Origin of the sequence: Litorivicinus lipolyticus (assembly GCF_009650135.1) — a bacterium.
GTDB lineage: Bacteria > Pseudomonadota > Gammaproteobacteria > Pseudomonadales > Litorivicinaceae > Litorivicinus > Litorivicinus lipolyticus.
Genome location: NZ_CP045871.1, coordinates 280,737 through 337,673 on the forward strand (window position 1 = coordinate 280,737; position 56,937 = coordinate 337,673).

General features: G+C 60.0%; 57 protein-coding genes and 1 other RNA gene (2 of these 58 running past the window's edge). 22 read left to right on the plus strand and 36 right to left on the minus strand.

Going from position 1 to position 56,937, the window contains the following annotated elements; all coding sequences use genetic code 11:
- Positions 1-315, minus strand: partial view of a LuxR C-terminal-related transcriptional regulator gene (locus tag GH975_RS01445; RefSeq protein WP_153712801.1) — the 5' portion only. It extends 336 nt beyond the left edge of the window; the window shows 315 of its 651 coding nt (coding positions 1-315); it begins with the start codon at positions 313-315; the stop codon falls past the left edge of the window.
- 40 nt (positions 316-355) lie between these two features.
- Complete coding sequence (locus tag GH975_RS01450; RefSeq protein WP_153712802.1) at positions 356-910, minus strand: YecA/YgfB family protein; 555 nt, start codon at positions 908-910, stop codon at positions 356-358.
- Positions 911-969: 59 nt separating this feature from the next.
- Here GH975_RS01450 and GH975_RS01455 point away from each other — a divergent pair, with 59 nt between their 5' ends.
- The 4 genes from GH975_RS01455 (at position 970) to GH975_RS01470 (ending at position 2,235) form a co-directional block, all read left to right on the plus strand.
- A complete protein-coding gene (locus tag GH975_RS01455) occupies positions 970-1,179 on the plus strand; it encodes a hypothetical protein (protein ID WP_153712803.1) in 210 nt (69 codons plus the stop codon).
- Positions 1,176-1,490 carry a cell division protein ZapA gene (locus tag GH975_RS01460; protein ID WP_153712804.1) on the plus strand — a complete coding sequence of 105 codons (315 nt, stop codon included), beginning with the start codon at positions 1,176-1,178 and terminating at the stop codon, positions 1,488-1,490. Before GH975_RS01455 ends, GH975_RS01460 begins: the two co-directional genes overlap by 4 nt.
- 37 nt (positions 1,491-1,527) lie before the next feature.
- Positions 1,528-1,709: non-coding RNA, 6S RNA (gene ssrS, locus GH975_RS01465), on the plus strand.
- Positions 1,710-1,713: 4 nt separating this feature from the next.
- On the plus strand, positions 1,714-2,235 hold the full coding sequence (locus GH975_RS01470; protein ID WP_153712805.1) for a 5-formyltetrahydrofolate cyclo-ligase: 522 nt from the start codon (positions 1,714-1,716) through the stop codon (positions 2,233-2,235).
- On the opposite strand, the gene tatA (GH975_RS01475) is transcribed toward GH975_RS01470, so the two are convergent.
- From tatA (GH975_RS01475) to priA, 21 genes are all read right to left on the minus strand, one after another.
- Positions 2,232-2,417, minus strand: a complete 186-nt coding sequence (tatA, locus tag GH975_RS01475; RefSeq protein ID WP_153712806.1) for a twin-arginine translocase TatA/TatE family subunit — start codon at positions 2,415-2,417, stop codon at positions 2,232-2,234. The genes GH975_RS01470 and tatA (GH975_RS01475) overlap by 4 nt on opposite strands.
- Before the next feature lie 9 nt (positions 2,418-2,426).
- Positions 2,427-3,182, minus strand: a complete 756-nt coding sequence (locus GH975_RS01480; protein WP_153712807.1) for an ABC transporter ATP-binding protein — start codon at positions 3,180-3,182, stop codon at positions 2,427-2,429.
- Positions 3,179-3,937 carry an ABC transporter ATP-binding protein gene (locus GH975_RS01485; protein WP_153712808.1) on the minus strand — a complete coding sequence of 253 codons (759 nt, stop codon included), beginning with the start codon at positions 3,935-3,937 and terminating at the stop codon, positions 3,179-3,181. The genes GH975_RS01480 and GH975_RS01485 overlap by 4 nt, the downstream gene beginning before the upstream one ends.
- A 9-nt stretch (positions 3,938-3,946) precedes the next feature.
- Positions 3,947-5,056, minus strand: a complete 1,110-nt coding sequence (locus tag GH975_RS01490) for a branched-chain amino acid ABC transporter permease (protein WP_153712809.1) — start codon at positions 5,054-5,056, stop codon at positions 3,947-3,949.
- A gap of 1 nt (position 5,057) precedes the next feature.
- Positions 5,058-6,074 carry a branched-chain amino acid ABC transporter permease gene (locus GH975_RS01495; RefSeq protein WP_153712810.1) on the minus strand — a complete coding sequence of 339 codons (1,017 nt, stop codon included), beginning with the start codon at positions 6,072-6,074 and terminating at the stop codon, positions 5,058-5,060.
- Between the two features lie 84 nt (positions 6,075-6,158).
- Positions 6,159-7,511, minus strand: coding sequence for a substrate-binding protein (locus tag GH975_RS01500; protein WP_153712811.1), 1,353 nt, complete (start codon positions 7,509-7,511; stop codon positions 6,159-6,161).
- Positions 7,512-7,690: 179 nt separating this feature from the next.
- Positions 7,691-8,473 carry a twin-arginine translocase subunit TatC gene (gene tatC, locus GH975_RS01505; RefSeq protein ID WP_153712812.1) on the minus strand — a complete coding sequence of 261 codons (783 nt, stop codon included), beginning with the start codon at positions 8,471-8,473 and terminating at the stop codon, positions 7,691-7,693.
- Complete coding sequence (gene tatB / locus GH975_RS01510) at positions 8,470-8,880, minus strand: Sec-independent protein translocase protein TatB (protein WP_153712813.1); 411 nt, start codon at positions 8,878-8,880, stop codon at positions 8,470-8,472. The genes tatC and tatB overlap by 4 nt, the downstream gene beginning before the upstream one ends.
- Positions 8,881-8,884: 4 nt before the next feature.
- Entirely contained in the window at positions 8,885-9,094 is a 210-nt protein-coding gene (gene tatA, locus GH975_RS01515) for a twin-arginine translocase TatA/TatE family subunit (RefSeq protein ID WP_153712814.1), read from the minus strand.
- Positions 9,095-9,106: 12 nt separating this feature from the next.
- Positions 9,107-9,445, minus strand: a complete 339-nt coding sequence (locus GH975_RS01520) for a histidine triad nucleotide-binding protein (protein ID WP_153712815.1) — start codon at positions 9,443-9,445, stop codon at positions 9,107-9,109.
- A complete protein-coding gene (locus GH975_RS01525) occupies positions 9,442-9,762 on the minus strand; it encodes a phosphoribosyl-ATP diphosphatase (protein ID WP_153712816.1) in 321 nt (106 codons plus the stop codon). The genes GH975_RS01520 and GH975_RS01525 overlap by 4 nt, the downstream gene beginning before the upstream one ends.
- Entirely contained in the window at positions 9,759-10,142 is a 384-nt protein-coding gene (gene hisI / locus GH975_RS01530) for a phosphoribosyl-AMP cyclohydrolase (protein WP_153712817.1), read from the minus strand. Before hisI ends, GH975_RS01525 begins: the two co-directional genes overlap by 4 nt.
- A gap of 7 nt (positions 10,143-10,149) precedes the next feature.
- Positions 10,150-11,769 carry a ubiquinone biosynthesis regulatory protein kinase UbiB gene (ubiB, locus tag GH975_RS01535; RefSeq protein ID WP_153712818.1) on the minus strand — a complete coding sequence of 540 codons (1,620 nt, stop codon included), beginning with the start codon at positions 11,767-11,769 and terminating at the stop codon, positions 10,150-10,152.
- Positions 11,766-12,383, minus strand: coding sequence for a ubiquinone biosynthesis accessory factor UbiJ (locus tag GH975_RS01540; protein ID WP_153712819.1), 618 nt, complete (start codon positions 12,381-12,383; stop codon positions 11,766-11,768). The genes ubiB and GH975_RS01540 overlap by 4 nt, the downstream gene beginning before the upstream one ends.
- Positions 12,380-13,123, minus strand: coding sequence for a bifunctional demethylmenaquinone methyltransferase/2-methoxy-6-polyprenyl-1,4-benzoquinol methylase UbiE (ubiE, locus tag GH975_RS01545; protein WP_153712820.1), 744 nt, complete (start codon positions 13,121-13,123; stop codon positions 12,380-12,382). The genes GH975_RS01540 and ubiE overlap by 4 nt, the downstream gene beginning before the upstream one ends.
- Before the next feature lie 41 nt (positions 13,124-13,164).
- Complete coding sequence (locus GH975_RS01550) at positions 13,165-13,554, minus strand: gamma-butyrobetaine hydroxylase-like domain-containing protein (RefSeq protein ID WP_246164740.1); 390 nt, start codon at positions 13,552-13,554, stop codon at positions 13,165-13,167.
- Entirely contained in the window at positions 13,551-14,876 is a 1,326-nt protein-coding gene (gene hslU, locus GH975_RS01555) for an ATP-dependent protease ATPase subunit HslU (RefSeq protein WP_153712821.1), read from the minus strand. Before hslU ends, GH975_RS01550 begins: the two co-directional genes overlap by 4 nt.
- Positions 14,869-15,417 carry an ATP-dependent protease subunit HslV gene (gene hslV, locus GH975_RS01560; protein ID WP_153712822.1) on the minus strand — a complete coding sequence of 183 codons (549 nt, stop codon included), beginning with the start codon at positions 15,415-15,417 and terminating at the stop codon, positions 14,869-14,871. The genes hslU and hslV overlap by 8 nt, the downstream gene beginning before the upstream one ends.
- Before the next feature lie 67 nt (positions 15,418-15,484).
- Positions 15,485-15,976: an SPOR domain-containing protein gene (locus GH975_RS01565; RefSeq protein ID WP_153712823.1), complete on the minus strand. Its 492-nt coding sequence runs from the start codon at positions 15,974-15,976 to the stop codon at positions 15,485-15,487.
- Positions 15,973-17,727: an arginine--tRNA ligase gene (argS, locus tag GH975_RS01570; protein ID WP_153712824.1), complete on the minus strand. Its 1,755-nt coding sequence runs from the start codon at positions 17,725-17,727 to the stop codon at positions 15,973-15,975. Before argS ends, GH975_RS01565 begins: the two co-directional genes overlap by 4 nt.
- Before the next feature lie 51 nt (positions 17,728-17,778).
- Positions 17,779-19,848, minus strand: a complete 2,070-nt coding sequence (priA, locus tag GH975_RS01575; RefSeq protein ID WP_170272505.1) for a replication restart helicase PriA — start codon at positions 19,846-19,848, stop codon at positions 17,779-17,781.
- 126 nt (positions 19,849-19,974) lie between these two features.
- Between priA and rpmE the strand changes: the two genes are divergently transcribed.
- Both rpmE and GH975_RS01585 read left to right on the plus strand, forming a co-directional pair.
- A complete protein-coding gene (gene rpmE, locus GH975_RS01580) occupies positions 19,975-20,190 on the plus strand; it encodes a 50S ribosomal protein L31 (protein WP_153712826.1) in 216 nt (71 codons plus the stop codon).
- 172 nt (positions 20,191-20,362) lie between these two features.
- Positions 20,363-21,580 (plus strand): malic enzyme-like NAD(P)-binding protein, encoded by a 1,218-nt coding sequence (locus GH975_RS01585; RefSeq protein WP_153712827.1) that lies wholly within the window; start codon positions 20,363-20,365, stop codon positions 21,578-21,580.
- Positions 21,581-21,589: 9 nt separating this feature from the next.
- On the opposite strand, the gene GH975_RS01590 is transcribed toward GH975_RS01585, so the two are convergent.
- The gene (locus tag GH975_RS01590; RefSeq protein WP_170272506.1) at positions 21,590-24,046 is read right to left on the minus strand and encodes a penicillin-binding protein 1A; all 2,457 of its coding nucleotides are present in this window, start codon (positions 24,044-24,046) and stop codon (positions 21,590-21,592) included.
- Between the two features lie 150 nt (positions 24,047-24,196).
- Between GH975_RS01590 and pilM the strand changes: the two genes are divergently transcribed.
- From pilM to hemE, 10 genes are all read left to right on the plus strand, one after another.
- Entirely contained in the window at positions 24,197-25,813 is a 1,617-nt protein-coding gene (gene pilM / locus GH975_RS11995; RefSeq protein WP_170272507.1) for a type IV pilus assembly protein PilM, read from the plus strand.
- A complete protein-coding gene (locus tag GH975_RS01600; protein WP_153712829.1) occupies positions 25,810-26,406 on the plus strand; it encodes a type IV pilus inner membrane component PilO in 597 nt (198 codons plus the stop codon). The genes pilM and GH975_RS01600 overlap by 4 nt, the downstream gene beginning before the upstream one ends.
- Positions 26,396-26,929 (plus strand): pilus assembly protein PilP, encoded by a 534-nt coding sequence (locus GH975_RS01605; RefSeq protein WP_153712830.1) that lies wholly within the window; start codon positions 26,396-26,398, stop codon positions 26,927-26,929. The genes GH975_RS01600 and GH975_RS01605 overlap by 11 nt, the downstream gene beginning before the upstream one ends.
- Positions 26,930-26,939: 10 nt before the next feature.
- A complete protein-coding gene (pilQ, locus tag GH975_RS01610) occupies positions 26,940-29,051 on the plus strand; it encodes a type IV pilus secretin PilQ (RefSeq protein WP_153712831.1) in 2,112 nt (703 codons plus the stop codon).
- 38 nt (positions 29,052-29,089) lie between these two features.
- A complete protein-coding gene (locus GH975_RS01615) occupies positions 29,090-29,575 on the plus strand; it encodes a shikimate kinase (RefSeq protein ID WP_153712832.1) in 486 nt (161 codons plus the stop codon).
- Positions 29,572-30,648: a 3-dehydroquinate synthase gene (gene aroB, locus GH975_RS01620; protein WP_153712833.1), complete on the plus strand. Its 1,077-nt coding sequence runs from the start codon at positions 29,572-29,574 to the stop codon at positions 30,646-30,648. The genes GH975_RS01615 and aroB overlap by 4 nt, the downstream gene beginning before the upstream one ends.
- Complete coding sequence (locus tag GH975_RS01625) at positions 30,645-32,072, plus strand: SPOR domain-containing protein (RefSeq protein WP_153712834.1); 1,428 nt, start codon at positions 30,645-30,647, stop codon at positions 32,070-32,072. The genes aroB and GH975_RS01625 overlap by 4 nt, the downstream gene beginning before the upstream one ends.
- Before the next feature lie 140 nt (positions 32,073-32,212).
- Positions 32,213-36,658 (plus strand): glutamate synthase large subunit, encoded by a 4,446-nt coding sequence (gene gltB / locus GH975_RS01630; protein ID WP_153712835.1) that lies wholly within the window; start codon positions 32,213-32,215, stop codon positions 36,656-36,658.
- An 11-nt stretch (positions 36,659-36,669) separates the two neighbouring features.
- On the plus strand, positions 36,670-38,094 hold the full coding sequence (locus GH975_RS01635) for an FAD-dependent oxidoreductase (protein ID WP_153712836.1): 1,425 nt from the start codon (positions 36,670-36,672) through the stop codon (positions 38,092-38,094).
- 1 nt (position 38,095) lies between these two features.
- Entirely contained in the window at positions 38,096-39,172 is a 1,077-nt protein-coding gene (hemE, locus tag GH975_RS01640; RefSeq protein ID WP_153712837.1) for a uroporphyrinogen decarboxylase, read from the plus strand.
- Here hemE and GH975_RS01645 read toward each other — a convergent pair.
- The 3 genes from GH975_RS01645 to GH975_RS01655 are packed head-to-tail and all read right to left on the minus strand — an operon-like array spanning position 39,156 to position 43,798.
- Positions 39,156-42,251, minus strand: coding sequence for an error-prone DNA polymerase (locus GH975_RS01645; RefSeq protein WP_153712838.1), 3,096 nt, complete (start codon positions 42,249-42,251; stop codon positions 39,156-39,158). The genes hemE and GH975_RS01645 overlap by 17 nt on opposite strands.
- Before the next feature lie 3 nt (positions 42,252-42,254).
- On the minus strand, positions 42,255-43,553 hold the full coding sequence (locus GH975_RS01650; protein ID WP_153712839.1) for an ATP-binding protein: 1,299 nt from the start codon (positions 43,551-43,553) through the stop codon (positions 42,255-42,257).
- Entirely contained in the window at positions 43,550-43,798 is a 249-nt protein-coding gene (locus GH975_RS01655; protein ID WP_170272508.1) for an accessory factor UbiK family protein, read from the minus strand. Before GH975_RS01655 ends, GH975_RS01650 begins: the two co-directional genes overlap by 4 nt.
- A 289-nt stretch (positions 43,799-44,087) precedes the next feature.
- On the opposite strand from GH975_RS01655, the gene glnK reads away from it, so the two are divergent.
- From glnK to GH975_RS01670, 3 genes are all read left to right on the plus strand, one after another.
- Positions 44,088-44,426, plus strand: coding sequence for a P-II family nitrogen regulator (glnK, locus tag GH975_RS01660; RefSeq protein ID WP_153712841.1), 339 nt, complete (start codon positions 44,088-44,090; stop codon positions 44,424-44,426).
- A 42-nt stretch (positions 44,427-44,468) separates the two neighbouring features.
- A complete protein-coding gene (locus GH975_RS01665) occupies positions 44,469-45,722 on the plus strand; it encodes an ammonium transporter (RefSeq protein WP_153712842.1) in 1,254 nt (417 codons plus the stop codon).
- Positions 45,723-45,838: 116 nt separating this feature from the next.
- Positions 45,839-46,459 (plus strand): DUF3047 domain-containing protein, encoded by a 621-nt coding sequence (locus GH975_RS01670; RefSeq protein ID WP_170272509.1) that lies wholly within the window; start codon positions 45,839-45,841, stop codon positions 46,457-46,459.
- Between the two features lies 1 nt (position 46,460).
- On the opposite strand, the gene GH975_RS01675 is transcribed toward GH975_RS01670, so the two are convergent.
- From GH975_RS01675 to GH975_RS01705, 8 genes are read right to left on the minus strand one after another with little or no spacing between them, the layout of a single operon-like run.
- A complete protein-coding gene (locus tag GH975_RS01675; RefSeq protein WP_153712844.1) occupies positions 46,461-47,135 on the minus strand; it encodes an HAD family hydrolase in 675 nt (224 codons plus the stop codon).
- Positions 47,132-47,998 carry a tyrosine recombinase XerC gene (locus tag GH975_RS01680; protein WP_153712845.1) on the minus strand — a complete coding sequence of 289 codons (867 nt, stop codon included), beginning with the start codon at positions 47,996-47,998 and terminating at the stop codon, positions 47,132-47,134. The genes GH975_RS01675 and GH975_RS01680 overlap by 4 nt, the downstream gene beginning before the upstream one ends.
- Entirely contained in the window at positions 47,995-48,651 is a 657-nt protein-coding gene (locus GH975_RS01685; RefSeq protein ID WP_153712846.1) for a DUF484 family protein, read from the minus strand. The genes GH975_RS01680 and GH975_RS01685 overlap by 4 nt, the downstream gene beginning before the upstream one ends.
- Positions 48,648-49,484 (minus strand): diaminopimelate epimerase, encoded by an 837-nt coding sequence (gene dapF, locus GH975_RS01690; protein WP_153712847.1) that lies wholly within the window; start codon positions 49,482-49,484, stop codon positions 48,648-48,650. The genes GH975_RS01685 and dapF overlap by 4 nt, the downstream gene beginning before the upstream one ends.
- Positions 49,474-50,742: a diaminopimelate decarboxylase gene (lysA, locus tag GH975_RS01695; RefSeq protein ID WP_153712848.1), complete on the minus strand. Its 1,269-nt coding sequence runs from the start codon at positions 50,740-50,742 to the stop codon at positions 49,474-49,476. Before lysA ends, dapF begins: the two co-directional genes overlap by 11 nt.
- Positions 50,729-50,836: an LPS translocon maturation chaperone LptM gene (gene lptM, locus GH975_RS12090; RefSeq protein ID WP_246164741.1), complete on the minus strand. Its 108-nt coding sequence runs from the start codon at positions 50,834-50,836 to the stop codon at positions 50,729-50,731. The genes lysA and lptM overlap by 14 nt, the downstream gene beginning before the upstream one ends.
- 15 nt (positions 50,837-50,851) lie before the next feature.
- On the minus strand, positions 50,852-52,330 hold the full coding sequence (locus GH975_RS01700; protein ID WP_153712849.1) for a GGDEF domain-containing protein: 1,479 nt from the start codon (positions 52,328-52,330) through the stop codon (positions 50,852-50,854).
- Complete coding sequence (locus GH975_RS01705) at positions 52,330-53,619, minus strand: TolC family outer membrane protein (RefSeq protein WP_153712850.1); 1,290 nt, start codon at positions 53,617-53,619, stop codon at positions 52,330-52,332. Before GH975_RS01705 ends, GH975_RS01700 begins: the two co-directional genes overlap by 1 nt.
- Positions 53,620-53,715: 96 nt before the next feature.
- Between GH975_RS01705 and GH975_RS01710 the strand changes: the two genes are divergently transcribed.
- The 3 genes from GH975_RS01710 to GH975_RS01720 are packed head-to-tail and all read left to right on the plus strand — an operon-like array spanning position 53,716 to position 56,526.
- Positions 53,716-54,336: an NUDIX domain-containing protein gene (locus GH975_RS01710; protein ID WP_153712851.1), complete on the plus strand. Its 621-nt coding sequence runs from the start codon at positions 53,716-53,718 to the stop codon at positions 54,334-54,336.
- Positions 54,333-54,809 carry a DUF1249 domain-containing protein gene (locus GH975_RS01715; protein WP_153712852.1) on the plus strand — a complete coding sequence of 159 codons (477 nt, stop codon included), beginning with the start codon at positions 54,333-54,335 and terminating at the stop codon, positions 54,807-54,809. The genes GH975_RS01710 and GH975_RS01715 overlap by 4 nt, the downstream gene beginning before the upstream one ends.
- Before the next feature lies 1 nt (position 54,810).
- Positions 54,811-56,526 carry a PglL family O-oligosaccharyltransferase gene (locus tag GH975_RS01720; RefSeq protein WP_153712853.1) on the plus strand — a complete coding sequence of 572 codons (1,716 nt, stop codon included), beginning with the start codon at positions 54,811-54,813 and terminating at the stop codon, positions 56,524-56,526.
- Here the strand turns inward: GH975_RS01720 and GH975_RS01725 are convergent.
- Positions 56,498-56,937, minus strand: the 3' portion of a protein-coding gene (locus GH975_RS01725) for a class I SAM-dependent rRNA methyltransferase (RefSeq protein ID WP_170272510.1). The gene runs 742 nt beyond the window's last position; 440 of the gene's 1,182 nt are visible here — the last part of the coding sequence; its start codon lies beyond the right edge, outside the window — the gene reads right to left on this strand; it ends in the stop codon at positions 56,498-56,500. The two genes, GH975_RS01720 and GH975_RS01725, sit on opposite strands and share 29 nt — an antisense overlap.

Here is a 56,937-nt window from a genome sequence, read left to right on the forward strand (position 1 = left end):
GGCACAGTGGCTGTACGAGGTGCTCATCTCTTCCGCGCTCATACCCAAGGTCCAGACCGCGCGGACCCCGTATTCAAAGGCTTGATTAGTCTCGGTGATGCTGGGGTTTTGGCACAGTGCGATACATTGCGCCAAGGGATACTTGGCAAGCATGTCGCGGATGCCTTGCAAGCCGAACTGCATGTAGTCGATTGCGACAATGTCGCCGGGACGGACTTGGCCGTCGGCGCTGGGAATTAGTGTTTGAATGTTGGCGTCATGGGCGATGTGATCGTGCCACCAGGCAGCTTTGTCAGATGCAATGTATATGTCCATGTGACATAAAGTATATTACTGAGAGCCGCCCCGGCAATCGCTAATGTGCGGTTGCTGAAATTTTTTCGGTGCTATTCGCCATATGCCGTTCAACGAACAGCAGGTGTGCGGTCATACGTGCGTACTCGTAAACTTCTTCCAGGTCGCTGCCATCGATACGGTCTTCGCCGTCCAGCGCGACGTGGCTAATGGCGACCATGTCCTCGAGTGCCTGCTGCGTTTCAGGCGAGTCGGTGCGAGTGTCACCGGAAAAGCCGACGCCCAGTAAAAAGCCCTGGCACCAATTGGCAAGATCGGCAAGGCGCAAATCCAAATCGTCGCGCTCAATTAGCGGTACTAGGCCAAAAGACTCGGATTCTAGTTGCGCTAAGGTTTGACCCCACAGGGCCTCTAGGAGCAAGCTGTGGGATTGTAGCGACTGATCCATGACATCCGACAGCTTGGCCAACATTGCCGCAGGTGTCGGCGCCTCGCCGGCGGCCATTAAACCGCAAAGGCTGCCATGAAATTCAGCGACGCTAAGGTCGGTGTCCCACTGTGCTAACGCGCCGTGGAGTTGTTCGCTTAGCTGGGTCTGGTCTAGGTCCAATTGCATTGCCCCCTTGGGTTAATGTTCCTAGACTAGCAAACGTCAAAAAACTTGCAGGGAAAACTGTGGACCACAGCCCAATTTCAAAGCTTGAATCACAGGTTGAGTCCTTAGCTGAGCTCTGTGACACACTGATTCGGGACAATAAGGCCCTGCGCCTGGAACGCGAGCAGTTGCGCACCAAGGTCGCGCGATTGGCCGTTAAACAGGAAAAAGCACGTGACCGGCTCAATCAAATCGGCGAACGCATTAAAGCCATGGAGTCGAGCGCATGAGTGATAAACAGACCATCAGTGTTCGAATTGCCGGCAAAGACCACAAGCTGTCGTGCGAACCGCAGGACGCCGCTAGTTTGGCGGCGGCGGCCCAGGCGGTTGACATGCGAGTGGAAAAGTTGCGCGCCTCAAGCTCGCAAATTACCAGCGAGCGGGCGATGGCCTTGGCGGCGTTGGACATCGCGTTTGAGTACGCCAAATTGACCCAATCGGGGCATTCTCACAGCACCGTCGATGCCGGCCGTATCGAAAAGTTGAATCAGCGCTTAGATCAGGCCATTGAATCGATTCAAGGCGCATTGGACGTCTGAAATTCGCTGTGAGTTTTCAGCACATGGCGTATAATGAGCGTTCCTGGAGTGTTTGCCAGCGAGCTGTGGTCCCTGAGCCGATGTTATTAAATCAGGAATTCCTGAGTCATCATCCGGTGAGCATGTCCGCACGACGGAAAGCCTATGGGTTGACCGGGTCTTCCACCTTGAACCTTTGGGTTCAAGGGCTAGGCAAGCAGCGGCACTTCCGGGCCTTATTGGTATGCTGACGCCTGTTCAGGCGCGCAGTCTGGGTCTAAACCGCCGGCGTCAGTTAGCGCCGGCACGTCGCGCCGTTTACAACGCACAACTTCAGTCGCTGACCGCATCCTTGCCGGGTCGCGTGGCCGCGTACTTGGCATTGCCGGACGAAGCTGCTCCCTGGTGTTTTGCTAAAACCGCTTATCTGCCAGTGATCCAACCGGATCAAACGCTTAAGTTTCGGCGCTATCGACACGGCGACCCACTTGAACGCGGTGCTCTGGGTATCTCGGTGCCGTCATCCGGCCCTCTATTAGACGTCGCCGATATGGATTGGGTGCTGGTGCCCTTGACGGCGATTGATGGGGTGGGGGTGCGCACCGGTCTGGGCGGTGGCTTTTACGATCGCACCTTACTCAATACGCCACAGTCGCGGCGCGTTGGCGTGGCCTATCCGGGCCAGCGTGTCGATCGTATCGCCGCGCAGCCCTGGGATGTTCCGCTGGGGCGCCTGGTGACGCCCGCGGGATGGACGCGCTTTTAGCGCGCGTCGCTGGATTCGGCTGGTTTAGCCGTTGAATCGTCGTCACTCATGGCCTTTTTAAAGCCCTTAACGGCGCCACCCAGATCGCCACCCAAGCCTTTCAGCTTTTTGGTGCCAAAGACCATGATCAAAATGGCCAGCACAATCAGCAGCTGCCACACACTCACTCCACCAAGTCCCATGTGAACTCCTTAAATGGCCAAATAGTTATGACGTAACTCTTCGTCGTTGAGGACTTCCTCGGCGCTGCCGTCATAGACCACCGTGCCGGTGTCCAAGATCACGGCGCGATCGGCCAGCTTCAATGCCGCCACGGCATTTTGCTCGACGATCACGGTGGTGATGCCTAACTCTTTGATCTCGCGCAGCGTGCGTTCGATTTCTTGAACGATGACCGGCGCCAAGCCTTCATACGGCTCGTCCAACAACAGCAACTTGATATCCCGGGCCAAGGCGCGCCCCACCGCCAGCATTTGCTGCTCGCCGCCGGACAAGGTGACGCCTTCCTGATTGCGGCGCTCTTTTAGGCGTGGGAACAGGTCAAAGATACGCTCGATGCTCCACCCAATTGGCTCCTCAATTTGCGCCAACTGCAGGTTTTCCTCGACCGTTAGGCCTTGGATGATGCAGCGGTCTTCGGGCACCAGCGCGACGCCATTTTGGGCCGCTTCGTAGGTGGTCATGGTGTGGACCGGTTTGTGATCCAGCCAGATCTCGCCTTTTTTTAGGGCCGGATCGTCGCAGCGGGCAATCGCGCGTAGTGTCGAGGTCTTGCCGGCACCGTTACGCCCCAGCAAGGCCAAGATCTCGCCTTCGTGGATGTTGAAGCTCACGCCTTGAACAATGTACGACTCGCCGTAATACGCGTGGATGTCGTGGCAGGAAAAATAGGCCGGCGCCGTGCCAACGTTTTTGCCGCGAACGGCGTCTGTGGTGACGGTGCTCATACTTCCGCGCCTCCTAGGTAGGCTTCTCGAACCCGTGGGTCGGTTTTAATTTCTTCGGGCATTCCTTCGCAGATCACGTGGCCTTGGGCCAGTACGCTGATGCGCTGGGACAGCGAGAACACCACGTGCATGTCGTGTTCAATAATCGCCATGGTGATGCCGCGGCTGGCGATGGTTTGTAGCAGGTCAATGGTGTTGTTGGTGTCCGCACGCGCCATGCCGGCGGTCGGTTCGTCCAACAGCAACAGTTTCGGATCCTGTGACAGGCACATCGCCAATTCCAGACGGCGTTTGTCGCCGCGCGATAGCGATGCCGAGTGGACGTCTTTTTTGCCCCACAAGTTGACGTCAGCCAGGTAGTGCTCGGCTTTCTCTAAAATGTCGGCCTGGGCATCCGAGCGCGCCCACAGGGTCGGTTTGAAGGCGCCGTCACGATGCGCCAACAGAGGGATCATCATGTTCTCCAGGATCGTCAGCTCGCCAAAAATTTCAGGCGTCTGGAACACACGCGAAATGCCGTGCTGGTTAATCTGGTGCGGTTGCACACCGATCATGTCTTGGCCGTTAAACATGACGCTGCCGGTGTCGGGCACCAGTTTGCCAATGATGGCGTTCAACAGCGTCGATTTGCCGGCGCCGTTCGGGCCGATGATGGCGTGAACCGTGCCTTCGTTAACTTTTAGGTTGACGTCGTCCAGGGCCTGCAGGCCGCCGAAGGATTTATTGACGCCGGATATTTCTAATAGAGTCGACATATCAATTCCTTAGTTGGACGCGCTGAAGCGTTTACGGATGCGCGCGATGCCTTCCATGATGCCGCCGGGCAAGAAGATCACCACCATCATGAACAGCAAGCCCAGCGTCAGGTGCCAGCCTTTGCCGACAAACAGTGAGGTCACAGTCACCAGCACATTCGCCAAGCCGTCCGGCAAGAAGCTGTAAAAGTCCGCCAGTACCGTGGTGTTGATGGCCGAGAAAATGTTCTCGAAGTATTTGATCACCGCCGCGCCCAAAACCGGGCCAACCAGGGTGCCAACGCCGCCCAAGATGGTCATCAAGACGACCTCGCCTGAGGCGGTCCACTGCATGCGCTCGGCGCCCGCCAACGGATCAACCGCGGCCATCAGGGAGCCTGCAAGACCGGCATACATGCCGGAAATGACGAAGGCTGTCAGTGCGTAGGGCTTGGTGTTCAACCCGGTGTACATCATCCGCTGCTGGTTGGTTTTGATACCGCGCAACATGCTGCCAAAGGGCGATCGGGTGATGCGCATGGCGACGTAGAATCCTAGGATTAGGAATACCGCACAAACATAAAAGCCGGCCAAGCCGTCAAAGGCACTCAGCTCTAGGCCGAACAGGTTGGTGCTGGGGATGCCTTCACCGGCCGCTGTTGCCGCATCCCACGAGCGTGGGTCTTGGCTGGACAGCTGCAGGCCGGTTTCACCGTTGGTGATCGGGGTCAGTACCGAGTAGGCCAGGTTGTAGCTCATTTGAGCCAATGCCAGGGTCAAGATCGAGAAGTAAATCCCGGTTCTGCGCAGGCAGATAAAGCCAATGACCAGCGCAAACACGCCTGAGATCGCGACCCCAAATAGCATCGCCGGGAAAATGTTCATGGTGTACAGCTTAAAAATCCACACGGTCGCGTATGAACCGACACCGATGAACGCGGCGTGGCCAAACGACAGGTAGCCGGTCTGACCAAACAGGATGTTGAACCCAATCGCAAACAGGCCAAAGATGGCGAATTTTTGCATCAGATCCGGATAGGCCGCACCAAAAGGCTGCAGCCACAGGGGCATCAACAGGACGGCTGCAGCGAACAGCAGCACCATCAGGTTGTCTTTGTTTTTCGTCGCAGTAGCTTGCATGTTAAGACTCCATCACGCCTTTACGTCCCATCAATCCGCGCGGACGAACCAGCAGAATGATCATGGCCACCAAATAGATAATGATTTGGTCGAGCCCGGGAATAATTTGTTTAACTTCGTTCATCGAGGCGAATGACTGCAGGATGCCGAGCAAGAAACCGGCCGCCACCGCGCCCGGCAGCGAGCCCATGCCGCCGACTACCACGACCACGAATGACAGCACCAAGAAATCCATGCCCATGTGGTAATCCGGCGGCAGAATCGGCGTGTACATTAAACCGGCCAAGCCCGAGACCACTGCGGCCAGGCCAAACACGACGCTGAAGCGCTTGGTGATGTTGATGCCCAGCAGCTGAACCGTTTCACGGTCGGCCATGCCGGCACGTACGACCATGCCAAAGGTGGTGAATTGCAAGAACGCAAACACCGCGCCGATGATCAAAAAGCTAAAGGCCAGGTAGACCAAGCGCCAGACCGGGTAGACGATGTTGTCGCCCATGCCAAACAGGGCGCCGACGTTGGCGGTGCCGCTGAACAGCTCAGGTGCCGGCTGCGGTAGCGGGTTGGCGCCGTAGGTGGCTTTGACAATCTCTTGAATGACGATGGCCAAGCCAAAGGTCACTAGGATTTGGTCAGCGTGCGGGCGGCGGTAGAAGTGGCGAATCAGGCCACGCTCCATCACCAGACCGACCATCAGCATCGCAGGAATCGCAAATAGAATAGAAATGGGCACCGACCAATCAATGATGGTGGTGCCGGTCTCCCCGAGCCACAGCTCTAGGTAGGGCACTTCTTTGAAGGCCTCGAAAAAGGTCACGGACTCGTCCTTGACCTTGACCGATAGTGTTAGCAACTGGCGAATGGTAACCGCGCAAAAAGCGCCCAGCATGAATAAGGCACCGTGGGCGAAGTTGACCACGCCAAGGGTACCGAAAATTAGGGTCAGACCGAGGGCGATCAGCGCATAGGCGCCGCCCTTATCTAAGCCGTTAAGAATCTGTAGGAGTATCGCGTCCACGACAACCTCTGTTTTTATCAGCGTTTTTTGGAGCAGAGATGAGGACGCCCGAAGGCGCCCCCGTATTGCCTAACTAGGCGGGTCTTAGACCTTGTAGGGTCCGAGTTCGCCGGGGTAGGTGTCCTCTGGGTACTCGACCTTCGCGCGCGGCACGATTTGCTGAACGTCTAGCAGATCGAACTGGCTTGACGGATTTTCGTTACCACGTACGACCAACACGTCCTTGAAGCACTGGTGATCCGCGCCGCGGTAAAGTGTTTCGCCGTTACCCATGCCGTCAAAGGTGTGATCTTCCAACTGCTTGATCACTTCTTCGGGGTTGAATGTGCCGGCACGTTCGACCGCGTCTGCGTACAACATGGTCTGGCAGTAGCAGGTGTGCGCTGCCTGTGAGGGCGGGAAGCCATATTCCTGGCCGAACGACTTGACGAATGCGCGTGAGCCTTCGTCTTGCAGTTTCCAGTTCCAACCGGTTGAACCCAAGATACCTTTGATGTTTTCGCCAGCACCCTGTGCCATCAAGCGTGAGAACAGCGGCACAACGATTTGGAAGTCCTTGCCGTTGACTTGCTTGTCACGCAGACCGAATTGAATGGCCTGGGTCAGTGAGTTGACCATGTCTTTGCCGTAGTGGTTCAAGACCAGTACGTCGGCACCGGAGTTCAAAACGGGGGTGATGTACTGTGAGAAGTCACCGGCGCCAACGGGCGTACGAACCGCCGCTTTGGTCTGCCAGCCAGCCTGGGATGCGGTGAAGTCTTGGATCGACTTCTCTTGTGACCAGCCCCAGGTGTAGTCAGCCGTCAGGTGGTAGACCTGGCGATCGCGGCCGTATTCGGCTTCCAGTACGGGGGCCAATGCGGCACCGGACATGTGGGCGTTGAAGAAGTGACGGAAGCCATAACGGCGACGGTCTTTGCCGGTGGTGTCGTTAGAGTGGGTCAAGCCGGCCATGAAAATGGTGCCCATTTCTTGGGCCAGTGACTGAACCGCGATCGCCACGCCTGACGATGAACCGCCAGAGAACATGATGACGCCGTCTTTTTCGATCATGCGCTTGGCCGAAGCACGGGCCGCGTCTGATTTGGTCTGGGTGTCACCGGTGACGTATTCGACTTTCTTGCCCAGGATACCGTTACCTTTCAGGCTTAACGGTTTCATGGTGTTCATCATGCCGCCGTCGCCTTCACCGTTCAGGTGTTTGACGGCCAGTTTGAACGCGCGCAATTCGTCGGCGCCTTCGTCGGCGTAAGCGCCAGACTGGGGAACGTTGAAGCCGAGTTTAACGGTGGCTTGGTTGGTCGGGTCGTTACGGAACGCGCCGGCCGCTGTGGCGTTGGGAATGAACAGGCTCGGTGCAACAGCACCTGCTGCGGTGGCAGCAGCACTGCCTTTTACAAAGGTACGACGTGAAAAATCAGATGATTTTGTAGTCATCACTTCCTCCAAATTAGCTCAGTTATTGTTATTCAAGCGACTCGTTAAGGAGGCGCAGGAGCGTGAGTCGTTGTTGATTCACGCTGGCAAGCTAACGCGAGGATGGGGTTCGCGACCATTAGACATATAGGGATGAGACCAAGGGCGCACGCATATGGTGCGCCGCGCAACGGGCGGTGCTAGCGGTCGTCGGTTTGTTGAAAGCCGCGCTCGATTTCGTCGTCGACGGCGTCGATCGGATCGGGCTTGTGCGTCAGCCGTCCCAGCAGTAGGCCGACTTCGAACAGGGCATACATGGGCACTGCCAAAATGGTTTGGCTGATGACGTCAGGCGGGGTTACCAGCATGCCGACGACGAAACAGGCGAGGAATACATAGGCACGCTTGGCTGCCAGTGCGGCCGGTTCGACCATGCCGGTGCGGATCAGCAAAAAGATCGCCACGGGGATCTCGAAGGCCAGTCCAAACACAAAGAACAAGGTCAGCACGAAGCTTAAGTAGGAGTTAATGTCGGTCATGACCTGGACACCGTCCGGGCCGATCGCGGTAAAGAACCCAAACACCAGTGGCAGCACAACCGCGTAGGCAAAGGCCAACCCGGAATAGAACAGACCGACTGAGGACACCATCAGCGGCAGCATTAACTTGCGTTCGTTGTCGTACAGGGCCGGGGCGATGAAACCCCATAACTGGGACAGCAAAAACGGCATGGCGACGATCACGGCGACCCACAGTGTCAGCTTGAAGGGCGCCAAGAAGGGCGATGCGACCTCGGTCGCAATCATGCTTGCGCCCTCGGGCAGGATGTCTTGTAAGGGCGCGGCGACAAAGGTGTAGATGTCGTTGGCAAAAGCGACCATGCCGATAAACAGTACCGAAATCACAATCACCATGCGCAACAACCGATCACGCAGTTCGATTAGGTGGTCGATTAGCGGCATATCCGATTTAGTTTGGCTCATGGTCGTTTGTCTGCTTCGCTCGGGCTATCGTCTTGGGCCTTCGGATTAACCGGCGAGGGCACGCTGGACAGGTCGGTCTCGGTGAAACTGGCCGGATCAAAGGGTGCCGGTTCCGGCGCGTCGGTGCTTGAGTCGCCGGCGTTACTGGGTGCCAAGATGTCCTGGGTTAGGGCGCGTCCGAATTCGGACACGTCATCGCCCAGTTTGCCGTTGGCTTTAAGGGATGCACGGATTTCGTCGGCCGCCAGTTCGCGCTGGACATCAGCTTGAATGGTGCTGACGCTGCGCTTGATCTTGCCGATCCACATGCCAGCCGTGCGTGCCGCCTTGGGCAGGCGTTCGGGACCAATCACGATCAAACCAATGACCGCAATTAAAACGATCTCGGTAAAGCCAACGTCGAACACTCAGTTAGGCCTTTTTGTCGGTGTCGTCAGCCACTTCGGATTTCGCTGTGGTGTCGTCTTCCGCCGCCTTGTCTTCACTCATGGCTTTTTTGAAGCCCTTAACCGCGCCACCCAGGTCGCCGCCCAGCCCCCGCAGTTTTTTGGTGCCAAAGACCATGATCAAAATGGCCAAAATAATCAGTAATTGCCAAACGCTAACGCCGCCGATGCCCATGTGGGATCTCCTTTAAGACAGGGCCGCCATTTGGCGACCACCGAGAATGTGAAAGTGAATGTGGTAGACCTCTTGGCCGCCTTCGGGCCCGGTGTTGACGACCGTGCGAAAACCGCGTTCAAGGCCTTGATTGCGCGCGATTTCGGGAATGCGCGTGACCATATGCCCCATGATGGCTTCGTCCGCCGGGCTGACGTCCGCCAACGAGGCGATGTGCTTGCGTGGAATCACCAACAGGTGCGTCGGAGCTTTCGGATCGATGTCACGAAAGGCGATGCAATGCTCGTCTTCGTAGACACGATCGCTGGGGATGTCGCCGTTCAATAGCTTGCAGAACAGGCAGTCACTCATGTCGGGCTCCGGTTGGCTTTTTCCGTTAACCCACTTTGGGCAAAACGTCGCTCTAATTCTTGGGTTACATCCTGCGCCGATAACCCCATGTGACTCAATGCCACCAAAGAATGAAACCAAAGATCCGCCGCTTCGTATATAGCGTTGACTTTGTCGTCGTCTTTGCAGGCCAAAATAAACTCGGTGCCTTCCTCGCCGACCTTTTCCAGGATCTTGTTCAGTCCTTTGTGGTGCAAGCTGGCAACGTAGCTGGATTCGGGGTCGCCGTGGCGGCGGCTGTCGAGGACGCTTTGCAGCTGGATCAGTGCGTCGTTCATTCGCCGCCTCCGTACATTTGTTCGTGTGTCAGCTGGGGTGTGGTCATTTCACGTTCGCCGTCGGCATCAAGCTGGAAATAGAAGCAGCCACGACGGCCGGTATGACAGGCCACGCCGTGTTGGTGGACTAGCAAGAGCAGGGCATCACGGTCGCAATCGGCCTGGACGCTTTTAACGGTCTGAGTATGTCCGCTGGTTTCACCTTTGCGCCATAGCGCCTGGCGGGATCGCGAAAAGTAAACGGCAACGCCTTGTTCCAAGGTCAAACGCAATGACTCGCGGTTCATCCACGCCATCATGAGGACTTCGCCGGTGCTAGCGTCCTGGGCGATGGCCGGCATCAGCCCGTCGGCATTCCATGCCAGGGTGTCTAGGTTCATGGCGGGATTATGACCGCATCAGGCTGACAATGCCTAGCCCGGCGAAGGCCGCACCCAGCCAGGGCCAATGCTGGGCAAAGTCTGGCAGCGCGAAGGCCGTGTACGCCACGGCCGCCCCCAGCACAATCCAGATCAAGCCGTTGCGCTGGCGCCGGGTGCGCTCGATCAAGGCGTCGTGCAATTGCCGGTTAAAGGCACGCTGTTCGATTAAGCCACGGTCCAAATTGGCCAGCTGTTTCGACGCATCCAGCATTTGTTGTGGCACGTCCGGTAACTGAGTCAGCCAGCGCGGGCCCTCGGTTTTGATGGTTTTGATCCAGGCCTTGGGGCCGATGCGCTCGTTCATCCAGTCTTCAAGAATCGGTTTGCCGGTTTGCCACAAATCCAGGTCCGGCGACAGCTGGCGCCCCAATCCTTCGATGTTGAGCAGGGTTTTTTGCAACAGCACCAGTTGCGGTTGGACCGGCATGTTGAAGCGGCGAGCGGTTTGGAACAGTTTTAGCAGCAAGTGGCCAAACATGATTTCGCCCAGCGGTTTCTCGAAAATTGGCTCGCAAACCGAGCGAATCGCGCCCTCTAGATCGCCAATGCGGGTTTCTTTGGGGACCCAGCCGGACTCCACATGCAGGCGCGCAACTTCGCGGTAGTCGCGGCGAAAAAACGCCAGCATGTTTTGTGCGAGGTAGTTTTGGTCTTCTTTTTCGAGGCTGCCGACAATGCCGCAGTCGATGGCGATGTACTTGGGGTCCGAGGGGTCCGAGATGTCGACAAAGATATTGCCCGGGTGCATGTCGGCGTGGAAAAAGCTGTCGCGAAAGACCTGGGTAAAGAAAATTTCGACGCCGCGCACCGCTAGCTTATTCATGTCAGTGCCGGCCGCGCGCAGGGTCTCGATTTCGGCCACGGGAATGCCATAGATGCGTTCGGTCACCAACACGTTTTGGCGGGTCAGGTCCCAATACACTTGCGGCACATAGAGGTCGTCGTTGCCCTCGAAGTTACGCCCAAGTTGCGAGGTGTTGGCGCCTTCACGGGCCAGATCCAACTCGTCCAAGATGGTGTCTTCGTAATCCCTGACGACTTCTTTTAGGCGCATACGGCGGCCATCGGCGCTTAGGCGTTCGATAATGTTCGCCAGCGTGTGCATCAAGCGCAGGTCTTTGCGGATGGTGCGTTCAATAGTCGGGCGGACCACCTTGACCACGACTTCTTCGCCGCTAATTAGGGTTGCGGCATGAACTTGGGCGACCGAGGCCGACGCCATCGGTTGCTGCGAAAACTGGGCGAAGGCGTCTTCGACTGGCTGACCAAGCGCGTCCTCAATAATGCGCTGGGCGACAACGCCGGAAAACGGCGGGACCTGGTCTTGCAGTTTCTTAAGCTCGTCGGCGACGTCCGGTGGCAACAGGTCGCGCCGGGTGCTGAGGGCCTGGCCAAACTTTACAAAGACTGGCCCGAGGGCTTCGAGGGCCTGGCGCAGCCGGCGCCCGCGGCCTTCGCTGGAGCCACGCGGAACCAGCGCCAGCAGCACCCGTGGCAGGCCGCTTTTGGCGTGCGGCAAGAACACTTGCAGGCGGAAACGTAAAACGATCCAAACAATGCGAACCAGACGTAAATAACCGGTCATCGAGTTTCCTTGCTGCGGATGGCGCGTTCGAGCCGGTCCAAGCGATTGCGCAAGGCGCGTGTCTGATCGCTAAAGGCATCCAGTTCGGCCCGGGTCAGTACGCGCGTTTGCTCGTGCTTGACGTAGTCGCGGACCTGGGCACGGCCATTGCTGGCAAATCCGAGCAATGGCGCCGCAATCGCCTTTAGGGTGCTGGTCATGGCCGCGGCCGCGGGGTCGCCAAACTTGACGGACAGTTCGTGCTCGACATCGATGTCGATCTGGGCAAAGGCGTCACTTAGGGCTTTTAGCACGCCGACCGAACCTTCGACCCGGACGCCGTCCATGACCATTGCGGATTTACCGGCGGCGGTGTCACGGGCTAACTGAATCAGCGCACCTAGCTCGCCTTCGACGGTGACGTCGGCGTCGGCGTCGGCGCCGGCCGGTTCCAAATAGGCTAGGCCGCCTTCGAAGCACAGGCGCACGGCCAGTGGGCTGCTGCTCAGGCGTGCTTCAATCGAGCGGCCGTTGAGTGGTGCAAAAGCCGCTTCGGTTCTGCGATCCGCGTTCAGCACCGCATGCAGCAGGTGTTGGGCGGCGGCCAATGCCATCACCCAGGCTGGGTTGCTCATTTAACAAAACCCGTGTGCAGCGCCACGATGCCGCCGGTCAGGTTGGTGTAACGGACCTCGTCAAAGCCTGCCTCGCGCATCATCTGGGCCAGTTGTTCCTGGCCCGGGTGCATACGAATCGACTCGGCCAAGTAGCGATAGCTGTCCTCGTCTTTGGCCACCCACTTGCCGATCTTCGGTAGTAATTTAAACGAGTAAAAATCGTACAGCTTGGCCAGTGGCTCGAATGCCGGCTTTGAAAATTCCAGCACCAGCGCGCGACCACCCGGGCGCAGTACACGGCGCATCTCGGTCAGCGCATTGAGTTTTTCGGTGACGTTACGCAGGCCAAAGCCAATGATGACCCGGTCCAAACTGGCGTCATCGAAGGGCAGGTGTTCGGCATCCATACAGATCACCGGCACGTCGGTAACCCCGCGGTCAATCAAACGGTCACGCCCGACCGACAACATGTTGGGGTTGATGTCGCCGATAAACAGTTGCCCGGCGTCACCAATACGCGGTCGAATCAGTAGTGACAGGTCGCCGGTACCGCCGGCCAAGTCCAGGATGCGCTGGCCCTGACGCGGTGCCAGGTATTCAATCGCGATGCGCTTCCAAATGCGGTGAACGCCCATGCTCATCAGGTCATTCATGATGTCGTAGCTGGGTGCGACCGAGTCGAAGACTTGACCGACGTGTTTGACCTTGTCCTGAACGGGGACGTCTTTGAAACCGAAGTGGGTGGTGTTATCGCTCATGCGGGCTCCTTGGTGCGGTGCGCAGTGTAGCACCCCCGGGGTTAGGTCTCAGTCTTGACGCTGAACAGTTTGACACCGCCGGCGCTGCGCTTTTTGCCGGCCTCGGCCAGCTGCTCAAGGTAGCGTTGCCACAGGCTGTCGTGCTGCTCGGCCAGCTCACGCAGCAGCACCCACGAATAGATACCGCTGTCGTGACCGTCATCAAAGATCAATTTAGCGCCATAGTTGCCGACCGGCTCCATGCGTACGAAACCGACGTCTTGTTTGGCATCGACCAGTTTGGCCTGACCCGGTCCGTGGCCACGGACTTCGGCGCTGGGCGAATGCACGCGCAAAAACTCGGCACTGAGGCTGGCGCTCAGGCCATCGTCCCAGGCCAGCTCTAACACCGAGCTGGCGCGGCGCATGGTCAGCCCGGTCAGTGCGCTCACAAGATGTACCGCGACAGGTCTTGGTTAGCGGCCAAGCTGGTCAGTCGCTGGTTGACGTAGTCGACGTCGATGGCCAGCGGCGAGGCCTGGGCCGCGGTATCGAAGCTGATGTCTTCCAACAGCCGTTCCAGCAGCGTGTGCAGGCGGCGTGCACCAATATTTTCGACGCGTTCGTTGACCTCGGCGGCCAGCTCGGCGATGCGCTGGATCGCGGCCGGCTCGATCGACAGCGTCAAGCCTTCGACCTGCATCAGCGCCTGGTACTGAGTCACCAGGTTAAAATCCGGTTCGGTCAAAATGCGCCGAAATTCGTTAGGTCCCAGGGCATCCAGCTCGACCCGGATCGGCAGTCGCCCTTGCAGCTCCGGAATCAGATCCGAGGGTTTGGATACGTGGAAGGCACCGGAGGCGATAAACAGGATATGGTCAGTTTTGATCGGGCCGTATTTTGTGTTGACGGTCGAGCCTTCGATTAGCGGCAACAAATCGCGCTGCACGCCCTCGCGCGAGACATCAGCACCGCCGCTTTGACCGGCGCGCACGACCTTGTCGATCTCGTCGATGAACACGATGCCGGACTGTTCGACCCGCTCAATCGCCAGCGCGCGCACGTCGTCATCGTTGACAAGCTTTTGAGCCTCCTCGGCCTCGAGTAAGCGCAGCGCTTCCTTGACGCTCAAGCGGCGCTCTTTTTTGGCGCCCTGGCCCAGGTTTTTAAATAGGCCGGACAATTGGTCAGCCATCTCTTCCATGCCCGGCGGCGTCATGATGTCCACGCCCGGCTTGGCCAGCGCAAGGTCCAGCACGATGGTTTTGTCGTCCAGCTCGCCCTGGCGCAGTTTTTTACGGAATAGTTGGCGTGTCGAGTTGTCGCTGTCGGCTTCTCGGATCGGGTCGGTGCTGCGCGCGGGTGGCAATAGCGCATCCAGCACCCGTTCCTCGGCGGCGTCTTTGGCGCTGTTGCCGACCTGGCCGGCGGCCTGGGCGCGGGTCTCTTTGATGCTCGATTCCAGCAAGTCCTTAATGATGCTGTCGACTTCGCGGCCGACGTAGCCGACTTCGGTAAATTTGGTCGCTTCGACTTTCAAAAAGGGCGCATCGGCCAACCGCGCCAAGCGCCGGGCGATCTCGGTTTTACCGACCCCGGTGGGCCCGATCATCAGAATGTTTTTCGGCGTCACTTCACGCGCCATGTCGCTGTCGAGTTGACGTCGACGCCAGCGGTTACGCAGCGCCACCGCAACGGCACGTTTGGCGTTGGCTTGGCCAACAATGAATTTATCCAGTTCGGCCACAATCTGTTGCGGCGTCAGGTTACTCATTGCCAGTCTCCAAGGTTTCGATGAGGTGGTTGTGGTTGGTATAGATGCAGATGTCGCCGGCAACGGTCAGTGCCCGTTTAACAATGCGCTCGGCCGACAGGTCGGTTTCATCCAGCAGCGCGCGCGCCGCGGACTGGGCAAAGGGCCCGCCGCTACCGATGGCGATCAGCCCGTCCTCGGGCTCCATGACGTCGCCGTTGCCGGTAATGATCAGGCTCGCGGTTTCGTCGGCTACGGCCAACAAGGCTTCGAGCTTGCGCAGGCCACGATCACTGCGCCAGTCCTTGGCCAGCTCGACCGCGGCCCGGGTCAGCTGACCGGAGTGCTGAACCAGCTTTTCTTCAAAGCGTTCGAACAAGGTGAAGGCGTCCGCGGTCCCACCGGCAAAGCCTGCCAGTACTTTGCCGCCGTGCAGTCGGCGGACTTTACGGGCATTGCCCTTCATCACCGTGTTGCCCAGTGTGACCTGGCCATCGCCGCCTAAAACAACCTGATTGCCGCGGCGAACGGACACAATGGTCGTGCCTCGCATTTGTTCCATGGAATTCTCCCTTGCGCTGTCGGCTTTGGGTGGTGGTGACACGCGCTTTTTCAAGCGTGCCGGCGGCTTAGCGCCTGAGTTCGAGGTATTGGAAACCATTTTTGACGAGCTTGTCTTGGATCAAGAACTGCTCGCGGCGTTTTTCAAATGGCCCAACGATCAGGCGATGCCAATCGCCGCGGGTTTCGATAACCGGGTTCAGGTTCATCATTAACAACCGCACGCGCGCGTTTTCAGCGTCAGTCGCGTCTTTAAAGCTGGCGACCTGCAAAAATACCTTGCGATCGTCGACCGGCCTGTCAGGGGTGGGCTCGACCTGAACGTCGACTTCGTTTTCCACCAACAGGTCGTAAAAACGAAAGGTGCCACTGGGGGTGTCGCTTTGCTGGGTCGCGGTTTCCGGCGGCGCCGGGTCGCGGGTGTTCGGCGTTACGGTTGGGTCGCGCAGCCACAAATGAGCCAGAAAACCACCGACCAGGGCCGACACGATGGCCAACACGACCAGGCGCGGGCCCAGTCGTGGCATCGGTGCTTCGACCGATTTGGTCGGTTTGCTCACATCCGCTCCGGCGCGCTGGCTCCCAGCAACTCAAGGCCGTTGGCGATGACCTGGCGGGTCGCATGGCACAGCGCCAAACGCGCTTGCTTCAAGGCGTTGTCGCCTTCCAACACGCGGGTGGCGTTGTAGTAGCCGTGGAAGCTGGCGGCCAGCTCGTGCAGGTAGTGAACCAGCACATGCGGCGCGCGATCATTGGCGGCCCGTTGGATCATGTTGGGGAATTTTTCGAGCATCTTGGCCAGGTCTTTTTCATCGTCCTGGGTCAGTAGCGCCAACTGCGCAATGCCGGCGGCGGTGTCCAAAACGCCGCCGTCTTCAATCAATTTGCGCGTCAGTGCGTGGACCCGGGCGTGGGCGTATTGGATGTAGTAAACCGGGTTGTCCTTGGACTGGCGGGTGGCCAGATCCAGATCAAAGTCCATCGGTACGTCGACCTTACGCGAGGCATAGAAAATGCGCGCGGCGTCGTTGCTGACTTCGCAGCGCAGGTCTTCCAAGGTGATGAATTCGCCGGAGCGGGTCGACATTTGGGCTTTTTCGCCGTTACGGAACAGCGACACGAACTGGACCAGCTGCACTTCAATGCGCGCTGGGTCAAAGCCGAGGGCTTCGGTGGCGGCTTTGATGCGCGGGATGTAGCCGTGGTGATCGGCGCCCCAGACATAGATGACGCGGTCGAAGCCGCGGTTCATTTTATTGCGGATGTAGGCGACGTCGGAGGCGAAATAGGTGGTTTCGCCGTTGTCCCGTTTCAGTACGCGATCTTTGTCATCCCCAAATGCGGTCGATCGAAACCACAGCGCACCGTCTTTGTCGAAGGTGTGGCCGGCGGCGCTTAAGTCATTCATGGCGGCATCAACGTCGCCGTTGTCCATCAGCGACTTTTCGCTGAACCACTCGTCAAAGGTGACCCGGAAGTCCGCCAGATCGTCGCGAATGCCGGCCAAAATACCGTCCAGCGCAGCGCGCCGGAAGCGGTCCCAGCCGTCCTCGCCCAGCAGCGACTTGCCACGTGCGATGACCGCATCTATGTACAGCTCCTTGTCGCCTTCCGGCGCATCCGCCGGCAATTGCTCAAGCACGGCGCCCGCGCTTTGCTGGTACTGGTCGCCGACCTCGCCGGCCAAGTCGGCGGCGATGGTCTGGATGTAGTCACCCTGGTAGCCGTTGGCTGGGAACGGCAGGTCGGCGCCTTGGATTTGCTGGTAACGCATAAACACACTGGCGGCCAAAATGTGCATCTGGCGGCCGGCGTCGTTGACGTAATATTCGCGCTGGACCGGATAGCCGGCGAAGGACAGCACGTTCGACAGGGCGGCACCGTAGGCGGCGCCACGGCCGTGGCCGACGTGCAGCGGGCCGGTCGGGTTGGCGGACACAAACTCAACTTGAATGGATTCGGACTGGCTGGCGCCGCGGCCGTAGTTTGCGCCCTGTTCGATTGCTTCGCGAACCGGGGTAAAGGCAGCCGCCTGGGCCAAGCGAAAGTTGATGAAACCGGGGCCGGCGATCTCGACGCCGGTAATTTGGGGATCCGACGGCAGTGCGTCGACCAGCGCCTGGGCGATATCGCGCGGTGCGCGCTTGGCCGGTTTCGCCAACATCAAGGCCAGGTTGCTGGCCCAGTCACCGTGGGCTGGGTCGCGGGTCGGTTCGACCTGGATCCGTGGGTTCAAATCATCGGGTACGAGGCCGTCAGCAATCAGTTGATCGAGGGCGGCGGCGAGCAGGGTTTCTACGGTGGCTTTCATGAGGGATCCATTGCAATCAGGCGGCGATTATCAAGCGTTAGGGCACGGCGGTCAAAACAAGTCGTGTGGATCCATGTCCAATCCGCGCCAAAGTCGGCTGGGTGCCGGTGGAATTGGGGTCGCCAAGGCGGCGCGCAGCGATTTTCGATCCGCCGCCAATAGCAACAACTGGGCATGGTATTGGCCCGCCCGTCGCTCCATCGGGGCGGGACTTGGGCCCAGCAACTTAACCGTGTGGCGGTGCGGTGCCATGGCCTGGGCTATTGCGTTCAAGTGCGCCAGCGCAATGCCCGGGTCGGGGTTGCGGGCACGCCACAGTGCCATGTGACCGTAAGGTGGCAGCCCAGAACGCGTGCGGATTTCCAGTTCTTGGGTCGCCAGTGCGCGGTAGTTGCCGGCGAGTAAGTGCGGCCAGGCTGGGTGCTCGGGCTCGTGGGTCTGGATCAGCACGCGCCCGGGTTTTTCGGCGCGCCCGGCACGCCCCATGACTTGAATCAGGGTTTGGCTGAGTGACTCGATGGCGCGAAAATCGCCGCTGAATAGCTGTTGGTCGGCGTCGACCACGACCACCAGCGTCAGATTGGGCAGATCATGGCCCTTGGCCAACATCTGTGTGCCGACCAGCACGCGCGGCAGGTTGTCGCGCGCCTGCTCTAACAGTTTGCCGGCGCCACCAGCCCCGGCGGTGTCGCGGTCGATACGTGTGACCGGAAAGGGTGCCATCGAGTGGGCCAGGGACTCTTCGAGCCGCTGCGTGCCTTGGCCGATCACGTCCAGGCGTTGAGCGCAGGTCGGGCAGCGGCTGGGCCAGGGCGCTTGGTGGTCGCAGTGGTGGCACCACAATCGGCGCGGTTCGCGGTGCACGGTGGGCTTGGCGTCGCAGGCCGGGCATTCCGGGTGCCAACCGCATTGGTGGCACAGCAGCACCGGCGCAAAACCACGGCGATTTAAAAAGATCAGGACCTGTTCACCGCGTTGCAAGGTGTCGGCGACCGCGGTCAGGGCATGGTCGCTTAAGCCGTCGTGCAGGCTTAGGCTGCGCAGGTCAATCAGTTCCGTCGCCGGTGGTTTGGCGACCCCGGCGCGGCGTGTCAGCTGTGCGTGCTGAAAACGACCACGGTCCAGGTTGGCGATGGTTTCCAGCGACGGCGTGGCGGTCCCCAGCACCACCGGGATTTTAAGCCGGTGTCCGATCACCACCGCCAAATCACGGGCGTGATAGCGCGGCGCTTCGGCTTGCTTGTAGCTGGGGTCATGCTCTTCGTCGACTACGATCAGCCCCAGTCGCGGCATGGGCGTCAGCAGGGCCGAGCGCGTACCGATCAATATGGGCCGCTTGCCCATGGCAACCTGACCCCAGCCACTCCAGCGCGCGCCGTCCGCCAACGCACTGTGAAGGTGGATGACCTGGCCTGGGAAGCGTGCCTCAAAGCGGTTGACCAGCTGTGGCGTCAGGCCTATTTCGGGTACCAATACCAGCACTTGCTGGTGGCGTGATAGCGCCAGTTTGGCCAGCTGCAGATAGACCTCTGTTTTGCCCGACCCAGTAATGCCCTCCAACAACCACGGCGTGTTTGAGCCGTCAATGCGGGCAATCGCGTCGGCTTGCTCGGGCATCAAAGTCGGCCCGACTTCGGCGACGGTGTCGTCCTGCGGCAATTCAGCCGGCTCCAGGTTGCCGTTTTTGATCAGGGTCCGGGCGATCGGCCAGTTGATCGCTTTCAGCTGTTCGACCGGACAGGCGGTTTGGCTGGCGTCGAACAGTTTTTGGCGCTGTTCGCCGCGCGGGTAGTCTCCGTTCCAGCGGTACGCCAGCACCGGCAGTTGCAGTTCACGGCCGCTGCGGCCCCAGTTCGGCAGTGCCGTGCGCAACATGGCTTCGGTGCGGCAGCCATAGTATTGCGCCGCCCAGCGGATCAGATCGAGCCAGCGTGCGTCGGCCAGGGGAAGCGCGTCTAGCACCGCGTCAATGGCTTTGAGGGCGTCCATGTCCGGGTGTGGCGCGTGCCCAACTACCACGCCAATAGCGTGGCGGTTGCCCAGCGGAACACGCACGCGGGTGCCCGCCGCGACGCGCTCGTGGTGGCGGTAATCAAGTGGCTCAGGCAGGGGCGCGAGCACAAGAATTTGGTGGCTGATCAAAGCAGTAGCGCTCGCTTGGTTTGGGGTGTAGAATCCGCGACCCGATGTGGTGCTAGGCATGGGGCTTAGTAGCGACATCACATGAAAACACCGAGGGCAGTAGCCATGCAAGAAGGTATCCATCCGCAGTACGCAGAAGTCGACGTGACCTGTTCATGTGGCCACGTACACAAGATTAAAACGACGTTGAAGGACAGCTTCACCGTAGACGTATGTGGCGAATGCCACCCGTTCTACACCGGCAAGCAGAAATCCTTGGACATCGGCGGCCGTATCGATCGCTTCAACAAGCGCTTCGGCAGCGTCACTGCAAAGAAGTAATTCTTGCAGCGAGCCAAAGCCCCGGTTTAGCCGGGGTTTTTTTTACCTAAAATTTGGCGAATCGGCATTTTTTCGTCGCGTCGAATTCCAATTGCGAATATTTTGGAATACCTTTCCATTTCTAGCGACTGATGCGTCGCCCGACTTTGCCATCACACCAACTGGAAGCCAAATGGACAATCTGAAGCAGCAAGCGCTGGATTATCACGCCAACCCAACCCCGGGAAAAATCGAAATCGCGCTGACTAAGCCGACCGAGAGCGCGCATGATTTGGCGTTGGCCTACAGCCCGGGCGTGGCGGAGCCCGTGCGCGAGATCGCACGCGACCCCGAAGCCGCTTACCGCTACACCGCCAAGGGCAATTTGGTCGCGGTGATTTCAAACGGCACTGCGATTTTGGGCTTGGGTAATTTGGGGCCGCTGGCGTCCAAGCCGGTGATGGAAGGCAAGTGTGTGCTGTTCAAACGCTTTGCCAATATTGATGCGGTCGACATTGAAGTCGACGTTTCCGATCCGCTGCAGTTCGTGCAGGTGGCGGCGGCCATCGGTGAAAGCTTTGGAGGTATTAACCTTGAAGACATCAAGGCGCCCGAGTGCTTTGAAATCGAGCGCTTACTGAGTGAGCGCTTGTCGATTCCGGTTTTTCATGATGATCAGCACGGCACCGCGATTGTGACCGCGGCGGCGATGCTGAATGCCCTCGAAATTCAGGGTAAGCAATTGGAAACCGCACGTATTGTTTGTCTGGGTGCGGGCGCCGCGGCGATTGCCTGTATGCGCTTGTTGCTGACGCTGGGTGCCAAGCGTGAAAACCTGTTCATGATTGATCGCAAGGGCGTTATTCACCGCGGTCGAGATGACTTGAACCAGTACAAAGCGGCGTTTGCGGTCGAGACCGACGCGCGCACCTTGGCCGATGCCTGTGAAGGTGCGGACGTATTCTTGGGCTTGTCCGGGTCGAACTTGCTGAGTCAAGAGAACCTGGTGCGGATGGCGCCGAATCCGGTTGTCTTTGCCTGTTCAAACCCGGACCCGGAAATCGATCCGAAGTTGGCCCACGCTGTGCGCGACGATTTGATCATGGCCACGGGGCGCAGCGATTTCCCCAACCAAGTGAATAATGTGCTGTGCTTTCCGTTCATTTTCCGTGGCGCACTGGATGCCCGTGCCAGCACCATTAACGACGCCATGAAGGTGGCCGCGGTCGAGGCCATTCGCACGCTGACCAAAGAGCCGGTGCCGGAGGAAGTATCCGCTGCCTACGAGGGTGCCAGCTTCGAATTTGGCTCCGAGTACATCTTGCCCAAGCCGATGGACCCTCGCTTGCTGGACCGTGTCAGTCAGGCAGTCGCCAATGCCGCGCGTGAATCCGGCGTCGCCCGGATCTGATCGGCGGCGTTAAAACAGTTTGGCAGCGTCGGCGGCACTCGGCGCCGCTTGACTGTTTTTTGGCTTGGGTCCTTGGGTTTCGTTACTGGCGGTGGTGTTGTCACCCGCGCTAGCCGCGCCGGCGGCGGCCGTTCGGTCTTTGGCGAACCACTCGAAAATACCTTCAGCCCGGATCGAGACTTCGCGCCCGGTGCGTGCATCAATCTTTAATTTGACCACACTTGCGGGCGGCGTCAGCTCAACCATTGGCGCATCCGCCAGCGCCACTCGCATGTAATCAATCCAAATCGGTAACGCCGCGGCGCCCCCGTATTCGCGTCGACCCAGGGTGTCAGGCTGGTCCAGCCCGACCCATGCGCTGGCGACCTGGTCGCGATGAAAGCCATTGAACCAGGCGTCGACCTGGTCATTGGTGGTGCCTGTCTTGCCGGCCAAGTCGGTGCGTTTCAACTCCAGCGCCCGGCGCCCGGTGCCGCGTGCGACGACGTCACGCATCATAGAATTGATCAAAAAGGCTTCGCTTTCACCGATCACCCTAGGGGCCCAGCGAATATCCAGCGCTTCGGACAGCAAGCGGACTTCTGGCTGGGGTTCAAGGCGGGCCGCCTGAACCGGGTCGATTGGCGCTTCGGGGCATAAATCTGGACATGCGATGGCCGGGCGTGTCCGCAGCACCACTGCGTTGCGGCTGTCGACCACGCGGTCAATTAACCAGGGCTCGACACGGTATCCGCCATTGGCAAAGCTGGCGTAGCGGCTGGCCATTTCGAGCGCACTGAGTGAGCCGGAGCCCAACGCCAGGCTAAGGTTACGCGGAAACTTTTCGGTCGGCAGGCCGAGCGCGGCCAGTCGTTCGACGGTGGCATCGATGCCCATTTCGCGCAGCAAACGCACGCTCACCAGGTTACGCGAACGATACAGCGCCTCGCGCAGCCGGGTCGGTCCATAGAACTTGCCGCCGCTGTTTTGTGGGCGCCATGCACTTTGCAATTCGCCGGATTTAAACACGATCGGGGCGTCGTTGATGATGCTGGCGGGGGTATAACCGGCCTGCAGGGCAGCGGTATAAATGAAGGGCTTGATGCCCGACCCGACTTGGCGATTGGCCAGTAGCGCACGGTTGAACTTGGATTCGGTGAAGTCGAATCCTCCGATCAGCGCCTCGATCGCGCCGGTGTCTGGTTTTAGTGCCACGAAAGCCGCTTGGGCATCGGGCAACTGGGCCAATAACGGCTGCGCGCCGGGGGTCACCCGCACCAGGTCGCCGACCGCCAAAAAGCGCGGGTCGGTCGGCTCGCTGCCCAAGGCGTCGCGGTTACGCAAACGCGGCTTGGCCCATTTCAGTGCGTCCATGCCCAGCGTTAGCCGTTGGTTGTCCCGTGTCAGCACTTCGACGTGGGTGTCGGTGAGGGTGTGGACGACCACCGGCACCAAACCGCCGATGTCGGGGCGCAGCGACTGCAGGTGCGCCAGCCACTGCGCCGGATCGCCGTCCAGCTGGGCTTCGGGTCCGCGCCAGCCGTGGCGTCGGTCGTATTCCATCAGGCCGTCCAAGACCGCGCGCTGGGCTGCAGCTTGGCGCTCGGAATTGACCGTCAGGTGAACCTGAAAGCCCTGGGTATAAATGCTCTCGCCCAGGATGTCTTCCAGCTGCACGCGGGCTTCTTCGGCGACCCAGGGGGCTTCAAATTGGACCTGCTGTTGGTACACCGACGCGGTCATCGGTTGACTGTGTGCTTGATCGCGCTGGGCTTGCTCGATCAGGCCCAGGGTGAGCATACGATCCAAAATCCAGTTGCGTCGAATCAGCGCACGCTCCGGGTTGTTGACCGGGTTGTACTTCGACGGTGCCTTGGGCAGCCCCGCAATCATAGCGGACTGAGCCAGATCCAGTTCTTCAAGGGTTTTGTCATAGTAGATCGCGGCGGCGGCGTGGACGCCGTAGGCACGCTTACCCAGATAAATTTTATTCAGGTACAGCTCAAGGATTTCGTCTTTGCTCAGGGTCTGCTCGATTTCCAGGGCCAGCAGGATCTCTTTGAACTTTCGTGTGAAGGTTTGCTCGCGCGACAAAAAGTAGTTGCGCGCCACCTGCATGGTGATGGTCGAACCGCCGGATTGGATCGACCCGGTGCTGACCAATTCGAAGGCGGCGCGGATCAAGCCGGTCGGGTCGATGCCGACGTGGTCGTTAAAACCGTCGTCCTCGGCCGCCAAAAAAGCGTCAATTAGGGTCTTCGGGACCTCGGACAGTGCCACCGGGGTCCGACGTTTCTCTCCAAATTCAGCCATTAACAGCCCGTCGCTGCTGTAAATTCGCAGCGGAACTTGCAATCGAACGTCGCGCAAGGCGTCCGGCGACGGCAGTTGCGGCTTCAAGTACGCATAGATGCCGGCCGACAAAAACCCGCCCAAAATCAAGCCAGTAAGGATGAGTAGCAGTAGTGATTTGACGATCAATCGCACGCGGCGCTGTCCTCTTTCGAACGGGCTAGGTTGGATTAAAGGGAAGGTTAAGGGTAACCGCCATTTGCGAGTACCCGATCCTTGAACTTTACTCATAGAGCTTCGCACATTTTTGCGAGCATTGAATCGGGTCAGTAAAGGGTGCGCTACGTGGCGATATTTTCAAGTTCCGCCAACTCGTTGTTGGGACTAGACATCAGCAGTTCGGCGATCAAGTTGATCGAGCTGTCCAAATCAGGCGGTCGATACCGCGTCGAAAGCTATGCGGTTGAGCCGCTGGAGCCGGGCGCAGTGGTCGAAAGCTCTATCGTCGACACCGAAAGCGTGGGGGCTGCGATCAAGCGCGTGGTCGAACGCTCCAAAACCCGGTGCAAGTCAGCGGCGGTTGCGGTTTCGGGTGCCACGGTAATTACCAAGCTGATCCAGATGCCGGCTGATTTGTCGGATGCGGAACTGGAAAGTCAGATTTCGCTGGAGGCGGACCAGTACATTCCTTACCCGCTGGACGAGGTCGCCTTGGACTTTAGAGTCATGGGGCCCAACGCCAACAACCCATCCCAGGTTGATGTGCTGTTGGCCGGGTGCCGGCGGGAGCATGTTGATGCGCGCGAAGAGGCCCTCGAAATCGGCGGCCTGAAGCCGGTGTTTATTGACGTTGAAGCCTACGCCATTGAGCGTTCGTTTGAATTGTTGGCCTCGCAGCTGGACCCGCAAGTGGCCGAAGGCGTGATCGGTATCGCCGACGTCGGCGCTACCTCGACCATGGTCGCGACGCTGGAGCTGGGGGCGATTACGTTCACCCGCGAGCAAATGTTCGGCGGTCGCGTCCTGACCGAAGAAATTCAACGCCGCTACGCGCTGTCGCCCGACGAAGCCGGGCTGGCAAAAAAGCAAGGCGGTTTGCCCGACGATTACCAAGACGCGATTTTAAACCCGTTTTGCGAAAGCATTACCCAGCAAATCGGGCGCAGCCTGCAGTTCTTTTTTGCCGGCTCAACCCACTCGAGCTTGGATGCGCTGGTCTTAGCCGGGGGCTGCTCGGCCATCGAAGGGCTGGACCGACTGGTCAGCGAACGCCTCCAGGTGCCGGTGATCACCTGTGATCCGTTTGCCGACATGAGCACCGCCAAACGCGTCAATGTCGCCGGCCTCAGCAAGGACGCCCCGGCCTTGTTGATCGCAGCCGGCTTGGCCTTGCGGGCGTTTGAATCGGGCGGTATCAACCTGCGAGCGTGGCGCGACGAAGCGCGCGCCACCCAACAGCGCAGTTTCATCGCCGCCAGCGTTGGCGCGCTGGCGTTGGCCGGTGCCACCGTGTTTGCCGGGTCACAGTTTCTGAATGCGGAAATCCAGGCCCAAAACACGCGCAATAACTACCTGAAACAGGAAATTACCCGGGTCGACGCCCAAATCGCCGAAATTCGTCAATTGCGTGAACTGCGCGGCCAACTGATTGATCGGATGCAGGTCATCCAAGACTTGCAGGGCCGGCGTTCGGAAATCGTTTATGTGTTTGACGGGGTTGTTTCGACCCTGACCGATGGCACGGTCTACACCAGCCTATCGCGCCGCGAAAACCAGATTACGCTGACTGGGCAGGCCGAAAACAACAACCGCATTTCCAGCCTGATGCGCAGCATTGACGGCGCCGACTGGTTTACCGACCCCAACTTGACCAAGGTCATCGCCGAAAAGAGTGGCGAATTGCCGAATCGATTCGACCTGTCGATCGCCCTGACCAACCCCGTGTCGGAGGCCCAGCAATGAAACTGATCACGGACGTTAAAGGGTTCCGCACCGACGACATGGACTTAAACAGCGGTGGCAGCTGGCCGCTGCTGGTTAAGTTAATTTTTTGGCTGATCTTGGTGGCTGCGGTGGTCGCCGCCGGCTGGTGGTTCCACATCAAGGGGCTGCAGGACAGTGTCAGCAAGGTCCAGGCCGAGGAAGTGACCTTGCGCCAGTCGTTCGAAGCCAAGGCCTTTCAAGTGGCCAACTTGCCGGCCCTGCGCCAGCAAATGACCGACATGGAAGCGCAATTTGGTGCGTTATTGCGTCAGCTGCCTAGCGACACCGAAGTGCCGGGGCTGTTAGAGGACATTACCAGCACCGGGACCGGTGCAGGGCTGGAATTCGACTCGATTAACTTGCTGCCGGAAGTCCAGCGCGAGTACTACATTGAGTTGCCGATCCAGATCAGCGTGCGCGGCTCGTATCATGAGCTGGGCACCTTCGTCAGTGGCGTTGCCGGCTTACCGCGCATCGTCACCCTGCATGACTTTTCGATTAATCCCGCTGAAAGCGACCAGCTAGACCTGAGCATTCTGGCGCGAACTTATAGGTACCGTGATGAAAACTAACGCCCTGGCCCTGACGGGGGTGCTGGTGTTGCTGGGTGGCTGTATGCCGGCGGCCGACACCTCGGACTTACAGCGCTTTGTCGCGCAAGTGCAAGCGCGCCCCGGCGGCCAAATCGAGGCGGTGCCGAGCTTTGAAAACTACGAGCCCTTTGTGTACCGGGCGGCGTCGTTGCGCAGCCCATTCGTCGCACCCGTTCAGCAGCGTGCCCTTAACCGCCCGGTCAGTGACCCCAACATCAAGCCGGACCCGGACCGTGCCCGCGAGTATTTGGAAAACTTCAGCCTCGATTCGCTGCTGATGGTGGGCACTCTCGCGCTGGGCGATCAAGGCAGTTTTGCCTTGATCGCTGATAACGAAGGCCAGGTCAGCCGGGTCGCATCGGGTAACTTTCTGGGCCGTAACTACGGTCGCATTACTCGCATTTCCGAGGCCTACATTGAGCTCACCGAGATCGTCCCAGACGGCGGCGACGGTTGGATCGAACGGCCCCGTACCCTCAATTTAAAAGCCCCCGCGCTCTAAGGAATAGACCATGTCGAGGTTTCTAACACTTTCAACCATTGCCGTGACCGCACTGGCAAGCATGGCAGCACTGGCCCGCCCGGTTGTCATGACCGACCTGTCGATTCAGTCCCAGGCGTCGGACCGGCTAGAAGTTAGCATGGCGTTTGACGGGCCGGCCCCGGATCCGCGTAGCTACACGGTCGACCAGCCGGCGCGCATCGCGATCGATCTGGATCAAACCGGCAGTGCGCTGGATAAACGCTACTTTCAAATCGGTGGCGAAAATGCCCAGGGCATCACGGTGGTTGAATCCGCCGGGCGTACCCGGGTGATCGTCAACTTAAAGTCGTTGATGCCGTATGACCTGTTCTCGGACGGTAATCGGCTGACCCTTGCACTGGGCGGTAAGGTTCGTGAAAGGGTATCCCAGGCGCCGGTTCCGATGAAAAGCGCGGTCCAGACCGCGATCAAAGATATCGATTTTCGGCGCGGTGACGAAGGCGAGGGCATGGTTCAAATCGCCCTGACCGACGCCTCGGTGTCGCCTGAAATTACCCAGCAGGGCCAGGTCATCCGCGTTCGCTTCGCCTCGGTTGATATTCCGCCCGCACTGCAGCGGCGCTTGGATGTGGTCGATTTTGCCACTCCGGTCCGCCAGATCGATGCCTTTGCAGAGGGCGGCGACACGGTCTTGGCGATTCGCCCGGACGGCGCTTTTGATTACATTGCGTTCCAAACGGATTCGCTGTTCACGGTGGCGGTTAAGCCGATCAGCCAAAAAGAACAAGCGGTGCGTGACGAGGCGGCCAAGTACACTGGCGAAACGCTTAGCCTGAACTTCCAAGACATTGAAGTGCGCAAGGTTCTGAACTTGATAGCGGACTTCACCGACTTGAACCTGGTGGCATCGGATACCGTGGGCGGCAACATCACCCTACGCTTGAAAAACGTGCCCTGGGATCAGGCGCTGGACTTGGTGCTGCGGACCAAGGGCTTGGACAAGCGCCAGGTCGGCAACGTCTTGCTGGTCGCACCGGCCGAGGAAATCGCGGCGCGCGAACAGCTCGAGCTGGAAACCCAAAAAGCGGCACAGGAATTGGCCCCGCTGCGGACCGAATTCATTCAAGTGCAGTACTCCAAAGCCGCCGACATTGCCGGTCTGCTGACTGGAGCGGGGGTTGAGGGCAACACCGATGCGGCCGACTCGTCGGTGCTGTTGACGGCGCGCGGTAGCGTCGCGGTCGATGACCGCACCAATACGCTGATCGTCCAGGACACGGCGGCTAAGTTGCAGGAAATTCGTGACCTGATGGACGTGCTGGATATTCCCGTACGCCAGGTCTTGATCGAAGCGCGCATCGTCACCGCGGACAGCAGCTTTGCCAAGCGTGTCGGCGTTAAATGGGGCTTTCTTGGCCAGGCCACCGGCAATGGCAGCAGCGTGGCACGGGTTGGCGACAGCATCACGTCTTTGGGTAACCTGGCCGGTCAAGGCGTGGCGGCGACCGATTTGGCCGGTGTAGTCGGTCCGCAGGCGCCGACGATCGGTGCGGATGCACTGAATGTCGATTTGATTCCGGCCGGTTCTGAAAGCGGCTCCTTTGCGCTGGGGTTGGCGACCAGCGATCTGTTGTTGAACTTGGAGCTGAGTGCGCTGGAAAGCGAAGGCCGCGGTGAAGTGGTCGCCCAGCCCAAGGTGGTGACGGCGGATCAGCAAAAAGCCTTGATCGAACAGGGCGCACAGATTCCGTATGTGACGGCCGGCGACGGCGACACCAACGTGCAGTTTAAAAATGCGGTGTTGTCATTGGAGGTCACGCCCCAGATCACACCCGACGGCAACGTCATCATGGATCTGAATATTGTCCAAGACAGCCAGGGCGGCACCACGCCAAAAGGGGAAATCATCATCGACACGCGCAAGCTGACCACTCAGGTGTTGGTGGGCGACGGTGAAACCATTGTGTTGGGCGGTGTGTTCCAAGAAGAGCGCACCAATGACGTCCAAAAAGTACCGGTCCTAGGGGACTTGCCGATACTGGGCAAGCTATTTCGCAACAAGGTCGTTATAGAAAACAAGAAAGAACTGTTAATCTTCATCACACCTAAATTGATTAACGATGCATTAGCGAGACGGTAGTGGCCCAATTCCCTGGTCCCATAGTGCTTGTTGGCCCTATGGGGTCAGGCAAGAGCACCATTGGTTACAGATTAGCCCAGTCCCTTGACTGGGCTTTTTGCGATACGGATAAGCAGATCGAAGAAGCGACTGGGGCCGACATCCCGTGGATCTTTGAAAAAGAGGGCGAGGCTGGCTTTCGCCGTCGCGAACGGACGGCGTTACTGGATTCACTCGGGCGACGCGGCAGCATCGTGTCGACCGGCGGCGGTGTCGTCGAGTTGGCGGAAAATCGGGCCGACCTGATCGCCAGCGATGCCTTTGTGATCTATTTAAAAGCCACCCCCGCCGAATTGGCGCGCCGGGTTGGCAATGATCCGAATCGACCCTTGCTGCAAGGTGATGACCCGGTGGCGGTGCTGACGCGGCTGCTGAACCGGCGCGGTGCCTGGTACGAAGCGGTCGCGAGTCATACCGCGCATACCGATCGCATGAACCCAAAAACCTTATCAGACAGTCTACTGGAGCGGATCGCCACATTATGAGTGCACAGGTCAATGTCGCCTTGGGCGAACGCAGCTACACCATTGATATCGCGCCGGGCTTGATTCGAGCGGATTTGGCGCGCTACTTGCCGCAATCGGAGATTTTGCTGGTCAGCGATTCGAATGTTGGGCCGCTGTATCTGGATGCGATCCAGGCCCAGCTGGGTCACGCCCGTGTCCTGCGCTACCAATTCGAGGCCGGCGAAGCGTCCAAGCGCTTGGATGTGGTCGAGGCAATTTGGTCGTTGTTGATGGCCGAGCGATTTTCGCGCAAATGCGTGCTGGTGGCCGTCGGTGGTGGTGTGGTCGGCGATATGACGGGATTTGCCGCGGCCTGCTATCAGCGCGGCGCCGGTTTTGTCCAGATCCCGACGACCTTGCTGGCCCAGGTGGATTCCAGCGTCGGCGGCAAAACCGCGGTCAACCACCCTCAAGGCAAGAACATGATTGGGGCTTTTTACCAGCCATTGAGTGTGCTGGTCGACACCGAGACCTTGGACAGCTTGCCGGCGCGCCAGTGGTCCGCGGGCATGGCCGAAGTGATCAAATACGGAGCCCTTGGCAGCCTCGATTTTCTGGGCTGGCTGGAGCACAACATGGCTGCTTTGATGGCGCGTGATGCGGTCGCGGTGGCCGAGGCGATTCGCGTTTCCTGTCAAATGAAGGCCGACATTGTGGCCGATGATGAACGCGAAACGGGCCGCCGTGCATTGCTGAATTTGGGTCACACTTTTGGCCATGCGATTGAGGCCCACGAGCAATACCGAGGGCTGTTGCACGGCGAAGCGGTGGCGGTCGGGATGGTCATGGCGACTCGGCTGTCGGTCGCGCTGGGCTGGGATGCGCCCGACAACCTGGACCGTTTGGTGGCGCTGTTGCGGGCTGGCGAGTTGCCAGTTGAACCGCCGCCGGGGATGACGCCCGCGGACTTTATGCACCACATGGGGCTGGACAAAAAAGTCGACGCCGGTCAGTTGCGTCTGGTCTTGCCCAAGCCAACTGGGTCTGCGGTGATTAGCGCTGACTTTGACCCGCAGGCGCTGGCGCGGACATTGGCGGACAGCTGCCGATGAGCGCCCTTGTAGGCAGCGGCGCTCGCGCCCAGTCGGTATTGGAGCACTGGTTGCGATTTGACCCGGGTGTGGCCGAACTGGTGGCCCCCAGCGGAATGGGAAAAAGTGCGGTGGCCAAAGCGCTGGGCGGCGACGATGTTCGCCTGATCCGCATCAGCGCACCGATCAAACCGGATGTGTTGTTGGCGGCACTCACCCGCCAACTTGGCGTGGCGGGCGGCGACTTGCGCGCATCGCTGATAAAAATCCGCAAACAGGCGCGGACCGCTCGTGGCGCCGGGTTTCACACGTTAATTGTGGTCGATCGCGCCGAGCACGCCGACGATGCGGTGCTGGCGTTGTTGGGCCGGATTGGGTTGGCCGCCGCCGATGGCGATGGCATTGCCGTGCTGCTGTTGGCCAGCACTTCGCAGCGCGCACGCCTGACCCAGGTGTCGCACCAGGGCGCTCGTTTTGATGATATTTCGCTGGTGCCACTGAATGATGACGAAGCGGATGAGCTGATTTCGGCGCACCTGCATGATGGCCCCTGGCAGGGCGATGGGCTGGCAGCCTTGGACCGGGCGGCGTTGATCGCGGCCGCGGCCGGCAACCCCGGGCGCCTACTGGCAATGTTGGCCAACAAACGCAATGGCCTGCCTTTGGTGGCGCGGACACCGGCCGGACGCAAGCGCGTGATGACGGTGTTTGGGATTGGCTTGGTGCTGGCCTTTGGCTTGACTGGGGCCTGGGTTTGGCAGTGGCACAGCGAATCCGGAGTGGCGCCGTTGCCGGCTGCAGCTGACGCTGCCGAACCTGCCGGTACGCGCGATTTGTTGGCCGAGGTCGAAGCCCAAATCCAAGCACCGCTGGCCGAGCCGCCTGCGCCTGCACCGCTGGCCGAGGAAAGCTTTGACTTTGCCGGCGCCTTGCCGGCTCCGGCGGCGGCGGTTGAGCTGGATCGGTTGATGGCCGAGTGGCCGCAGCCAGTACTCGCCAGTGCCCCGGCCCCGGTGATTGTCAGCGCGCCCGTGACGGTCCCGGAGGTTGCACCGGTCAGTAGTCTGGTGGTGTTCGCCCCAGCCCCGACTGCCCCGGCGTCAAATGAGGTCGCAGCGGCGTCCGTGCAGGTCCGCCCTAGCGCGGCGGATGAGGCGAAAATCTTGTCTAGCAGCGCCGCATCCTTTACTCTGCAGCTCTTTGGGACGCGTGATCTTGCTGCGGCAAGTAACCAAAAGAATCGATTGCCATCGAGCATTGACGGCCGAATTGCGGAGGTGATCCACCAAGGAAACCCGTGGTTTGTGCTGGTCGCCGGTGACTATCGAACGCGAGAAGACGCCGAAGCCGCCAGTCGCGGCCTACCGGCAAACGTAATCGAACAAGGCTTTTGGATCCGCTCGTTTGAGGGGCTTCAAAACCAGATAAGAGAGGCACGGCGCTAACGCGTTCAGCCCGCCCCAATAACGACCGAGCGCATCCGCTCAAAGGTCGTTGCTATAGAAATGTCGCCTGATGCCAGTGGATAACCCGCTCGGCAGGGCGGGATAACCGTCGCGATTGGGGAATACTTGAGGATGCTAACTTGACTAAAGCTTTATACACGCCCGGCGAATTCCGCGATAACTGCGGCTTTGGTTTGATCGCCCACATGAGCGGTGATCCGAGCCACGAATTGGTCAGTACGGCGATTGAATCTTTGACCTGTATGACCCACCGAGGTGGCATCGCAGCGGACGGTAAAACCGGCGACGGCTGTGGTCTATTGTTGGCCGCGCCCAAAGAATTTTTGCGCGCTGTCGGCGAGCAAGCGACCGGCGCCGAGCTGGACGAGACCTTTGCCGCCGGCATGCTGTTTTTATCTCAGGACGAAGCCAAAGCGGCGCACGCGCGTGCCGTGGTCGAAGCCAAGCTGACTGCGCGCGGTGTGTCGATTGCCGGCTGGCGTGTAGTGCCCACCGACGCATCTTTTTTGGGACCGATTGCGGTCGATCAACTGCCGCGCTTTGAACAGGTCTTTATCAATGCCGCAGGCCTCAGCGAAGTGGCCTTTGATACCGCGCTGTTCATGGCCTACCGCGAAGCGACCTTGGCGCTGGCCGATGACATTGACTTTTACGTGTGCTCCATGTCGCGCAAGGTCATCAGCTACAAAGGTCTGATGATGCCCAAGGACCTGCCGGCATTTTACCCGGACCTGGCGGATCCGCGTTTGGCCTCGCACATCTGTGTGTTCCACCAGCGCTTCTCGACCAACACCTTGCCGCGTTGGCCGCTGGCGCAGCCGTTCCGGATGCTGGCGCACAATGGCGAGATCAACACCATTCAGGGCAATCGCAGCTGGGCGCGTGCGCGCTCGAGCCTGTTCGCGACCCCGATGCTGCCTGAAATCGACGCGATTCAGCCGATCGTCAACACCACCGGTTCCGACTCATCATCCATGGACAACATGCTGGAGGTGCTGGTCGCCGGTGGCATGGATCTGTTCCGTGCGGTGCGCATGATGGTGCCGCCGGCGTGGCAAAACGTTGAAGGCATGGACGCTGAATTGCGCGCGTTCCACGACTACAATTCTATGCACATGGAGCCCTGGGATGGTCCGGCCGGCTTGGTCCTGACTGAAGGTCGTTACGCGGTGTGTTTGTTGGACCGCAACGGTCTGCGGCCGTCACGCTACGTGATTACCAAAAACGGCTTTATTACCCTGGCGTCGGAAATCGGCACCTACGATTACAAGCCCGAGGACGTGGTCGCTAAAGGTCGTGTCGGCCCCGGCCAGATCTTGGCTGTGGACACCGAGACGGGCCGTGTCATGCACACCAGCGAAATTGACGGCCAGCTCAAAGTGAGTCAGCCGTACAAAAAGTGGTTACGTGAAAACGCGATCCGCCTAGAAAGCGAGCTGGTTGAGGGCATGCACCGGGTCGAGCAGCTTAAGGGTGACCTTAAGACCTACATGAAGCAGTTCCTGGTGAGCTTTGAGGAGCGCGATCAGGTCATCCGTCCGATGGCTGAAAACGCCCAAGAAGCGGTCGGTTCCATGGGCGATGACACGCCGATGGCGGTGCTGTCGATGAAACAGCGCAACATTGCGGACTACTTCCGTCAGCAGTTTGCCCAGGTCACCAACCCGCCGATTGATCCGCTGCGTGAAGCGGTCGTGATGAGCTTGGAAACCTGTGTTGGTGCCGAGCGCAATGTATTCGAAGAGTCGCCGTTGCATGCCGCGCGTGTGATCTTGAAGTCGCCTATTTTGGGGCCGTCAAAGTTCGCCAAGTTGCTGGAACTTGACCGTTCGGGTTTCCGTTCGAGCGTTCACCACATCTTCTTCGACCCAAGCAAAGAAACGCTGCATGCCGGCATTCAGCGCTTGTTGGGCGAAACCGAAGCGGCCGTCAAAGCGGGCAACACGCTGATCGTGTTGTCGGACCGTCACATCGACAAGGGCGGCATTCCGATTCCAGCGGCGATGATGGTTGGTGCCGTCCACCACCACCTGATCAATAAAGGGCTGCGCTGCCAGTGCAACCTGATTGTGTCGACCGGCAGTGCACGCGATTCGCACCAAATGGCGGTTCTGATCGGCTTTGGCGCGACCGCCATCTACCCGTACTTGGCGTACCGCTTGATCGACGATCTGGTCGAGTCACGCGAGTTGGTCGGTGATCGCAACCGTCTGGCCAAAAATTACCGTAAGTCCGTCAACAAGGGCCTGATGAAAATCATGTCCAAAATGGGCATCTCGACCATCGCCAGCTACCGCGGGTCACAGTTGTTTGAAGCGATTGGCCTTAGTGACGAAGTCGTGGACCTGTGCTTTACCGGCACCCCCAGCCGTATCCAGGGCGCGACCTTTAGCGATTTGGAAGACGATGCCAAGGTCACGGCCAAGTTGGCCGGACGCCACAGCAAGGGCATCGACCAGGGCGGGCTGCTGAAGTACGTTCACGGCGGTGAATATCACGCCTTTAACCCGGACGTGATTCAGACCCTGCAAAAAGCGGTTCAGAACGGTTCGTACGAGTACTACCAAGAGTATGCGGACCTGGTCAATAACCGCCCGGTTGCGACCTTGCGTGACCTGTTCGACCTGAAAACATCGGCGCCGATCGATATCGATCAGGTCGAGCCGGTCGAGTCGATTTTGAAGCGCTTTGACTCGGCGGGTATGAGCTTGGGTGCGTTGAGTCCGGAGGCTCACGAGCAGCTGGCGCAGGCCATGAACGAGTTGGGCGCGCGCTCAAACTCAGGCGAGGGCGGCGAAGACCCCAACCGCTTTGGCACCAATCGCGTCAGCAAGATCAAGCAGATCGCGTCGGGCCGATTCGGCGTTACACCGCACTACTTGGTCAACGCTGAAGTGCTACAAATTAAAGTCGCTCAGGGTGCCAAGCCCGGTGAAGGCGGCCAGTTGCCCGGTGGCAAGGTCAACCAGCTGATTGCGCGCTTGCGCCATTCGGTCCCGGGCGTGACCTTGATTTCACCGCCGCCGCACCACGACATCTATTCGATCGAAGATTTGGCTCAGCTGATTTTCGATTTGAAACAGGTCAACCCCGAGGCCCTGGTGAGCGTCAAACTGGTCTCCGAGCCTGGCGTTGGCACCATTGCCGCCGGCGTTGCCAAGGCTTATGCCGACCTGATTACGATTTCCGGCTACGACGGCGGTACCGCCGCCTCACCGCTGACCTCGATCCGTCACGCCGGTTCGCCTTGGGAGCTTGGCTTGGCCGAAGCGCAACAGGCACTCCGGTCGAACGACCTGCGTGGCAAGGTCCGAGTCCAGACCGACGGCGGTTTGAAAACCGGTTTGGATGTGGTTAAGGCCGCGATTCTGGGCGCCGAGAGCTTCGGCTTCGGGACTACGCCGATGGTCGCCATGGGCTGTAAGTACCTGCGTATTTGTCACCTCAATAACTGCGCTACCGGGGTTGCCACCCAGGACGAGTGGCTGCGCGAGCAGCACTTCCGCGGCAAGGTCGAGATGGTCAAGCATTTCTTTACCTTTGTTGCCGAAGAAACTCGCGAGTGGATGGCGCGTGCCGGCGTGCGTACGCTCAATGAACTGATTGGCCGCACTGACTTACTGACCCAGGCCGAGGGCCTAACCAGCAAGCAAGCACACTTGGATTTGAGCCCAATGCTCGAAAACAAATTGGTGCCGGCGGACAAACCTCAGTACTGCACCCAGGCCAAGAACGAACCCTTTGACCGTGGTTTGTTGGCGGAACGAATGGTGCGTGATTTGCGCTTTGCCATCGAAGGCAAAATTGGTGCCGAGGCTACCTACGACGTCACTAACTGCGACCGTTCGATTGGTGCGCGCCTGTCCGGTGAAATCGCCCGTCGCTGGGGCAACCATGGCATGAGTGAAGCGCCGCTGAACTTGGCACTGCGTGGCACCGCCGGTCAGTCGTTTGGCGTTTGGAATGCCGGCGGCTTGAACCTGAATCTGGAAGGCGATGCCAACGACTATGTCGGCAAAGGCATGGCCGGTGGTCGTATTACCATTCGTCCGCCCCAGCGCAGTGAGTTTGTCGCTCGCGAGACCTCGATTATCGGTAACACCTGTTTGTACGGTGCCACTGGCGGCACGTTGTATGCGGCGGGTCGGGCCGGCGAACGTTTCGCGGTGCGTAACTCGGGTGCGACCGCGATCGTCGAAGGTGCGGGTGATCACTGCTGTGAGTACATGACCGGCGGTATGGTCATCGTGTTGGGTAAAACCGGCTACAACTTTGGTGCCGGTATGACCGGTGGCTTTGCCTATGTGTTGGACGAGGATCGTCAGTTTGTCGACCTCTACAACCACGAGCTGGTCGATATTACCCGTGTCGGCAGCGAGGCCATGGAAGACCATGCCCAGTACCTGCGCGCTCAGCTGGCGGCCTATGTTGAGGCCACCGCCAGCGCCTGGGGCAGTGAAATCTTGGCGGACTTTGAACACTACCTGCAACAATTCTGGCTGGTGAAGCCGAAGGCTGCTGGACTGGATACCTTGTTGCGCCAAAGCCGCGCGATGGCTCAGTGAGGACGGACGGAATGACTGAAAAAACGATCTTGAACAATGATTTCCAATTCCGCGATGTGGCGCGCATGGACCCGACTAAAAAGGCCATGCAGTTTCGGACCGAGGATTTCGTAGAAATCTACGAACCCTTCGAACCGACCGAAGCGTCACACCAGGCGCATCGGTGTTTGGAGTGCGGTAACCCGTATTGTGAGTGGAAGTGCCCAGTCCACAACTACATTCCCAATTGGCTCAAGCTGATCAGCGAAGGCAACATCATGGAAGCGGCGGAGTTGTGTCACCAGACCAACTCACTGCCGGAAGTCTGTGGTCGGGTGTGCCCCCAAGACCGCCTGTGTGAAGGGGCTTGTACCCTGAACGATGGCTTCGGCGCCGTGACCATTGGCAACGTGGAAAAATATATTACCGACACCGCCTTCGCGATGGGCTGGCGACCGGACCTATCACAGCGCGTGTGGACCGACAAAAAAGTCGCCATCATCGGCGCCGGCCCGGCCGGCCTGGCAACCGCGGACATCTTGGTGCGTAACGGTGTCAAAGCCGTGGTGTTTGATAAGTACCCTGAAATTGGCGGCCTGCTGACCTTTGGTATCCCCGAATTCAAGCTGGAAAAACGCGTGATGGAACAGCGCCGCGAGATTTTTGAGGCGATGGGCATCGAGTTTCGTTTGAACACCGAAGTCGGCAAAGACGTCGACTTCCAGTCGTTGGTCGACGACTACGACGCGGTGTTCTTGGGCATGGGCACCTACACCTACATGAAAGGCGGCTTCCCGGGCGAAGACCTGCCGGGTGTGTTTGACGCGTTGCCTTACCTGGTGTCGAACGTCAATCGCCGCTTGGGCTTTGAAAAATCCGCCGCCGACTTTGTCGACATGCGCGGTCAGCGTGTGGTCGTGTTGGGTGGTGGTGACACCGCAATGGACTGTAACCGCACGGCGATTCGTCAGAGCGCCGAGAGCGTCAGCTGTGTCTATCGCCGCGACGAAGCCAACATGCCCGGCTCGCGCCGTGAAGTGGCCAACGCCAAAGAAGAAGGCGTCAACTTCCTATTCAACCGTCAGCCGATTGAAGTGGTCGGCACCGACAAGGTCGAAGGCGTTAAGTTCATCACCACGCAACTCGGTGAGCCGGACCATAACGGCCGTCGCCGCCCCGAACCGATTCCGGGCTCCGAGGAAATCGTGCCGGCGGACAGCGTGCTGATCGCCTTTGGTTTCCGTCCCAGCCCACAGCCGTGGTTTGCTGAGTACGGCATCGAGACCGACGAGGGTGGCTTGATAAAGGCACCCGCGGACGCTGAAATTGCGTTTCAAACGACCAATCCCAAGGTGTTTGCCGGCGGTGATATGGTGCGCGGCAGTGACCTGGTAGTCACCGCGATTGCCGAAGGCCGCAAAGCCGGTCAGGGCATCTTGGATTACTTAGAGGTTTAATGTGTCGACGCTAAAAAATGATCGCTTCCTGCGCGCTTTAAATCGCGAGCCGGTTGATGCAACGCCGATTTGGGTCATGCGCCAAGCCGGGCGCTACTTGCCCGAGTACCGAGCTACCCGTGCGCGCGCCGGCGGCTTTATGGACCTGTGCCGCAATGCGGAGCTGGCCTGTGAAGTGACTTTGCAGCCGCTCGAACGGTTCGACTTGGACGCGGCTATTTTGTTCAGCGATATCTTGACCATTCCAGACGCGATGGGCTTGGATTTGGAATTTCAGGCCGGTGAAGGTCCTGTGTTTCATAAGCCCCTGCGGACCGAAGCGGACGTGGCGGCATTGCCCAAGCTCGACGTTAACCGTGACCTGGATTACGTCATGAATGCGGTGCGGACTATCCGCTCGGCTTTGGGTGGTCGTGTACCGCTGATCGGCTTTTCCGGATCGCCGTGGACATTGGCGACCTACATGATCGAAGGCGCCGGTTCAAAAGAGTATCCCTTCGCCAAAGGCATGCTGTACGGCCAGCCAGACGTGATGCATGCGTTATTGGATCAGTTGGCCGATACCGTGGCGGACTATTTAAACGCACAAATTTTAGCCGGTGCCCAAGCGGTACAGATTTTCGATACCTGGGGTGGCGCCTTGCCGTTTGCCCAGTACGATGAATTTAGCCTGCGCAGCATGAAGCGCGTGGTCAGTCAGCTGATTCGTGAACACGACGGCCGCAAAGTGCCGGTGATTTTGTTCACCAAGGGCGGCGGCGCCTGGTTGGAAGCCATGGCCGACGCCGACGCCGACGCCCTGGGTTTGGATTGGTCGTGTGACCTGGGCGAGGCGCGTGCGCGCGTCGGTCACAAGGTGGCCCTGCAAGGTAACTTGGACCCTGGGACGCTGTTTGGCAGTGACGAAGCGGTTGCCCGTGAAGCGCGCCGGACCTTGGATAAATTTGGTCCCAATCCGGGTCACGTATTCAACTTAGGCCACGGCATTAGTCAGTTCGCCAATGCGGACCGCGTTAAGACGCTGGTCGACACCGTCCACGATTATTCCGCCGAGCTGCATGCTAAGGGCGGTAACTGACCGCGCGCATGGGCAATGCCCCCAGTAAATAATCGAGGTTAATGACTTGGTCCACAATCAGGTGGATCACGCCATGTTTGCGCTGGACCTCGCCGCATACCCGCCATAATCGCGATGTCAGTATGATCTGGCGGTAGCGATCGACCAATGACGGCCACAGAATCAGATTGTGGTTGCCGGTTTCATCTTCCAGCGTTGCAAACATCACGCCGCCGGCCGTGCCCGGACGCTGGCGGCCGGTGACCAACCCGATCACCGACGCCCGTTCAATCAGTGAGTCGGCCTTGAGCTGATCCAAGGTGATGCAGCCCTTGGCCTCGTGGCGCGTGCGCAGTAGCGCGATCGGGTGCGTCCGCAACGAGAAACCGGTGGCACGGAAGTCCTCGACGATTTGGCTGCCTTGCGGCGCCGCCGGCAGTGGCGAACTGGGATCGAACCAACCGGCCTCGGCCAACAACGGCAATTGCCACAGGCTGTCGGCGAGTGCCCAGCGTGCGGCCTGACGGTGACCTGCCAGACCATCCAGAGCCCCGGCTGCGGCCAAACGTTCCAGCACCGCACCGCTGAGGCGGCTGCGTGCCGCCAAGTCTGCCATGTCGCGAAAAGGGCCGCTGTGGCGCTCGGTCAGAAGGTCGACCAAGGTTGATTCGTTGAGCTTTTTAATCGCCCGTAATCCGACTCGCAGTGCCGCTTTGCCGTCATGCAATTGCACGCTGTAGTCATAGTCCGATGCATTGATGTCCACAGGCAGCACGGCGATACCGTGGCGCCGCGCGTCTTGGAGTATTTGCGAGGGCGAATAAAAGCCCATCGGGTAGCTGTTGAGCAGCCCGGCGTAAAAGGCTTCGGGTGCATGGCGCTTGAGCCAGGCCGAGACGTACACCAGCAGCGCGAACGAGGCGGCGTGGGATTCGGGGAAGCCGTAGTTGCCAAACCCGAGGATCTGTTGGTAAACCCGGTCGGCGAATTCGTCCGGGTAGCCGCGCGTGCGCATACCGTCTTTAATCCGAGCTTCGAGGTGTTCCAGTCCGCCGCGGCGTTTCCAGGCCGCCATCGAGCGGCGCACGTTATCAGCCTGCGATGGTGTAAAGCCCGCCGCGACCACGGTCAGCTGTATGACTTGTTCTTGGAAAATGGGTACGCCCAAGGTTCGCTCTAGGACCGCGCGGACCTCGTCGTTGGGGTAATCAAAGGCTTCGCTGCCGTCGCGCCGGCGCAAATAGGGGTGGACCATATCGCCTTGGATTGGACCGGGGCGGACGATCGCAATTTGGATTACCAGGTCGTAGTAATTGCGCGGTTTAAGGCGCGGTAGCATCGACATCTGGGCGCGCGATTCGACCTGGAATACGCCCAAGCTGTCGCCCTGACAAAGGGCATCGTAGGTCGCCGCGTCATCCGCGGGAATGTCTTGGAGGCTGAAAGTGTCGGGCAGCGCTGGCACATAGGCCGGGTCCTGGCGGCGCCACTGACGGATGCCATCCAAGGTCCGTCGAATCGCACTCAACATACCCAGCGCCAGCACATCCAGTTTCAGCAGACCGAGCGTTTCAATGTCGTCCTTGTCCCATTGGATCAGAGTGCGATCCGCCATGGCCGCGTTTTCGACCGGCACCCACTGTGACAGCGGACCGTCTGAAATGACAAAGCCCCCGACGTGCTGGGACAGGTGGCGTGGCAGTCCTTGTATGGCGATCGCCAGCTTTAGGAATAGCTGAAAGCGCGGGCTGGAATCATCAATGCCGTTGTCGGCGAAGTAGCCGCGCATGTCTTCCGGTTTGCTCCACCACGACAGGCTTTTTGATAGCCGCTTAAGTAACCCTTCGTCCATGCCCAATGCCCGACCGACGTCGCGAATGGCGCTTTTCGGGCGGTAGGTGATGACGGTGGCGGCAATGGCGGCGCGTTCGCGGCCGTAGCGGGTATATAGGTACTGGATGACTTCTTCGCGGCGATGGTGTTCAAAGTCGACATCGATGTCCGGTGGCTCGTTGCGATCGGCGCTAATGAAGCGCTCGAATAGGACCGCGACCCGAGCCGGATCGACCTCGGTGATGAACAGGCAGTAGCAGACCACGCTATTGGCCGCACTGCCGCGACCTTGGCACAGGATGCCTTGGTCGCGGGCGAATTGGACCACGTCCTGTACGGTCAAAAAGTACGGCTCGTAGCCCAGCTGGTGAATCAGCCCAAGCTCTTTTTCGATCAGCCCTCGGACGTGGCCGCTGGTGCCGCCGGGCCAGCGCTTTTTAGCGCCCTGTTCGACCAGTGCACGCAAATAGGTGCCGGCGTTGGCGTAGCTGGGTGGCACCAGCTCGCTGGGGTAGCGGTACTGCAGCTGGTCAAGGTTGAAGTTGCAGGCCGCGGCCAGCGTTCGGGCATTAGCCCGCCACGCCGCCGGGTACAGAGCGGTCAGTTCATCGGGTGTGCGCAGGCAGGCTTCGGCATTCGGTGCCAGCGCATCCCCCAGTGCATCCAGCGGCCGGTTCAAGCGAATCGCGGTAACCAGATCCTGAATCGGTTTTTCGCTGCGCCGCGCCATGCAGGCATCGGAGGTGGCGATGACGGTCAAGCCGGAGCTGAAGGCAAAGCGGTCAAGCGCGGCCATGTGTTGACCACAGCGGTCGGTCTTGTGGTCGACCGCGGCTAAATAGAGCCGTTCAAAGTGTGCCTGCAGGGGGGGTATGGCGGTGGCCAAGTCGGCCCCGGTTGCCGGCATCGCGATCCACGCCAAGTGCGGGTCATCGGGTAACTGGTCCAGGCGGATATGGTAGCGGCCTTTGGGGGCTTGGCGGCGTGCCAACGAAATGGTCGAGCACAGGCTTGGCCAGCCCAGTGCGTCGCGCACCAGTGCAGTTAAGCGGTGGCCTTCGGTGGTGGTGAACTGGGCCCCATGGATCAGCTTAATGGGCTGGTCTTTACCGGCCTCGAATGCGCGCACGCTGCCGGCCACCGAACAGTCGTCGGTGATGGCGATGTCGGTGTAGCCCAGTTCGAGTGCACGTTCAATCAGGGTTGCCGGCTGCGCCGAGCCGACTAGAAAAGAAAAGCACGAGCGCGCGCACAGCTCGCTGCTCATGGCCTAACCCTCGTGCGGAGACGCACGCAGCCCGATCGCGGTCTGTAGGTCGTCTTCGCAGATCGCGTCGCGCCCGGCCAGGTCCGCCAAGGTCCGCGCCACCAAGGCGCACTTTAGTTGGGCGCGACCGCTTAATCCGAGGCGGTTGCCGTGCAGGCGCAAAGCGCGGGTCATGGATTGGCCGAGCCCGGGCACATCGTTCAGGCCCGCGCACGTTAGTTGTGCATTGAGGCAGCCTTGGCGCTGTTGCTGGCGCACCCAACTGGTGCGGATCGGCCGCATGTCGATGGGGCGTGGCCCGGCCTCGCCGTATTCGTAGCGTGCGACTAGATCAAACCGATCAATCAGCGGTGGTGGCAGTTGCCGCTGCCAGCGCCGACGTGTGGCTGGGTTGCAGCGGCAGGCTTTGCGCGGGCTTCCTAGCCAGCCACAGGGGCAAGGGTTGGCGGTGGCCAGGGTCGCCGTCTGCGGCTCTAGGTCCATGCGTTCGGGCAATGCATCACGCAGCCCTTGGCTGTGCAGCGGCAGGTCGTCCAATGCCACCACGTGGCCGCGTTGTAGGTGTTGCCAATGGGCCAGCTGGCGCGCGTTGGCACCGACTGGCAGCCGCCATGGGTCCGATACGCCCGGTGTCGACGCGAACAGCCGTTTGCCAGCCCGGCGAGCCCGCACGCGTGGCGACTCGGGCCAGTGCGCACACAGGCCGTGGCTCCAGCCGGATTTGCCGACACCCGGTTCCCCATACACCAGGGTTGAGTGCCCACCGGATAGCACCCAGGTGGCCAGTTCGGTCGGCCAGCCGGGCATTAGGGAGGGCGCCGAGGGCGCAGGCGCTGTGGCGGTCATGGGAGTCGGATCGAGCTGGCGTAGGGATGCCAAAAAATGCGGCGCGCCGGTGCCGCCGGCCAGGTTCTGGAGGTTGCCGCAGGCGAGCACCAAGTCAGGGTCCAGCGGTAACAGGGAGCCGTCCAGGTTGAGCTCGCCAAACCAGGTGTGCTGTGCGCCGGCGGCGGTGGTGATTTGATCGCTTGCCAGTAGCACCGCCAAGGCCAGCGGCAGCGCGTGGCCGTCATCTAAGCGGCCGCCACGGGCCAGTTCAATGTCCAGTGTGACGCGGCCGCTAGGGTAGCGATAACCGGCGCCCTTGATAACGGAGCGGATCCGCTCTCTCAGGCTGGCTGCGTTGCGCCCGCGATTCAGCAGGCGGGTCAGTGGCAGGCCGCCTTGGATTTGCGCGCGCGCCGTACAGGGCCTGATGCCGTCAGGGGTCAGGCACAGGCTTTGAACGCGCGCAATACTCATGCGTCCGGCGTGCTGTCGAGCGCGGACAGGCGTGCTTCGAGCTCGGCAATTCGAGCGTCGGCACGTGCTAACAATTGAGTTTGGGCCTCAAATTCGTCGCGGCTGACCAAGTCGAGACTGGCCAGGCCCTGGGCCATGGTCTCTTTGACTTGGGTTTGGGCTTGTTCGGACAGTTGGCGCATGGGTTCGGGCATGCGCTGCATTAGTTGTTCGGACAGTTGCTGAAAGGGTTCGAAGGGGTTCATGGCGTGCTCCGATGAGTGAGGGTGAAACACTAGCATGGCGAGGGCAAAAGTCACTGGTGAAAATGACAGGCTTAGGGCGTTGAGGTGCACCATAATGGTGCGATTTCTGTACCTGTGGGTGGACTAAATTGGTGCGATTAGGGTCGGTAAATGCGTTAAAGTGGGTTCTCGTGGTGCGCAAGCACCGCGAATACTGCGATCCGTCTACAACTCCGCAAGGTTGGCACGATAATCGCAAAGTGAAACGCGTAGATAAACTACGTAACTCGATGTACCGAGGGAGATACCTATGAAACTTGTGACTGCGGTCATTAAGCCCTTCAAGCTGGACGATGTCCGCGAAGCGCTATCAGAGATTGGGATGCAAGGCATCACCGTGACAGAAGTCAAAGGCTTTGGCCGTCAAAAAGGCCACACCGAGCTGTACCGCGGCGCGGAATACGTGGTCGACTTTTTGCCCAAAGTGAAAATCGAAGTCGCCATTGATGATGATCAACTCGACACCGTTGTCGAAGCCATCACTAAGGCGGCGAACACTGGAAAAATTGGCGACGGCAAGATCTTTGTTGTTGCGCTGGAGCAGGCCGTACGTATTCGTACCGGCGAGACCGGAACTGACGCGCTTTAAGCGACCCAGTACACAACAGTCCAACCTTGCGGAGAGACACCCATGGAAACACAACTATCTGAGCTGTCAGGTAATCTGGCGGAGCTGAGCTACGCCGTCGATACCTTTTACTTTTTGATTTCAGGTGCACTGGTTATGTGGATGGCGGCGGGTTTCGCCATGCTAGAAGCCGGCTTGGTGCGTGCTAAAAACACCACCGAAATTCTGACCAAGAATATCCTGCTGTATTCGATTGCGTGCGTTATGTACCTGCTGATCGGTTACTCAATTATGTACATCGATATGCCTGAAGGCGGCTTCTTGCCCACCTTTGGCGGCATGATTGGTGACGAAAATGCGGCCATTGGCGATAGCTACTACTCGGCCCGTTCGGACTTCTTTTTCCAGGTCGTTTTCGTTGCGACTGGCATGAGCATCATTTCCGGCGCGGTTGCGGAGCGGATGAAGCTGTTTGCATTCCTGGCCTTTGCGGTCGTGTTTACTGGCTTTATTTACCCGATTCAGGGCGCTTGGAGCTGGGGTGGCGGGTTCTTGTCAGCCGCAGGTTTCAGCGACTTTGCAGGGTCCGGCATTGTTCACATGTGTGGCGCCGCAGCGGCCTTGGCGGGTGTGATCGTGCTGGGTGCGCGTAAAGGCAAGTACACCAAGGATGGCAAAATCAACGCGATCCCGGGTGCTAACATGCCGCTGGCCACGATCGGTACCTTTATCCTTTGGATGGGTTGGTTCGGCTTTAACGGCGGCTCGCAGCTTCAGTTAAGCGGTTTTGATAACGCTAACGCCGTCGCCCAGATCTTTTTGAACACCAACGCTGCGGCGGCTGGCGGCGCGATTGCGGCGACCTTGGTGGCTAAGTTGATCTTTGGCAAGGCAGACCTGTCGATGGCGTTGAACGGCGCGTTGGCTGGCCTGGTTGCAATCACTGCGGAACCTTTGGCCCCGAGCGGACAGCTGGCGACATTGATCGGCGCGATCGGTGGTGTGTTGGTGGTATTCAGCATCGTCGGCTTGGACAAAATCAAAATTGACGATCCGGTTGGCGCCATCAGCGTACACGGTGTGGTCGGTGTGTTTGGTTTGATTGCAGTCGTGTTCAGCAACGACGGCGCCACTTTGGGTGCTCAGCTGTACGGCGCATTCGCCATCTTTGTCTTCACCTTTGTCGCATCCTTCGTGGTTTGGACTGTGATCAAAGCGGTCATGGGTATCCGTGTCACCGAGGAAGAAGAGTATCAAGGTATGGACGTGATCGATTGCGGTATGGAAGCCTACCCCGAGTTCACGACTAAACGTTAAGACAGATTAATCGCTCCATTGAGGCGTCCTTCGGGGCGCCTTTTTTTGTGCGTTGAACTTTGCGCGCGGTGCGCACTCTGAAGGGAGGGCAGTCGATGGGTTTAAGGATGGGGCGGATGAAAGCAGTTTGGATCGGGGTGTGTTTGTGGGTCGGCGCGGTTCACGCGGATGTGTTGCTGGACCAGGGCGACCTGTCCGGCTGGGACGCTCAGTCCTTTGTTGGCGATACGCAGTACCAGCGGGTTGCGGATGCCCAGCGCGGTTTTGTGCTGCAGGGCGTGGCCGACGGGACGGCCTCGGCACTGGGTTTTGAGCGGCGCATCGACCCGGCTCAGACCCCCTGGTTGGAATGGAGTTGGCAAGTCGTCACCGCGCCGACCTTGGGCGCACCTGAACAGTCCAAGGCCGGCGATGATTACGCGGCGCGGGTGTATGTCGTGCGCAAAGGCGCATTTGGCATTTTAAGCACCCAATCTCTGGTCTATGTGCACAGCAATGCCCGCGCGATCGACGACATTTGGGACAGCCCATACACCGGCAAAGTGAAAATGTTGGCGGTCGCCAACGGCACCAGCGGCGACTGGATCAGGGTCAAGCGCAACTTGGCCGCTGATTGGCAGCGTGCGTTTGGCAGGTCGCTGGACGAGCTGGACGGGGTCGCCTTGATGGTCGACGCCGATAACTCAGGCAGCCGAGCGGCGGCGCGTTTCGGTCAGATCGCGTTGCGTGCCAATTGATTCAGTGACCCAGCAGCGCCGGTAAATGGCGGACCTCGGCCAGCTGATGGTCCGATTCAGGGCCCGGCGGTGTGCCCTGACCGATCCACAGGGTTTGGAAGCCCAATTGTTTAGCGGCAACGACGTCTTGGTCCCAGTGGTCGCCGACGTGCAACACCTGTTCTGGCGGCACATTTAGCCGCATCAACGCATCGAAAAACATCGGTGCCGCCGGTTTCCCGACCGCGAAGTCTTCGGCATTTAAGCAAAACTGAAAGTGCTCCCCGGCAGCCGTCTGGGCGATTTGGGTGGTGCCATTGGTGATCGCGCCGATGGCGTAATGCGGGCTTAGTGCCGACAGCATGTCCAGCGCCCCGTCAAAAAAGTTGACCTGCTGGCGTGCCTGCTGGAACAGCTGTGCAGCCTGGGCCCCCAAACGCGAGGCGTCGGCCACCTGTAGCTGTTGTAAGGCATCGATTAGCGCCAGTTTGCGTACGGCTTTGAGGTTGTGACTAACGTTGGGGTTTTCGTCTGCGAAGTGACGGCGCACGGCGACGAAACTGTCGGGCGTGTGGGCCTGGGTAAAGGCTGGGCAATGCTCGTCCAGCCACTCGAACATGATCGCCTCGGCGCGGCCAATAACGTCCGCGGTGCTCCACAGGGTGTCGTCCAAATCAAAGGTAATGGCGCGAATCATGATTTTCTCCGGGCTCTTGGGTGGGCGTGATCGTAGGCCTGTGCCAGGTGATCGAAATCCAGGTGCGTATAGACCTGGGTGGTGCTGAGGTGGGCGTGTCCCAGTAGCTCCTGGACCGCGCGCAAGTCGCCGCTACCCTCTAGCAAATGGGTCGCGAAGGCGTGGCGCAACTGGTGCGGGTGGACCGCCTGGTTGCCCAGTGTGCGCAGTGCTCGTTGTTTGAGGCGGCGCTGGATTTGGCGGGTCGACAGGGCGGGCCCGCGCGGGGTGCAAAACATGGCGTCACTGCCGGCGCTTGGGCGCACGTCCAACCACGCCTGCAGTGCACGTGCGGCCGGGCGGGTCAGCGGGGCCATGCGGGTTTTGTTGCCCTTGCCGGTGACCCTAGCCAAGCGCTGGGTCAGGTCGACATCGCCCAACCGCAAACCGGCGACTTCGGACAGGCGCAGACCGCTGCCGTAGAGCAGTTCCCACAGCGCCTGATCGCGGCGCTCGATCGGGCTGCCGTCGCCGGCTTGTAACAAGGCTTGGGCGTCATCGACTGACAGGGTGTCGGGCAGCTTGCGTCCGGCTTTGGGGGCGCGAATGCCGGCGCAGGGGTCGTGGCTGATCCACTCGCGTTGGCGGGCGTACTTGGCGAAGCTGCGCAGCGCCGATAAGCGCCGAGCCAGGCTGGCCGGGGACAGCCCTTGGCTGCGAGCACGGTGGGTCCAGCGCCGGACGTGCTCGCCATCGAGCTGTGCCAATGGGATGTCCGGCAGGCTGGCGAGGTCGCGGGCGTAGGCGTTTAGTGTGGTGGTGGCGCGTGCTTGGGAGTGGCTCAGCTGATCCAGCCACTGGGCCACCGCACGCGCCGTGTTCACGCTTGAATGCGCGGCAACAACAGTCCCAGCGCCTCGGCAATGGTGGCCAGAAAGAGCGTGTCCATACCGCCCTCGAAGTGCCGCTCGTTGGGGCTGCCGAGCGCCAGTGCGCCCAAACTGGGTTGTCCGATCGGCACCGCCGCGGCGCTGCCGACATTGCGGTTGGGTCCAAACAGGCGTTCGTTCAGTTGCCGGCTAAAGCGACCGACCCGGCCGTCGGGGCTGTTGAGCAGTAACTTGACGTCATCGAGTTCAAATTCGTGCGCCGGTAGCCGGCGAATAATGCCGCGGTCCTCGGCTTCGGTGACGTCGCAGGCCAGCACTAAACAGACGGTGTCCAAGTCAAACGCTCGCTGCAGGTGTTCTTCGAGGCAGGCGGATACTTCGTCGAGGTCTTCGCACTGCAACAGCGACAGCACCAGCGCGCGGGTGCGCTCAAAAATCCATGCATTGGCGCGGGCACTGTCGATCATGCGGGCATTCTCGGCGTGCGCTGACTTGAGCTGGGCGCGCAGGTTACCCAGCGCATGGTGACTCAAGCTAATGACGCTGTTGTTGGCCTTGGTGACCTGTAACCGATCCAGTAGTTCGGGATGGTTGATGAAAAAGTCGGGGTGCGCGCTGAGGTAGTCAACGACGTCTTGATCGCTCATAGGCGTGCGGTTCCATCAAAAATAAATTCGCCCGGGCCGGTCATCAAAATCGGTTCGCCGGCCTGGTAGCTGAGTTGCAAGGCGCCGCCGAGCAAGCGCAGCGTCGCAGTCGGTTCGAGCCAGCCGTGGCTGACCGCGGCAACCATGGCGGCACAGGCACCGGTACCGCACGCCTGTGTTTCGCCAACGCCGCGCTCAAACACGCGCAATTTGGCCTCGGTTGGGCTGAGGATTTCCAAAAAGCCGACGTTGACACCCTCGGCAAAAGCTCCGGATTGCTGGATCTGAGGGCCCAGTGTCGCCACCGGTGCCTGGTCACAGTTATCGACGCGAACGACGGCGTGCGGATTGCCAACGTTGACGACACTCAGTTCAACGGCCTGGTCGCCGATGTCCAGGCGGTAAAGGCCGTTGTGTTGGCCATCGCCGTGCGGTGCAAACGGGATGTCAGCGGGCGCGGTTTTCGGGGCGCCCATGTCGACCGTGACCAAGCGATTATCGTCGATGTTGAGCGACAGCACGCCGTTGCACGTGGACACGCTGATCGGATTCGAACGGGTCAGTTTTTGCTCGGTGACAAACAGTGCGAAACAGCGCGCGCCATTGCCACAGTGCTCGACCTCGTTGCCGTCGGCGTTAAAAATCCGGTAGCTAAATTCGACGTCCGGCCGTGTCGGCGGTTCGACGATCAGCAGCTGATCGAAGCCCACGCCGGTGTGGCGGTCGGCAAGGCGGCGAATCTGTTCGGGGCGCAGCATGACGTTTTGAGTGATCGCGTTGACCACCACAAAGTCGTTGCCCAATCCGTGCATTTTGGTGAACTCAAGACGCATCGGTCGGCTCCAGCAGGCTTTCCAGTGCAAATTGGTCGGCGTAGGTCTCGCGGCGCCGGACCAGGTGGGCTTGGTCACCGTCGACCAGCACTTCGGCGGCGCGGTTACGGGTGTTGTAGTTGGAGCTCATGACAAATCCGTAGGCACCGGCACTGCGCACGGCCAACAGGTCTCCCGGAGCAATCGTTAACTCGCGGTCCTTGCCCAAAAAGTCGCCGCTTTCACAGACCGGTCCGACCACGTCAAAGCGGGCATGGGTGGCGCCGGGCGTTGGCGCCTGCATGACCGGTACAATGCGCTGCCAGGCGCTGTATAGGCTAGGGCGAATCAGGTCGTTCATGGCGCCATCGACGACCGCAAAGTGCTTGCCGTGGTTTTCTTTCAGCAAGTTGACCCGGGTCAGCATGACCCCGGCGTTGGCTGCGATCGAACGGCCCGGTTCAAGCACCAACTTGAGACCGCTGCCGGCCAGGCGGGCTTTGACCAGGGTCAGGTACTCGCTGGGGTGCGGCGGTTGCTCGTCTTGGTAGGGCACGCCCAGCCCGCCGCCCAAGTCGATGTGGTCCAGCTGAATGCCCAATCCGGCGATCGACTCGATCAGTTCGAGCAGTTTTTCCAGGGCCGCCATCAGCGGGGTCAAGTCGGTCAGTTGGCTGCCGATGTGGCAGTCGATGCCGCTGATGTGGATGCCCGGCAGTTCGGCCGCCCGCTGGTACACGGCGAGGGCGCGCTGATGGGCGATGCCGAACTTGTTGTCGCGCAGCCCGGTGCTGATGTAGGGGTGGGTGCCGGCATCCACGTCGGGGTTGACGCGAATCGAGACCGGCGCGGTTTTGCCCATGTCGCTGGCGACCTGAGACAGGGTTTCCAGTTCCGCTTCGGATTCAACATTGAAGCAGTAGATGCCGACGTCGAGCGCGCGGCGCATTTCGCCGGGCTGCTTGCCGACGCCTGAAAATACCACCTTTTGCGGGTCGCCACCGGCGGCCAGTACGCGTTCCAATTCGCCTTGGCTGACGATGTCAAAACCACTGCCGGCTGCAGCCAGGGCCTGGAGAACGGCCAGATTGGAGTTGGCTTTCATGCCGTAGCAGACCAGGTGCGGGTAGTCCGACAAGGCATCGGAATAGGCGGCCAAGTGGCGCAAGAAGGTTGCCTTGGAATAGACGAATAACGGCGTGCCAAAGCGCTCGGCCAAATCGGCCAACGAGCAGTCTTCGGCCATTAATTGGCCGCCGGCTTGGTTAAAGTGGTCCACTTGAGGTCTCCGAATCCGCGTCGGGTAAACTCAAGGGTCCGGTGTTACCGCACCCGGCAACACCCAGGATCAATAGAATTAAAAACAGTCGCATAGCGCAAGTATACCCTTAGGCGGCGACAACTCGGTATCTATTCCGCCCCTGATTTTTGGCTTGATACAACGCTTGGTCGGCTTCTTCGACAAGCTCCCAGGGGTCGTCATCGCCGATCGGAATGCAGGCGGCGATGCCCAAACTTAGCGTGATGTAGGGGGCAGTTTCAGACGTCGGGTGCGCCAAGGCCAATGCAGCCAGACGTTGTTGCAAGCGCACGACCGGCTCTTCGGCATTTTGGGCGTTGCTGGCGGGCAGTAAAATAACGAACTCTTCGCCCCCGTAACGCGCGACCAGGTCACCGGCTCGGGTAAATGCTTGCTTGATGATGGTGGCGACTTGGCGCAGGCATTCGTCCCCCGCGGGATGGCCGGCGCTGTCGTTGTAGGCTTTGAAATGGTCAATGTCAGCCAGCACGATGGTCAGCGGCAGCTTTTCGCGAGCGTGGCGGCGCCATTCGCGCGCCAGTACGTCGTCAAAGTGGCGTCGGTTGGCGAGCTGTGTCAGCGGGTCGGTGCGCACCTGTTGAGCGAGCCGAGCATGGGCTTCGCTGAGTTCGCGTTGGACCGCTAGCAGCTCCGCTTCTTTGGCTTGGCGTGCGATGACTTCGCGTTGCAGCTGTTGGTTGACCTCGTTGAGGTAGTCTTGGCTGCGCGTCGGTTCGTGCGCCTGAATGCGCGCGGTGGGTGCAACCGGTGTGCGTCGCGCAATGGGTTTGGCCGCCCGTGCCTCGGCGCGTGCACGGCGCGCTGACCATAGGGCCGCCAGCGCCACCAGCAACAACAGGGCGGCGGCTGACGCGATGTACACCCAGGTCAGTGTGGGTTTGGCCGGTGTGTTGGTTTGCCCCAGCAAATATCTCGACTCGAAGGCCTGTAGCTGCGGCGCCAGTCGCGCCACCGCACTGTCCAATCGCGCCGCCAGGGCTGGGCTGAGTTGGTGATGAATAACGATGGGCTGCTGCAAGGCCCAGTCCGAGAACCGCAGGCCATTGATCTGCCAACGCGCAATTTCGCCGCTCAGATCAACCATGGGGGCGACTACACCATCGACGATTCCGGCCGCCAGCTCTTTGACGGCGGTTTGGGGCGAGGCGTAATTGATGAAGCGGGTACTGGGGAATGCCGCGCGAATGCCGTCAGCGCTGGCGTCATTGTCGAGAATGCCAATGCGCCGGCCTTGGGGTGAGGTCAATGGCAGGTCTTGGCGATACAGCAGCGCAATCGTTCGCCGGCTGAGCGCCGGGCTGTGCTGATCGGTCAGGCTGTCCGGGCCAAGGGCCCAGGCCTCCGGGACCTGGGTGGGTGTTTGCGCGACCTGTTCGGCGCTGGCCAGCAAGCGAACCTGGACGGGTAGGCCGGCAATTTCGCCCAATTGCTGGCTGAAATGGCGCGCCAGCTCAACCGAGACGCGGTCGCTGTCGTGAACAAACAGCGTGTAGGCAGCCGACTGCCATGACAGCAGGCACCCTAGTACCGCCGCTGCCAGTCGCATTAGGGGGCAAGCATTTGGTTGATCGCGGCCAAATCATCGCCACTCAAGTCGCCTTGGAGCTGTTCCAGTTGCAGGCTAAGGCGAGCGTGCTGGTAGCGTGCGATTTGGTAGTCGCTCTGGGCACTGAACAGGTCACTTTGGGCGTTCAAGACATCGATAATGTCGCCGCTGCCGACTTCGTAGGCGCCCTCGGTCGCCTCGACCGCGGTCTGCGCCGAGCGAATGGCTTGGCGGCGAGCGGTCACGGTTTGTGCTTGGGTGGCGATGCTGCGGTACAGCGAGCGCGTGGTGCGCACGATTTCGCGACGGGTGACTTCTAAGTTGGCCTGGGCTTGGGTCAGGCCGGCTATCGCGCTGGCTTGGCTGGCCTGGTTGCGGCCGCCACTGTAGAGGGGCACGGACAGGGTCAATTTGACACCGTAGTCGCTGGCCCAGACGCCGCCTCTTAGATTTTTGCTGGCGCCGGTGTTGGCCTCCGCATCGACCCGGTAGGCGTCACTCGCCAGGGCGCTGTCGACGCCGGCACGGGCGCTGTCGACGCCGGCTTGGGCAGTGCGCATTGCCGCGGACTGGGCGAGGGCGTTTTGAAGCACCGAATTCAGCGCGGCGGTGGGCTCAACCGCCTGGTAGCGGTCGGAAAAGTCGGCCAGCGCATCATAGCGTTCGCCGGTCAGTTGTTCGAGGCTGTCAAAGGCTTGGGCCAAGGTGTCGGTGGCGCGGATTGCGCCGACCGCAGCCAAATCGTAGCTGGCCTGGGCGCGGTCGACATCAACGCGCGTACCCAAACCCACGTCCAGGCGCTGTTCGGCGCGTTCTAGCTGGCGCGCGACCGCGCTGACCTGGGCGTCGGCCGCTTCCAGTTCAGCCTGGGCGGTGAGGGTGTCAAAGTAAGCGCCGGCGACGTCCAGGGTGAGTTGCTGGGTCGCGGCAGTGGCGCTGACCTGTGCGGTTGCGACGGCGGCACGCTTGGCGTCAATGCCGGCGTTTTCGGTCGGCGCAATCAGCGGCAAGGTTGCGGCAATCGCACCAATCAAGCTGGCGGCTCCGCCTTCATTGCTGACAATGTTGCTGTTGAGGGTTTCGCTCGCCCCTGCGGTTGCGCGCAGATTAATCGACGGATTCAGCGTGGCATTGGCACCGATCAGGTTTTGCTCAGCGGCATCGACCGCGGCGGCGGCAGCGGCCAAGCTCGGGTTGGCGGATTGCGCCGCCAGGTAAACATCAACCAGATTGGCTGGGGTGGCCCAGGTCAGGGGCGGCAGCAACAGGCCGAGTGCTAATAAACGCATGGTGTCTCTCAATTAAATCAAGCGGATGTGCCCGCAACAGACACTAGAGTGTAGCCTGTCGCGACTGATTTAAAGTTAATTAAGGTAAGGCGCTACATGTTCAGTTCACAGGATGTCACGTCACTGGCTCACGAGTCGTTGTACCAAGGGTTTTTCCGCTTGGTTCGCTATCGATTGCAGCACGCGCTGTTTCAGGGCGGCACCAGCGCACCCATGGTTCGCGAGTTGCTGGTTAAAGGGACCGCTGTAGCGGTGCTGCCATGGGACCCGGTCAGCGATCGCATTGCTTTGGTTGAGCAATTCAGGGTCGGTGCCTGGGCTGCCGGCGACGCGAACCCTTGGTTGCTCGAAGTGGTGGCTGGCATGGCGGACAAGCCCGGCGAATCACTCGAATCCGTGGCCCATCGGGAGTTGGCAGAGGAAGCCGGCATTACGGCCGACAAGCTGACTTATCTTTACCATTATTACCCTTCCCCGGGTGGTTCGGACGAACAGATCGCGCTGTTCGTGGCCGAGGCCGATTTGTCGGCGCTGACGGACTTTCATGGGGTCGAAGATGAGCACGAGGATATCCGCCTGCACGGCTTTGATCGCAGTCAAGTGCCGGCCCTGGAAGCCGCCGGTCGGATCAATAACGCGGCGACTCTGCTAAGCTTGATGTGGCTCGAACGAGAATTGTCGGGTCGACATCGTGCGCTTAAACAGGACGAATCATGACCGCCACCCGTGGAACTGGCAGCTGTTGGCTGCCGGTCCGAAAAAACCGAAAGTTTGTTCCGAACTTGGCCGCCCAACAGGCCGAATCGGCCAGCAATTACCTGTTGCTGAAACGGCTGCTGGCGCTGATTGAGTCGCCCAGCGGTGGCATTTTTGGCGTCCCCGAACAGGGCCGCATTGTGATCACTGAAACCGAGCGCTCGGCCTACACCAGCTTCATCACGTTGGCGCCGCTGGACCGCTTTGACTGGCTTCAGGTGCCCCAGCTCGATGTGCGCATGTACCACGACGCGAAAATGGCCGAGGTCGCCAGTATCAATGGCTTTCGCCCGATCAAAGGCAGCCACCGTGCGGCCACGGATCACGGCCTGCACATCGATGAAAAACAGCAAATTAACCGGCACCTGGGCGAGTGGCTGCGCTACTGCCTGAGCCACGGTTTGGCGGTCGACCCCACCCAGGCCCGCGGCTGAGGTGGCGTTCCCGCGCGCTTGGCTGATTGCGATCACCGCACTGGTGGCGCTGGTCGGGTTGCAGATTAACCTGCCCAACCTGGGCAATAACCTGATACCGCGCAACTTTGTGGCCTGGGCGGGCTTGGTGTTGTCCGCCACCGGCGTGATGGCGTGGCGCTTGCGCCAAGGCAGCATGCGCTGGCCGCGGCTGGGGGTGTTGTGGCTGGTGCCGCCGATTGCGGTGCTGGTGCATGCGTTTTGGGTGCCGGCCGCTATCGGCCACTACCCCTTGACTGCCGCCGGGATGCTGTTGGGGTTTGCGTTTTGGATCTGGGCACTGGGCCAGGTCGACTTTGAGGCGCGCGATTGGTACGCCCTGGCCAAGCTAATTTGGGTTGGGGTGGTCGTGCTGGTGGTGCTGGCGCTGCCGACCCCGAACTACCTCAACCTGCCGTCGTTACTGGACAACCTGTGGCTGGTGTTACGCCTGCCGGAGGGCGGTTTCCAGCAGCGCAATGTGTTCGCCAGTTTCGTCGCGGCGGCACTGATCTGGGTGTGGTTGCTGCGCCTTAAAGTGGCGCCGGATTCGACCGCATTGGGGCGCTTTGGCTTTTATTTCAGTGTATTTTTGTGTGCCTGCGTGGTCTGGTTTTCCGGGTCGCGCACCGGCAGCGTCGCCCTGATGATCAGTTTTGTCGGCGCTGTGTTTTATGGCTGGCGCCTGGGCGCCGCGCGCCGAGAGCTGGTGTGGGCGGTGGCCGCGGTGGCGGCGGCTTTTTTGCTGTCGGTGTATTCGCCCTTTGGTGACCTGAACGAACGCATTGCCGACTTACAGTCCGGCAGCAGTACCCGAACACGCCTTAGTATGTGGCAGGTCAGTGCCGCGGTCGGCGCCAATTCGCCCTGGTTTGGACACGGCCTGGGCAGCTTTACCGCGGCCTTTCATCCGGAGTTCGTGCGCCAAGTGCTGGCCGGCGAGACGCTGTCGTATGTTAATTTTCTAAATCATCCGCACAACGAAACCCTGCTGTGGTGGGTCGAAACCGGGGCCTATGGGCTGGTCTTTGTGATCCTGCCGTGGGTGATTGCGTTGGCCGCAATCGGGCTGTGGCGCAATCCCTTGTGGTTGCCGTTTGGCCTGACGTTGTTGCCGATCGCGATGCACACGCAGACCGAGTTTCCGCTGCATGCCTCGGGCGCGCATTGGTGGTTGGCCGGTTTAATTGTGGCCAGCTTTGCGCCGTCAACGGCTTGGACAACCCATGCCTTGAATGCGCGCCGAGCCTGGTCCGGCGTGGTGGTGGTGCTGGGCGGGTGGGTGACGGTGGTGTTGTTGCATGCGGGCTGGGTCAGCTACCTCGCCTGGCAAAACGGCAAGCGCGTGTCGCTGACTGCCGCCGCTTACGTCGATGCGCGGCAACAGGACCCGGAACTGAATCATTGGGCGTTGGGCGGCCAGTCGACGGATTTTTGGCTATTGTCGTTGATGCGCCTCGGCTTACAGGAAGGCAATTTGCCGCTGGTGCGTCAATTGTTGCCCAAATTACAAGCCATGCAGATGCGTTGGCAGGGGCCGCAGGTGTGGACGACTTTGGCGTTGGCCTATCGAGGCTTGGGTGAGGATGAACTGTTGGCGGCGCATATGGCCTGGGTGGAGGCGCTGAGCCGGTCGCATGCGGACCGGCTGCGGGCCAACCTGGAGCGGCTTAATTCAGACGCATCACCAGACCTTTAAGGTACTGGCTTTCAGGCAATTGCGGCATGGCCGGGTGATCGGCCGCGGCGCTGAGTTTGAACAGGATCTGGCCGGTTCGCTTGGCGTCGGTCAGGCCACGTGCGACCTGCTCGATCAGCGCGTCCAGTGTGACGTGGTGACTGCATGAGTGAATCACCAAGAAGCCGCCGGGCGCGGTGATCTCAGCACCCATGCGGGTCATTTTTCGGTACCCGCGCAGGCCCTGGCCCAGGGTCTTTTTGGCCTTGGCAAAGGCCGGCGGATCCAGGTTGACCAAGTCATAGGTTTCTTTGTTGATGCCGGCTCGTTCCAACACGTTAAAGACGTCGGCTTTGATCCATTCGATACTGACATCATTCAAGCCGGCGCTTTGCTCGGCCAATTCCAAGGCCGGCGCGCTACGGTCGACAC

Coding starts and splice junctions, on each gene's coding strand:
- GH975_RS01450 (WP_153712802.1), bottom strand. CDS start 910: ATGCAATTGGACCTAGACCAGACCCAGCTAAGCGAACAACTCCACGGC.
- GH975_RS01460 (WP_153712804.1), top strand. CDS start 1,176: ATGAGTGATAAACAGACCATCAGTGTTCGAATTGCCGGCAAAGACCAC.
- GH975_RS01470 (WP_153712805.1), top strand. CDS start 1,714: ATGCTGACGCCTGTTCAGGCGCGCAGTCTGGGTCTAAACCGCCGGCGT.
- tatA (WP_153712806.1), bottom strand. CDS start 2,417: ATGGGACTTGGTGGAGTGAGTGTGTGGCAGCTGCTGATTGTGCTGGCC.
- GH975_RS01480 (WP_153712807.1), bottom strand. CDS start 3,182: ATGAGCACCGTCACCACAGACGCCGTTCGCGGCAAAAACGTTGGCACG.
- GH975_RS01485 (WP_153712808.1), bottom strand. CDS start 3,937: ATGTCGACTCTATTAGAAATATCCGGCGTCAATAAATCCTTCGGCGGC.
- GH975_RS01490 (WP_153712809.1), bottom strand. CDS start 5,056: ATGCAAGCTACTGCGACGAAAAACAAAGACAACCTGATGGTGCTGCTG.
- GH975_RS01500 (WP_153712811.1), bottom strand. CDS start 7,511: ATGACTACAAAATCATCTGATTTTTCACGTCGTACCTTTGTAAAAGGC.
- tatC (WP_153712812.1), bottom strand. CDS start 8,473: ATGAGCCAAACTAAATCGGATATGCCGCTAATCGACCACCTAATCGAA.
- tatA (WP_153712814.1), bottom strand. CDS start 9,094: ATGGGCATCGGCGGCGTTAGCGTTTGGCAATTACTGATTATTTTGGCC.
- GH975_RS01520 (WP_153712815.1), bottom strand. CDS start 9,445: ATGAGTGACTGCCTGTTCTGCAAGCTATTGAACGGCGACATCCCCAGC.
- GH975_RS01525 (WP_153712816.1), bottom strand. CDS start 9,762: ATGAACGACGCACTGATCCAGCTGCAAAGCGTCCTCGACAGCCGCCGC.
- hisI (WP_153712817.1), bottom strand. CDS start 10,142: ATGAACCTAGACACCCTGGCATGGAATGCCGACGGGCTGATGCCGGCC.
- ubiB (WP_153712818.1), bottom strand. CDS start 11,769: ATGACCGGTTATTTACGTCTGGTTCGCATTGTTTGGATCGTTTTACGT.
- GH975_RS01540 (WP_153712819.1), bottom strand. CDS start 12,383: ATGAGCAACCCAGCCTGGGTGATGGCATTGGCCGCCGCCCAACACCTG.
- ubiE (WP_153712820.1), bottom strand. CDS start 13,123: ATGAGCGATAACACCACCCACTTCGGTTTCAAAGACGTCCCCGTTCAG.
- hslU (WP_153712821.1), bottom strand. CDS start 14,876: ATGAGTAACCTGACGCCGCAACAGATTGTGGCCGAACTGGATAAATTC.
- hslV (WP_153712822.1), bottom strand. CDS start 15,417: ATGGAACAAATGCGAGGCACGACCATTGTGTCCGTTCGCCGCGGCAAT.
- argS (WP_153712824.1), bottom strand. CDS start 17,727: ATGAAAGCCACCGTAGAAACCCTGCTCGCCGCCGCCCTCGATCAACTG.
- rpmE (WP_153712826.1), top strand. CDS start 19,975: ATGCAAGAAGGTATCCATCCGCAGTACGCAGAAGTCGACGTGACCTGT.
- GH975_RS01585 (WP_153712827.1), top strand. CDS start 20,363: ATGGACAATCTGAAGCAGCAAGCGCTGGATTATCACGCCAACCCAACC.
- GH975_RS01600 (WP_153712829.1), top strand. CDS start 25,810: ATGAAACTGATCACGGACGTTAAAGGGTTCCGCACCGACGACATGGAC.
- GH975_RS01605 (WP_153712830.1), top strand. CDS start 26,396: ATGAAAACTAACGCCCTGGCCCTGACGGGGGTGCTGGTGTTGCTGGGT.
- pilQ (WP_153712831.1), top strand. CDS start 26,940: ATGTCGAGGTTTCTAACACTTTCAACCATTGCCGTGACCGCACTGGCA.
- GH975_RS01615 (WP_153712832.1), top strand. CDS start 29,090: ATGGGGTCAGGCAAGAGCACCATTGGTTACAGATTAGCCCAGTCCCTT.
- aroB (WP_153712833.1), top strand. CDS start 29,572: ATGAGTGCACAGGTCAATGTCGCCTTGGGCGAACGCAGCTACACCATT.
- GH975_RS01625 (WP_153712834.1), top strand. CDS start 30,645: ATGAGCGCCCTTGTAGGCAGCGGCGCTCGCGCCCAGTCGGTATTGGAG.
- GH975_RS01635 (WP_153712836.1), top strand. CDS start 36,670: ATGACTGAAAAAACGATCTTGAACAATGATTTCCAATTCCGCGATGTG.
- GH975_RS01645 (WP_153712838.1), bottom strand. CDS start 42,251: ATGAGCAGCGAGCTGTGCGCGCGCTCGTGCTTTTCTTTTCTAGTCGGC.
- GH975_RS01650 (WP_153712839.1), bottom strand. CDS start 43,553: ATGAGTATTGCGCGCGTTCAAAGCCTGTGCCTGACCCCTGACGGCATC.
- GH975_RS01655 (WP_170272508.1), bottom strand. CDS start 43,798: ATGAACCCCTTCGAACCCTTTCAGCAACTGTCCGAACAACTAATGCAG.
- glnK (WP_153712841.1), top strand. CDS start 44,088: ATGAAACTTGTGACTGCGGTCATTAAGCCCTTCAAGCTGGACGATGTC.
- GH975_RS01665 (WP_153712842.1), top strand. CDS start 44,469: ATGGAAACACAACTATCTGAGCTGTCAGGTAATCTGGCGGAGCTGAGC.
- GH975_RS01670 (WP_170272509.1), top strand. CDS start 45,839: ATGAAAGCAGTTTGGATCGGGGTGTGTTTGTGGGTCGGCGCGGTTCAC.
- GH975_RS01675 (WP_153712844.1), bottom strand. CDS start 47,135: ATGATTCGCGCCATTACCTTTGATTTGGACGACACCCTGTGGAGCACC.
- GH975_RS01685 (WP_153712846.1), bottom strand. CDS start 48,651: ATGAGCGATCAAGACGTCGTTGACTACCTCAGCGCGCACCCCGACTTT.
- dapF (WP_153712847.1), bottom strand. CDS start 49,484: ATGCGTCTTGAGTTCACCAAAATGCACGGATTGGGCAACGACTTTGTG.
- lptM (WP_246164741.1), bottom strand. CDS start 50,836: ATGCGACTGTTTTTAATTCTATTGATCCTGGGTGTTGCCGGGTGCGGT.
- GH975_RS01700 (WP_153712849.1), bottom strand. CDS start 52,330: ATGCGACTGGCAGCGGCGGTACTAGGGTGCCTGCTGTCATGGCAGTCG.
- GH975_RS01705 (WP_153712850.1), bottom strand. CDS start 53,619: ATGCGTTTATTAGCACTCGGCCTGTTGCTGCCGCCCCTGACCTGGGCC.
- GH975_RS01710 (WP_153712851.1), top strand. CDS start 53,716: ATGTTCAGTTCACAGGATGTCACGTCACTGGCTCACGAGTCGTTGTAC.
- GH975_RS01715 (WP_153712852.1), top strand. CDS start 54,333: ATGACCGCCACCCGTGGAACTGGCAGCTGTTGGCTGCCGGTCCGAAAA.